The sequence below is a fragment of the Nonomuraea sp. KM90 genome (assembly GCF_052246675.1).
Classification (GTDB): Bacteria; Actinomycetota; Actinomycetes; order Streptosporangiales; family Streptosporangiaceae; genus Nonomuraea.
Genome location: NZ_JBQQCB010000082.1, coordinates 1 through 49,281, shown reverse-complemented (window position 1 = coordinate 49,281; position 49,281 = coordinate 1). Strand labels below are relative to the sequence as shown.

The 49,281-nt window shown below is 73.3% G+C and carries 39 protein-coding genes; 16 read left to right on the top strand and 23 right to left on the bottom strand.

The window, feature by feature from the left end; all coding sequences use genetic code 11:
* Together ACTWPW_RS44915 and ACTWPW_RS44910 are read right to left on the bottom strand one after the other, a co-directional pair.
* The coding region (locus ACTWPW_RS44915; RefSeq protein WP_443172310.1) for a class I tRNA ligase family protein at positions 1–573 on the bottom strand (573 nt) is incomplete at its 3' end.
* Positions 563–922: a cupin domain-containing protein gene (locus ACTWPW_RS44910; protein ID WP_364123187.1), complete on the bottom strand. Its 360-nt coding sequence runs from the start codon at positions 920–922 to the stop codon at positions 563–565. The genes ACTWPW_RS44910 and ACTWPW_RS44915, both read right to left, overlap by 11 nt.
* Positions 923–1,096: 174 nt before the next feature.
* Here ACTWPW_RS44910 and ACTWPW_RS44905 point away from each other — a divergent pair, with 174 nt between their 5' ends.
* From ACTWPW_RS44905 to ACTWPW_RS44890, 4 genes are read left to right on the top strand one after another with little or no spacing between them, the layout of a single operon-like run.
* The gene (locus tag ACTWPW_RS44905) at positions 1,097–1,564 is read left to right on the top strand and encodes a hypothetical protein (protein WP_375108813.1); all 468 of its coding nucleotides are present in this window, start codon (positions 1,097–1,099) and stop codon (positions 1,562–1,564) included.
* A 10-nt stretch (positions 1,565–1,574) separates the two neighbouring features.
* The gene (locus ACTWPW_RS44900) at positions 1,575–3,257 is read left to right on the top strand and encodes an MFS transporter (RefSeq protein ID WP_375108814.1); all 1,683 of its coding nucleotides are present in this window, start codon (positions 1,575–1,577) and stop codon (positions 3,255–3,257) included.
* Between the two features lie 51 nt (positions 3,258–3,308).
* The gene (locus tag ACTWPW_RS44895) at positions 3,309–3,623 is read left to right on the top strand and encodes an ArsR/SmtB family transcription factor (RefSeq protein ID WP_375108815.1); all 315 of its coding nucleotides are present in this window, start codon (positions 3,309–3,311) and stop codon (positions 3,621–3,623) included.
* Entirely contained in the window at positions 3,620–4,153 is a 534-nt protein-coding gene (locus ACTWPW_RS44890) for an SRPBCC family protein (protein ID WP_375108816.1), read from the top strand. The genes ACTWPW_RS44895 and ACTWPW_RS44890 overlap by 4 nt, the downstream gene beginning before the upstream one ends.
* Positions 4,154–4,375: 222 nt before the next feature.
* On the opposite strand, the gene ACTWPW_RS44885 is transcribed toward ACTWPW_RS44890, so the two are convergent.
* Complete coding sequence (locus ACTWPW_RS44885; RefSeq protein ID WP_443172309.1) at positions 4,376–5,368, bottom strand: LacI family DNA-binding transcriptional regulator; 993 nt, start codon at positions 5,366–5,368, stop codon at positions 4,376–4,378.
* Positions 5,369–5,440: 72 nt separating this feature from the next.
* On the opposite strand from ACTWPW_RS44885, the gene ACTWPW_RS44880 reads away from it, so the two are divergent.
* From ACTWPW_RS44880 to ACTWPW_RS44870, 3 genes are all read left to right on the top strand, one after another.
* Positions 5,441–6,460 carry a nucleoside hydrolase gene (locus tag ACTWPW_RS44880; protein ID WP_443172308.1) on the top strand — a complete coding sequence of 340 codons (1,020 nt, stop codon included), beginning with the start codon at positions 5,441–5,443 and terminating at the stop codon, positions 6,458–6,460.
* The gene (gene add, locus ACTWPW_RS44875) at positions 6,457–7,410 is read left to right on the top strand and encodes an adenosine deaminase (protein ID WP_443172307.1); all 954 of its coding nucleotides are present in this window, start codon (positions 6,457–6,459) and stop codon (positions 7,408–7,410) included. Before ACTWPW_RS44880 ends, add begins: the two co-directional genes overlap by 4 nt.
* A 159-nt stretch (positions 7,411–7,569) precedes the next feature.
* Positions 7,570–8,259 (top strand): hypothetical protein, encoded by a 690-nt coding sequence (locus tag ACTWPW_RS44870; protein ID WP_375108820.1) that lies wholly within the window; start codon positions 7,570–7,572, stop codon positions 8,257–8,259.
* On the opposite strand, the gene ACTWPW_RS44865 is transcribed toward ACTWPW_RS44870, so the two are convergent.
* The 6 genes from ACTWPW_RS44865 to ACTWPW_RS44840 form a co-directional block, all read right to left on the bottom strand.
* On the bottom strand, positions 8,171–9,079 hold the full coding sequence (locus ACTWPW_RS44865) for a sigma-70 family RNA polymerase sigma factor (RefSeq protein WP_443172306.1): 909 nt from the start codon (positions 9,077–9,079) through the stop codon (positions 8,171–8,173). The two genes, ACTWPW_RS44870 and ACTWPW_RS44865, sit on opposite strands and share 89 nt — an antisense overlap.
* A 205-nt stretch (positions 9,080–9,284) precedes the next feature.
* Complete coding sequence (locus ACTWPW_RS44860) at positions 9,285–10,214, bottom strand: carbamate kinase (protein WP_375108822.1); 930 nt, start codon at positions 10,212–10,214, stop codon at positions 9,285–9,287.
* A 1-nt stretch (position 10,215) separates the two neighbouring features.
* A complete protein-coding gene (gene argF / locus ACTWPW_RS44855) occupies positions 10,216–11,217 on the bottom strand; it encodes an ornithine carbamoyltransferase (RefSeq protein WP_443172305.1) in 1,002 nt (333 codons plus the stop codon).
* The gene (locus ACTWPW_RS44850; protein ID WP_375108824.1) at positions 11,214–12,470 is read right to left on the bottom strand and encodes an arginine deiminase; all 1,257 of its coding nucleotides are present in this window, start codon (positions 12,468–12,470) and stop codon (positions 11,214–11,216) included. The genes argF and ACTWPW_RS44850 overlap by 4 nt, the downstream gene beginning before the upstream one ends.
* Positions 12,467–13,894, bottom strand: a complete 1,428-nt coding sequence (locus ACTWPW_RS44845; RefSeq protein ID WP_375108825.1) for an amino acid permease — start codon at positions 13,892–13,894, stop codon at positions 12,467–12,469. The genes ACTWPW_RS44850 and ACTWPW_RS44845 overlap by 4 nt, the downstream gene beginning before the upstream one ends.
* Before the next feature lie 286 nt (positions 13,895–14,180).
* Positions 14,181–15,086, bottom strand: coding sequence for a LysR family transcriptional regulator (locus tag ACTWPW_RS44840; RefSeq protein WP_443172304.1), 906 nt, complete (start codon positions 15,084–15,086; stop codon positions 14,181–14,183).
* Positions 15,087–15,203: 117 nt separating this feature from the next.
* On the opposite strand from ACTWPW_RS44840, the gene ACTWPW_RS44835 reads away from it, so the two are divergent.
* Positions 15,204–16,529, top strand: a complete 1,326-nt coding sequence (locus ACTWPW_RS44835; RefSeq protein ID WP_443172303.1) for an aspartate aminotransferase family protein — start codon at positions 15,204–15,206, stop codon at positions 16,527–16,529.
* Here the strand turns inward: ACTWPW_RS44835 and ACTWPW_RS44830 are convergent.
* Together ACTWPW_RS44830 and ACTWPW_RS44825 are read right to left on the bottom strand one after the other, a co-directional pair.
* Positions 16,497–17,168 (bottom strand): 3'-5' exonuclease, encoded by a 672-nt coding sequence (locus ACTWPW_RS44830; RefSeq protein WP_443172302.1) that lies wholly within the window; start codon positions 17,166–17,168, stop codon positions 16,497–16,499. The genes ACTWPW_RS44835 and ACTWPW_RS44830 overlap by 33 nt on opposite strands.
* A gap of 286 nt (positions 17,169–17,454) precedes the next feature.
* Positions 17,455–18,474 (bottom strand): aldo/keto reductase, encoded by a 1,020-nt coding sequence (locus ACTWPW_RS44825; RefSeq protein ID WP_375108828.1) that lies wholly within the window; start codon positions 18,472–18,474, stop codon positions 17,455–17,457.
* Positions 18,475–18,620: 146 nt separating this feature from the next.
* On the opposite strand from ACTWPW_RS44825, the gene ACTWPW_RS44820 reads away from it, so the two are divergent.
* Both ACTWPW_RS44820 and ACTWPW_RS44815 read left to right on the top strand, forming a co-directional pair.
* A complete protein-coding gene (locus ACTWPW_RS44820; protein WP_375108829.1) occupies positions 18,621–19,211 on the top strand; it encodes a TetR/AcrR family transcriptional regulator in 591 nt (196 codons plus the stop codon).
* Between the two features lie 176 nt (positions 19,212–19,387).
* Positions 19,388–20,617 carry a flavin-dependent oxidoreductase gene (locus ACTWPW_RS44815; RefSeq protein WP_375108830.1) on the top strand — a complete coding sequence of 410 codons (1,230 nt, stop codon included), beginning with the start codon at positions 19,388–19,390 and terminating at the stop codon, positions 20,615–20,617.
* A gap of 112 nt (positions 20,618–20,729) precedes the next feature.
* On the opposite strand, the gene ACTWPW_RS44810 is transcribed toward ACTWPW_RS44815, so the two are convergent.
* Positions 20,730–21,392 carry a hypothetical protein gene (locus ACTWPW_RS44810; RefSeq protein ID WP_443172301.1) on the bottom strand — a complete coding sequence of 221 codons (663 nt, stop codon included), beginning with the start codon at positions 21,390–21,392 and terminating at the stop codon, positions 20,730–20,732.
* Positions 21,389–21,751: a PadR family transcriptional regulator gene (locus ACTWPW_RS44805; protein WP_443172300.1), complete on the bottom strand. Its 363-nt coding sequence runs from the start codon at positions 21,749–21,751 to the stop codon at positions 21,389–21,391. Before ACTWPW_RS44805 ends, ACTWPW_RS44810 begins: the two co-directional genes overlap by 4 nt.
* A gap of 283 nt (positions 21,752–22,034) precedes the next feature.
* Between ACTWPW_RS44805 and ACTWPW_RS44800 the strand changes: the two genes are divergently transcribed.
* Positions 22,035–24,515 carry an ATP-binding protein gene (locus ACTWPW_RS44800; protein WP_443172299.1) on the top strand — a complete coding sequence of 827 codons (2,481 nt, stop codon included), beginning with the start codon at positions 22,035–22,037 and terminating at the stop codon, positions 24,513–24,515.
* Here the strand turns inward: ACTWPW_RS44800 and ACTWPW_RS44795 are convergent.
* From ACTWPW_RS44795 to ACTWPW_RS44785, 3 genes are read right to left on the bottom strand one after another with little or no spacing between them, the layout of a single operon-like run.
* Positions 24,512–25,828, bottom strand: coding sequence for an acyltransferase family protein (locus ACTWPW_RS44795; protein WP_443172298.1), 1,317 nt, complete (start codon positions 25,826–25,828; stop codon positions 24,512–24,514). The genes ACTWPW_RS44800 and ACTWPW_RS44795 overlap by 4 nt on opposite strands.
* Positions 25,829–25,830: 2 nt before the next feature.
* Positions 25,831–26,250: a DUF1707 SHOCT-like domain-containing protein gene (locus ACTWPW_RS44790; RefSeq protein ID WP_443172297.1), complete on the bottom strand. Its 420-nt coding sequence runs from the start codon at positions 26,248–26,250 to the stop codon at positions 25,831–25,833.
* Positions 26,251–26,310: 60 nt separating this feature from the next.
* Positions 26,311–26,979, bottom strand: coding sequence for a phosphotransferase (locus ACTWPW_RS44785; protein WP_375108835.1), 669 nt, complete (start codon positions 26,977–26,979; stop codon positions 26,311–26,313).
* Positions 26,980–27,153: 174 nt separating this feature from the next.
* On the opposite strand from ACTWPW_RS44785, the gene ACTWPW_RS44780 reads away from it, so the two are divergent.
* From ACTWPW_RS44780 to ACTWPW_RS44760, 5 genes are read left to right on the top strand one after another with little or no spacing between them, the layout of a single operon-like run.
* Positions 27,154–27,984 carry an ABC transporter ATP-binding protein gene (locus ACTWPW_RS44780; protein WP_375108836.1) on the top strand — a complete coding sequence of 277 codons (831 nt, stop codon included), beginning with the start codon at positions 27,154–27,156 and terminating at the stop codon, positions 27,982–27,984.
* Positions 27,974–28,759, top strand: a complete 786-nt coding sequence (locus ACTWPW_RS44775; RefSeq protein ID WP_375108837.1) for an ABC transporter permease — start codon at positions 27,974–27,976, stop codon at positions 28,757–28,759. The genes ACTWPW_RS44780 and ACTWPW_RS44775 overlap by 11 nt, the downstream gene beginning before the upstream one ends.
* Before the next feature lie 23 nt (positions 28,760–28,782).
* Positions 28,783–33,486, top strand: a complete 4,704-nt coding sequence (locus tag ACTWPW_RS44770; RefSeq protein ID WP_375108838.1) for a type I polyketide synthase — start codon at positions 28,783–28,785, stop codon at positions 33,484–33,486.
* Positions 33,483–37,304, top strand: a complete 3,822-nt coding sequence (locus tag ACTWPW_RS44765) for an SDR family NAD(P)-dependent oxidoreductase (RefSeq protein WP_443172296.1) — start codon at positions 33,483–33,485, stop codon at positions 37,302–37,304. Before ACTWPW_RS44770 ends, ACTWPW_RS44765 begins: the two co-directional genes overlap by 4 nt.
* 6 nt (positions 37,305–37,310) lie before the next feature.
* The gene (locus tag ACTWPW_RS44760) at positions 37,311–38,471 is read left to right on the top strand and encodes an acyl-CoA dehydrogenase family protein (protein WP_375108840.1); all 1,161 of its coding nucleotides are present in this window, start codon (positions 37,311–37,313) and stop codon (positions 38,469–38,471) included.
* Here the strand turns inward: ACTWPW_RS44760 and ACTWPW_RS44755 are convergent.
* From ACTWPW_RS44755 to ACTWPW_RS44725, 7 genes are all read right to left on the bottom strand, one after another.
* Positions 38,434–39,198, bottom strand: a complete 765-nt coding sequence (locus ACTWPW_RS44755; protein WP_375108841.1) for a 4'-phosphopantetheinyl transferase family protein — start codon at positions 39,196–39,198, stop codon at positions 38,434–38,436. The genes ACTWPW_RS44760 and ACTWPW_RS44755 overlap by 38 nt on opposite strands.
* On the bottom strand, positions 39,189–39,977 hold the full coding sequence (locus ACTWPW_RS44750; RefSeq protein ID WP_375108842.1) for a thioesterase II family protein: 789 nt from the start codon (positions 39,975–39,977) through the stop codon (positions 39,189–39,191). Before ACTWPW_RS44750 ends, ACTWPW_RS44755 begins: the two co-directional genes overlap by 10 nt.
* Complete coding sequence (locus tag ACTWPW_RS44745) at positions 39,974–41,059, bottom strand: HAD-IIIC family phosphatase (RefSeq protein WP_375108843.1); 1,086 nt, start codon at positions 41,057–41,059, stop codon at positions 39,974–39,976. Before ACTWPW_RS44745 ends, ACTWPW_RS44750 begins: the two co-directional genes overlap by 4 nt.
* Positions 41,056–42,198, bottom strand: a complete 1,143-nt coding sequence (locus ACTWPW_RS44740; protein WP_443172295.1) for an acyl-CoA dehydrogenase family protein — start codon at positions 42,196–42,198, stop codon at positions 41,056–41,058. The genes ACTWPW_RS44745 and ACTWPW_RS44740 overlap by 4 nt, the downstream gene beginning before the upstream one ends.
* Complete coding sequence (locus tag ACTWPW_RS44735) at positions 42,195–42,341, bottom strand: hypothetical protein (RefSeq protein ID WP_443172311.1); 147 nt, start codon at positions 42,339–42,341, stop codon at positions 42,195–42,197. Before ACTWPW_RS44735 ends, ACTWPW_RS44740 begins: the two co-directional genes overlap by 4 nt.
* A gap of 123 nt (positions 42,342–42,464) precedes the next feature.
* Positions 42,465–43,313, bottom strand: a complete 849-nt coding sequence (locus ACTWPW_RS44730; RefSeq protein ID WP_443172294.1) for a 3-hydroxyacyl-CoA dehydrogenase family protein — start codon at positions 43,311–43,313, stop codon at positions 42,465–42,467.
* A gap of 32 nt (positions 43,314–43,345) precedes the next feature.
* Positions 43,346–49,267: a KR domain-containing protein gene (locus ACTWPW_RS44725; protein WP_443172293.1), complete on the bottom strand. Its 5,922-nt coding sequence runs from the start codon at positions 49,265–49,267 to the stop codon at positions 43,346–43,348.
* Positions 49,268–49,281: the final 14 nt, after the last annotated feature.

Genomic DNA, 49,281 nt, shown 5'->3' with positions numbered 1-49,281 from the left:
TCCCGTCACGGCCACCGGCGGGCCGCCGCACACCGTGCACACGGGGTCGACCAGGTCGGCCGCGGCCGCGTAGCCGCCGCAGCCCTCGCAGGTGCCACCGCCCATCGCGGCACCGCAGGCCGGGCAGGCGCCGCTGACGTAGGCGTGGTGCAGGGTCGTACGGCAGTCGCCGCACACCGTCAGCGTGTGCTCGCGGGACACGACGACGCCCGCCTCGACCAGCTCGTCCAGCAGGCCGGTCACCGCCCGCCGGTAGTCGTGGTCGCGCCGTGGCGAGGTGAACACGTGGTGGTCGACGCGGATGGCCTTGAGCACCTCGGCGATGCGCGTGCCGTAGTCGGTGATCACCTTGTCGGGGTCGAGGCCGAGCGCCCTGGCCTTGGCCGGCACGTAGTTCTGGTGGTCGTCGGTGCCGCAGATCGTCAGCACCCGCTCGCCGCGCGCCCTGGCCGCGCGGGCGGCGACGTCGGCGGCGACGTACGGGCCGGACAGGTGGCCGACGTGCAGCGGGCCGTTGGGGGTGGGGGGCGGCGACACGAGCACCGTCAGCCCGCCCGGCACGTCACCGCGCATGGCCGGCCGCCTCGGGCATCCAGTACATGCTGAGCAGGACGAGGCGGTCCTCGGCCGAGCGGTTGTGGATCACGTGGCGCTCCTGGGAGCCCAGCAGGATCGCGGAGCCGGCCGGCGCGTGTTCTCGCGCGCCGGCCACGTCAAAATCCGCATCACCCTCCACGACGACCGCCAGCTCGATTTCCGGGTGCTGGTCCGCCTGGCTGGAGGAATTGGGCGGAATAACGCACCACATCGCGCCGAAAGGCATGAAGTCAGTGCCGCCGTATTCCGTCCAGCGGCCGATTTCAATTCCGTACTCCTCGGTGAGGGCAGCCGTGGAACTGCTGAACTTCTGCATGCCGATCATCTCCCGTACCTGCGAGGACGGGTCCCCGGACACTGTCGCACGGAGGCAATGTGCGATGCCCGGGGACCGATGAGGGCAATACTCGCAACGCCTTCTGGACGCTCACTAGAGAGTCGCTTGTGGCCGGCAAAAGGCGGCCTTTCCAGTGGTTGCCGCATTAGTTAGTCTCCGGCCATGACAGTAGGCGAAAGGCCCCTTGTTTACGCGCCGCGCACCACGGTCGCGCTCCCCCGTCACCGGCTGCGCGGCTGGACGGTCAAGGGTTACGGCATCTCGGCCACCCGGGACCGCCCGCCCGCGGAGGTCATCGACGCCGCCCGCGTTGCCGCCGACCTCACCCTCCCGCAGGCGTACGACGGGGAGCCGTCACACGCGTTCACCGTGGTGCACGAGGACGCCGACGGCTGCTACGTCGTCGTCGCCTGGTGGAGCCGCAACAAGGTGATCCTGCACTCCAGGACCTGGCTGTCCGGCTGGGACGACCCGGCCGCCTGGCGGCCCGCCCCCGCGCACGCCACGGCCTGCGTCTGGGAGCTGGCCGCCATCGCCGCCGAGCGGGACGCCTGGGTACGGCACGTCGCCTCCCCGCCGGCGCCCGACTTCGCCGCCTACCTCGCCGCCACCCATTCCGGAGTCTTCTAGGAGCCATGCCGTGACAGCGACGATCCATCCCCCCGACTCCGGCACGTCCCCTCCGGCCGCGGCCGGGCGGCGCGCCCTGCTGGCCGTGGGCGTCACCCTGCTGGCGACGTTCATGGACCTGCTGGACGCGACCATCGTCGGCGTGGCCATCCCGCGGATGCAGCGCGACCTGTTCGCCGGCAACTCCGCGATGCAGTGGGTGGTGGCCGCGTACGTGCTGGCCTTCGCCGTCCTGCTGGTCATCGGCGGCCGGCTCGGCGACATCCTGGGCCGCAAGAAGATGTTCCTCGCGGGCGTGGCCGGGTTCACCCTGGCCTCGATCGCGTGCGCCCTGGCGTTCACCCCGGCCATGCTCATCGGCGCCCGGATCCTCCAGGGCGCCTCGGCGGCGATCATGATCCCGCAGGTGCTGTCGGTGATCAGGGTGGAGCTGCCGGAGTCCCAGCGCGGCCCCGCCTACGCCCTGTACGGCATCGTGACCAGCCTGGCCACGGTCCTGGGACCGATCACCGGCGGCCTCCTGGTCGAGGCCGACCTCTTCGGCCTGGGCTGGCGGATGATCTTCCTGATCAACGTACCGGCGGGCCTGCTCGCCTTCGCCGCCGCGGCCGTGCTGCTGCGCGACTCCCGGGAGCGGGAGTCGCAGCGCCTCGACCTGGTCGGCGCGGGGCTGCTGGCCGCCGCGCTGATGCTGCTGCTGTACCCGCTGGTGCAGGGGCACGAGACGGGCTGGCCGGTCGCCGGGTTCGTGGCCATGGCGTGCTCGCTGCCGCTGTTCGCCGCCTTCGCCCGCTACGAGCAGCTCAAGGCCGCCCGGGACGGCTCGCCGCTGGTGGCGCTGCCGCTCTTCCGGCGTCCCGCCTTCACCGGCGGGCTGCTGCTGGCCTTCCTGCTGTTCTCGCAGGTGTCGTCGTTCTTCTTCGTCTTCGTCATCCACCTGCAGACGGGGCTGGGGTTCTCGCCGCTGCGCACGGGCGTCACGCTGCTGTGGTGGTCGGCGGGGGTGATCGTGGCCGGGGGCCTCGCGGTCCGGCTGGCGCCGCGGCTGGGGCGGCGGCTGATCGGGGCGGGCTCGCTGCTGGTCGCGCTCGGCATGGCCGCGATGAGCCTCACCCTGCAGCTCACCGGGACCGGGATCGATCCCTGGGTGGTCGGACCGGCCATGATCCTGACCGCGCTCGGCGTGGGCGCCATCACCCCCGTGCTGCTCGACACCGTCATCGTCGGCGTGCCCGCGCGCGACGCGGGCGCCGCCTCCGGGGTGATCAACACGATGATGCAGGTGGGGGCGGCAGCCGGGATCGCCGTCGTGGGCGCGGTCTTCTTCACCGTCCTGTCCGCCCAGGCCGCCGGCCGCGCCGACGCGCTCGTCCCCCGGCTGCGCGCCGAGGTCGCCGCCGCCGAGGTCGTGCCCGCCCGTACCCAGGCCGCGGCGGTCACCTTGCTGCGCGACTGCGTGGACGAGCGGGTGGACACCCGCAACTCGTTCCTGCCGCCGCCCGCCTGCTTCGCCGCCATGGGGAAGCCGGAGGCGATCCCGCCCGGCACGGCCGTCCGGGTCCTGGAGACCCTGGACCGGGAGATCACGGTGGCGCGGGAGGAGGCGTTCACGCTCGCGCTGAAGGTGGCCGTCTGGTATCACGTGCTCGCCGCGCTGCTCGGGCTGGGACTGATCCGCCTGCTGCCCAGATGACCTTGTTATATGCCTTGACGGTAATATTCCCCATCGGGCATATTAGGGCGCATGGCAGTCGACGTGTTCGGAGTGCTCGCGGAGCCCACCCGGCGTCGCGTCCTGGACCGGCTGCGCCTGTCGGAGAGCAGCGTCGGCGAGCTGGCCAGGATTCTGGACGTCAGCCAGCCCACGATGTCCAAGCATCTGCGGGTCCTGCGCGAGGCTGGGTTCGTCTCCAGCCGGATCGTGGCCCAGCAGCGCATCTACCGGATCGAGGCCCGGCAGTTCCGGGCCCTGGACGACTGGCTGGCGCCGTATCGGCTGCTGTGGAACACGCATCTGGACGCCCTCGAGCGTCATCTGGACAACCAGGAGGACCGATGAACCGAAACACGTTCCGGCCGGGGCCGCTCGCCGAAGTGGATTGCCAGGCCGGCGACGGCCGCTGGACCCTGGTCTTCGTCCGCGACCTGCGCCACCCGCCGGAGAAGGTGTGGTCGGCGCTGACCGACCCGGACCAGCTCGGCGCCTGGGCACCCTACCTGGCCGCCCGCGATCTCGGCGAGCTCGGCGACGTGACCCTGACCATGATCGACGGTGACGTCACCGAGGAACTGGGCGCGTCCGTGACGCGCGCCGAGCGGCCCGCCCTGCTGGAGTACACCCTCGGCACGGACCTGCTGCGCTGGGAGCTGACCGCCACCGGACCCGGCACCCGGCTCGTGCTGCGGCACACCGTCACCGACCCCGACTGGCCGGCGAAGGTGGCGGCCGGCTGGCACCTGTGCCTCGACGTGGCCGAGCACCTTCTCGACGGGAATCCGATCGGCCCGATCCGGGGATCGGACGCGCTCGACTACGGCTGGGAGGACCTGCGCGCGGCCTATGCCGCCGAACTCGGCGCCCACCGGTAAAACGATCCCTTTCCAGCGGCACGCCGCCGCCCGCTTCCCCGAGACCTTGTCCGTTGCCGTCACCCAGCACCCCGCCCGGCCGGGCGGGTCGCCCAGCACCCCGCCCGGCCGGGCGACGTCCGCGCCAACGCGCCGCCGGGGCCTCGCCGGCGCCGCTCCACCACGGCGGGCTGTCCGTGACGGCATGTGACACCTGCCCGGACGCGAGCCGGGCGCGGCGGCTCAGCCCTCCTCGCAGCCGCAGCTGCGCCGCCTGACCAGCGCCGCGCGGGCGGGGAGAGACGGGGTCGCGGGGTCGAAGAGCAGGTCCACGGCCTGCTGGGCCATCGCCTGGAGAGGCTGCCCGGTGACGGTCAGCGAAGGGGCGGTGTGGGCGCCGTCGGGGGTGCCGTCCAGGGCGATGACGGCGAGCCGGCCGGGGACGGGCAGGCCGGCGGCGTAGGCGCCGGACAGGACGCCGATGGCCTGCTCGTCCGTGGCCGCGATCAGCGCGCGCGGCACGGCGTCCGCGGCGGCCAGGCGGCGGATCAGCACGTCGGCCGCGGCGCGAGAGTAGTCGGAGCGCAGGAGGACGGCCGAGCTCCCGGCGGCCGCCCGCCAGACCTCCCGCCGCCGGCCCACGGGTCCGGTGTCCTGCGGGCCGGCCAGGAAGGCGACGTCGCGGTGACCGTGGGCCCGCAAATGGGCGAGCGCTTCGCGTACCGCCTGCTCGTTGTCCGCGGTGACCAGGGGCGCGTCGCCGGTGGTGGAGCCGTTGTGCAGGTAGACGGCGGGCACGCGGGCCGCCCGGGCGGGCACGGTCACGTCGTCGCCCGCGTCGGCGGAGGCGATCACCAGCCCGTCGACCTGGGCGGCGAGGAAGCGCTCGACGAGCTGCCGCTCGCGCTCGGCGGAGTAGCCCGCGTTCCCGATGAGCATGAGCCGCTCGTGTCCGGCGAGCGCCTGCTCGACGTGCCTGGCCAGCGCCCCGAAGTACGGGTTGAGCGCGTCCGCCAGCACCAGCCCCACCACGCCGGTGGTGCGTGAGCGCAGCGCGCGGGCGATGCGGTTGGGGCGGTAGCCGAGCTCGGCCGCCGCGGCCAGCACGCGCTCGCGGGTCGCGGCGGCCACCGGGCGGGGGCCGTCGTTCATGACGTAGCTGACCACCGCCGTCGAGGTGCCGGCTCGGCGGGCGACGTCGGCCAGGGTGATCGGCCTGCCTGCGGGATCGCTCATGACGGTTTACATTCTCGCATCTAATCGATTAGATAAGACATCCATCCATCTAATCGATTAGACGAGGTGCGCGTGCCGGGACTCCCCCTGCTCATCGATACCGACACCGGCTCCGACGACGCGGTGGCGCTGCTGCTGGCGGTCGCCGCCGACGCGACCGGCGACCTGGCCCTGGCCACGGCGGCGGGCGACGTTCGTGCCGTGGCGGGCGACGTGCGTGCCGTGACCACCGTGGCGGGCAACGTGCCCCTGTCCACGGCCACCCGCAACGCGCTGATCACGCTGCAGCTGGCCGGGCACGCCGGCGTCCCCGTACACCCCGGGTGCGACCGGCCGCTGACCCGCCCGCCGGCCACCGCCCAGCACGTGCACGGGCTCGACGGGATGGGCGACGTGGGCCTGCCCGACCCGGCGCGGGCCCCCGCGGACGGCCACGCGGTGGACGTGCTGCTGTCCCTGGCCCGCCGCCACCCCGGCGAGCTGACGCTCGTCACCCTGGGCCCGCTCACCAACGTGGCCGCCGCGCTGCTCCGCGACCGCGAGCTGCTGACCCGATTCCGCCACGTCTACTGCATGGCGGGCGCGGCCGACCTGTGCGGCAACATCTCCCCCACGGCGGAGTTCAACGTGTGGGCCGACCCCGAGGCGGCCCGCGTGGTGCTGCGGGCGGCCACCGCCGACCGGGTGACCTGGATCGGCTGGGACGTCTCACGCCGCGACGCCGTCATGACCCCCGGCGACCAGCGCCGGCTGGAGGAGCTCGGCACGCCCCTGGCCGCCTTCGCCCACCGGATCAACCGGGCGGTCGCCGACTGGGCCCGTGACGTCACCGGCCTGGCCGGCTACGACCTCCCCGACCCCGTCGCCATGGCGGTGGCCCTGCGCCCTGAGCTGGTCACCGAACGCGAACGCGCCCACGTGGACGTGGCCCTCGGCGACGAGACCCGCGGCCAGCTCATCATCGACCGCCGGCGCGCCGCGCCCCCGCCCAACGTGACCCTGGTGCGCCGGGTCGACGAGCAGGGCTTCAAACGGCTGCTCCTCGACGCCTGCGCGCGCACCCCGTCCCCCATCACCGAAGGACTCTCATGACCGCCGACCCTTCCGGCCGCCACGACCTGCACTGCCACCTCGACGGCTCCGTCCGCCCGGCCACGATCGCCGAGCTGGCCCGCGAGCAGGGCATCGAGCTGGACCGCCCCGTCGCGGACCTGGTCACCGCGCCCCCCGACTGCGGCAGCCTGACCCGGTACCTCACCTACATCGACCTGCCGCTGCGGGTCCTGCAGACCCCCGGCGCGCTGCGCCGCGCGGCGCGCGAGCTGGTGGAGGACTGGAGCGCCGACGGCGTCGTCCACGGCGAGGCCCGGTTCGCGCCGCAACTGCACGGACAGTACGGCATGACGCCGGACGAGGCGGTCTCGGCGGTCGCCGCGGGGCTGGCCGAGGGCCGGGCGGCGACGGGCGTGCGTACCGCGCTGCTGCTGTGCTGCCTGCGCCACCAGACCCCGGAGGAGAGCCTCGCCGTCGCCGAGACCGCGGTACGCCACCGCGACGTGGTCAGCGGGCTCGACCTGGCCGGCGACGAGCGGCTGTACCCCGGCGCCCCGCACCGGCCCGCCTTCGAGCTCGCGCACCGGGCCGGGCTGCCGTGCACCGTGCACGCGGGCGAGGCCGCGGGAGCCGCCAGCGTGTGGGAGGCGATCGAGGTGCTCGGCGCCCGCCGGATCGGGCACGGTGTGCGGTGCGTCGAGGACGACGCGCTGCTCGAACGCCTGCGCCGCGACCGGATCACGCTGGAGATGTGCCCGATCAGCAACGCGCAGACGGGCGCGGTGGCCGGCCTGGCGGCCCACCCCGCCGACCGGCTGCTGGCGGCCGGGCTCGCCGTCACCATCGGCACGGACGCGCGCACCACGTCCGCGACCTCGCTGGAGCGGGAGTTCGCCGCCCTGCGGAGGATGGCGGGCTGGACCGCCGAGCAGGAACGCCTGGTCCAGGAGCACGCCGCCGCCGGCGCCTTCGGCCCCGCCACCACCTGAACCCCGGGCGCCCCGGACCGCAGGGCGCCGGCCCGCGGAGATCGCGACCATGCCGGCGGTTCCCACCAGGCGGGCTACCCCACCGGGTGGTTCCCCCCAGGCGGCTGCCCCACCGCGGAAGGTCCGTCACGAACCGGCCCGCCGTCCGGTCTTAGATTCATGGACGAAACCCAGCTCCCCTCCGCGACGACCCCCGTCTCCCCGTCCGGCGCCCGGTGGTCACCCCCTCGCGCGACCCCGGCCGGCCTGGTCCGCCAGGTCCGGGACGTCATCGACGACCTGCCCCGCTTCCTCATCGCCCCGTTCCTGCGCCGCCGGCACCTGACCTGGGGAGCCACCCCGGCGGAGGCGGCCGCGTCGATGCCCGGCGACGGCCTGCTGCCCCGGGCTCAATACCGCTGCACCCGCGCGATCACCATCCACGCGACGCCGGAGCAGGTGTGGCCATGGCTGGTCCAGGTCGGGTACGGGCGCGCCGGCTGGTACGCCGACGACCTGCTGGACAACCTCGCCCGTCCCAGCGCCCGGGAGATAGTCCCGGAGCTGCAGGACCTCCGGGCCGGCCAGTGGCTGCCGATGGTCCCCAACCCCTCCGAGCGCACGGCCTTCGTCGTGGACGGCTTCACCGAGCCGTCGTGGCTGCTGTGGCGCTCGCCGAACCGCACCTGGGCCTGGCGCCTGACCCCGCTGAGCGGCGACCGGACCCGGTTGATCGCCCGGATGCACACCTGGTACGAGTGGCGGCGGCCGTTGACGCCGTTCACGGTTGTGCTGATGGAGCTCGCCGACTACCCGATGATGCGGCGCATGCTGCGGGGGATCCGGGAGCGGGCCGAGGCCCGGCGCTGACGGCCGGCGCCGGGGCGCCGGCTCGCTCGACCCCCACCGGCTGCATGGCGGTCCGCCGGTGCCGCGGCCGGTCGGCGGGCCGGCGATGGCGGCTCGGGGCGGCGGCCCCCGCCCTCGGGTCGGCGTCGTCGGACCTGCGGGCGACGTCGGCGGCGAGCAGCTCCTCCAGCTCGGCGAGGTCGCCGGTCCGCGCCGCGGCCAGGAACGTCTGGACGAGGCGCCGGTGCGCGGCGCTGTTCACCGGCCGGCACCGCTCGGTGGCGATGTGCTCGTGGGCGCGCCGCACGAGGTACCGCGCGTGGTCCGCGCCCAGGTGCAGGATCTCGGAGATCCGCTGGTACGGGTAGTCGAACGCCTTGCGGAGGAGGTACGCGGCCCGTTCGGCGGGCGTCAGCCGCTCCAGCATCAGCCGGACCGCCCCGTCGACGGCCTCGTGCCGTTCGACCGCCGTCTCGGGGCCGACACCGGGGTCCACCGTCTCGGGCAGCCAGGAGCCAACGGACATCTCACGACGTTTCCGGGCGGACCTGGCGACATTGATGGCAAGCCGGGTGGTGGTCAACGCCAGGAACGCGGACGGGCTGATCACGTCCGAGCGGTCGGCGCGCTCCCACCGCAGCCACGCCTCCTGCACCAGGTCCTCGGCCTCACCCGTGTCCTCCAGGACGCGGAGCGCGATCGCGTAGAGCCGGGGCTGTGCGGTGACGAACGCCGTGGCGGCCGCGTCCAAGTCGGTCATCAACCGGTCGTCGGCCGCGGGCACTGCCGGGCCGGTCTGCCCCGCGTCGTCTCTGCGCGACTCCAGCAGGTTCGTGGTCACGATCTCGGCTCCCTTCGCACACAGCATCCGGTGATGCCATTGAGATCACAGTCGCGCTTGCGACCCCGTCATCGCGCCCTTGGGAGCCCGTGGTCGCTACCCTGGTGCCCGGGCGCGGTCACCCCGGGCACCCAGGGGCATACCGCCCTGAACAGCACCGATGAGCCGGTCGGGGACCCCGGGGCACCCCAGGGGGTCCCCCTGGTCACCCCGTTCTGATCAGCTCGGCCGACGCCGTGACGGTGGTTCCGGCCGTGCCGGCGAGCACCGCGGAGGCGTCCCGCAGCGCCCCGATCGCCGCCGGCCGCCCGGTCGCGGTGACGAACCGGATGCAGGCGTCCACCTTCGGCGCCATCGACCCGGCCGGGAACCGCATGGCACGCAGCTCCTCCACGCCCGCCCTGGCCAGCGGCCGTTCCCGGGAGGTGCCGAAGTCCCGCCGTACGGCGTCGACGTCGGTGAGCACCACGAGACGGTCGGCTCCGAGCTCGACCGCCAGCAGCGCCGCCGTGAGGTCCTTGTCGACGACCGCCTGCGCGCCCTCGAAGCCCCCGCCGTCCCGGGCGAGGACCGGCACCCCGCCCCCTCCCCCGCAGATCACGGTCGTGCCGCCGGCCACCAGTTGCCGGATGCTGGGCAGCTCGACGATCCGAAGGGGTGCCGGGGACGCGACGACCCGGCGCCAGGCCCGGCCGTCGCGGGCGACGGCCCACCCGTGCTCCCGCGCCAGCCTCCGGGCCTCGGGCTCCGGGTAGCCCTGGCCGACGAACTTCGCCGGGCTGCCGAACGCCGGGTCGCCGGCGTCGACCTCGGTCTGCGTGACGATCGTGACGACCGGCCCGGCCAGGCCAGCGTTGGCCATCTCCTGCGCGAGCCAGTATCCGATCATGCCCTGGGTCTGGGCGCCGAGCGTGTCGAGCGGGAACGGGTGGGCCAGGGCCGGGTCGTTCTCGCTCTCGACGGCCAGCATCCCGATCTGCGGCCCGTTGCCGTGGCAGAGCACCAGCGTGTGCTCCGCCGCGAGCGGGGCCAGCGCGCGCGCGGCGGACCGCACGTGCTGCCGCTGGACCCCCGCGTCCGGGCGTTCACCGCGTTCGAGCAGGGCGTTCCCACCCAGTGCGACGACGAGCAGCATGTCACTCCCCCAGCGCCGCGACGAGCACGGCCTTGATGGTGTGCAGCCGGTTCTCCGCCTGCTGGAAGACCACGGAGGCGGGGGAGGTGAACACCTCGTCGGTGACCTCGGCCCCGGCGAGCCCGTAGCGCTGGTGGATGCGCCGGCCGAGCTCGGTGGTGGTGTCGTGCACGGCCGGGAGGCAATGGAGGAACCGCGTGCCGGGACGCCCCGTGGCGGCCATCGCCTCCGCCGTGACGCGGTACGGGGTGAGCAGCGGAACGCGCCGGTCCCACTCCTCGTCGGCCTCGCCCATGCTGACCCACACGTCGGTGTAGACGAAGGCGGCGCCGGCCAGCGCCGTCGGCAGGTCGTCGGTGACCGTCACCCGGGCGCCGCTGGTCAGCGCCATGCGCCGGGCCTCCCTCACCAGCGAGTCCGGCGGGCTCAGCTCGCGGGGCGCGGCGATCCGCACGTCCATGCCGAGCATGGCCCCCGTGACGAGCAGCGACCTGGCGATGTTGCCGCGCCCGTCGCCGGCGAAGCAGAAGCTGATCGCCTCGATCTCGCCGGGCTGGTGCTCGCGCATGGTCAGGACGTCGGCGAGCATCTGGGTCGGGTGCCACTCGTCGGTGAGCCCGTTCCAGACCGGCACACCGGCGTGCCGGGCCAGCTCCTCGACGGTCTCCTGGGCGAACCCGCGGAACTCGATCCCGTCGTACATCGCGCCCAGCACCCGCGCGGTGTCCGCGACGCTCTCCTCCCGGCCCAGGTGCGACCCCGACGGTCCGAGGTAGGTGACGTGGGCACCCTGGTCGTAGGCGGCCACCTCGAACGCGCACCGGGTGCGGGTGGAGTTCTTCTCGAAGACCAGGGCGATGTTGCGGCCGGTCAGCGCGGGTCGTTCACGTCCGGCCCGCTTGTCCTCCTTGAGTGCCGCCGCGCGGTCGAGCAGATCGAGGAAGCCCGCGCGGCCGAGGTCGGTCACGGTGAGCAGCGAGCGGGACGCGGTTGAGAGGGTCATGAGGACTCCTTCGGGGAGAGAGGCACGGGGTCACGCAGGACGGGGCAGGTCATGCACCGAGCGCCGCCGCGGCCGCGGCCGAGCTCGCTGCCGGCCAGCGGGATGACCTCGAGACCGTGGTCGCGCAGCATGGCGTTGGTCGCGGTGTTGCGCTCGTAACCGAGCACCACCCCGGGGGAGATCGCCAGGAAGTTGTCGGCGTCGTTCCACTGCTCCCGCTCGGCCTCGCGCCGGTCACCCGCCGCGGTGAGGACGCGTACGCCGTCGTCCTCGATCGCCTCGCGCAGGCCGGCGGTCAGCCCCGTCCGGTGCTGTACGCGCCCGTCGGGGGTGAGCAGCCAGACCCGGGCCGCGGCCTGGTCGAAGTAGGGGTAGGCGACGAAGGTGGCGACGTCGACCATCGTCAGCACGGTGTCCAGGTGCATCGTCGAGCGGGCCTTGGGCAGCTCGACGGCCAGGACGCGGCGGGCGTGGCCGCCCGCGAAGAGCCGCCGGGCCAGCAGCTCCATGCCCATCGGCGTGGTGCGCTCGCCCATCCCGACCATGACGACGCCGTCGGCGATGACGTGGATGTCGCCGCCCTCCAGCGTGGCCGGGGCGTGGTCGAGGTCGTCGTCGCCGTAGACGGCCTCGAAGTCGGCTCCGGCGAACAGCGGATGGTGCCGGTAGACGGTGCGGGTGTTGATCGACTCGCGGCTCCTGGCCGGCTTGGCCATCGGGTTGACCGCGACGGCCCGGCCGATCCACGCCGCGTTGTCGCGCTGGAACAGCGTGTTGGGCAGCGGGGTGAGCACGAAGTCGTCGGCTTCGAGGCTCTGCCACGCCACGCTGCCCCCGCCGAGCGGGCCGAGGTCCGACTTCAGCACCCCGCCGATCAGGTGGTCGGCCAGCAGGGCGGGGTCGATGTCCATGAACCGCGCCCGCAGCTCCCGGGCCAGAGTCCGTCCGAACCGCTGGTCGGTGCACACGCGATTCACGGCGAAGCGGCGGCCGGCGTCCGTCGCGAGCGCCTGGGCCAGCAGCTCGGCGAAGAGGTGCACGCGTACGCCGTGGCCGGTCAGCACCTCGACGAACGCGTCGTGCTCGCGGCGGGCGCGATCTGCCCAGAGCACGTCGTCGAACAGCAGCTCGGTGGCGTTGCCGGGGGTGAGGCGGTCCAGTTCGAGCCCGGGCCGGTGCACGATGACCTCGCGCAGCCGGCCGATCTCGGAATGGATGCCGACCTGCAGCGCGAGGTCCTGGTTCGTGGTCATCGCGCCACCGCCGGGGTCTCGCCGTACACGCCGCGGCGGGCCTTGACCCACACGTACACCGGCACGCCGAGCAGCAGGCAGAACGTCCCGTAGTAGACGGCCGCGTAGCCGCTCCCGGCGAGCGCCCAGAACCCGAACACCAGCGCGAGCGCCGAGACCCCGACGTCCCGGGCCAGGTGCCGCACCCGCAGCCGCCTGCCGTCGGTGCCCAGCCAGTACAGCTGCGCCGCGGCGGACAGCAGGTACGGCACCACCGAGGTGAGCACCGACAGCAGCACGACGGTGATGAACACCTGCTCGAAGCTGGTGTAGCTGACCACGGTGAGTCCCGCGGCCAGCAGGGTGGACACGACGATCCCGAACGCGGGCACCCCGGCCCGGTTCTGCCGGGCGAAGGGGGCCGGGAACAACCCGTCCCGCGCCGCCGCCCGCGGCATCTCGGCCACGATCAGCGTCCAGCCGACCAGCGCCCCGAATCCGGACACGACGGCCGCGGCGGCGACCGTGGCCCCCGCCCACTCACCGCCGAAGATGGCGTTGGCCGCGTCGGTGAAGGGCGCGGTGGAGCTGACGAGGTCGTCGCGCGCCACGGTGCCGAAGACGGCGACGGTGCCGAGGAGGTAGACGGCGGCGCAGGCCAGGGTGCCCAGGACGGTGGCCCGGCCGACGTTCCGCTCCGGGTCCCGTACCCGGGCCGCGGCGACCGACGCGGTCTCGATGCCCAGGTAGCTGAACAGGGCGATGGCGCCCGCGGCGCCGATCGCGCCGACCCAGGAGGTCTCGCCGGCGTTGAACGCGCCGAAGTTCGCCGTGTCGATGAACAGCAGGCCGACGGTGGCCATGAACAGCAGGGGGATGAACTTCAGCACGGTCGTGACGACCTGGAACGCGGCGAAGCTGCGCAGCCCCACCAGGTTGACCAGCGCCGGCAGGAACAGCCCGGTCAGCGCGATGGCGATCGACCACCCGACGTCGTGCCCGGTGTTCCAGAACACCTCGACGTAGCCGACCCACGCCACGACGATCGCCGCGTTGCCGGCCCACGCCGTGATCCAGTAGCTCCAGGCGATGAGGAATCCGGCGAACTCGCCGAACGCGTCGCGGGCGTAGACGTAGGGGCCGCCCGCGCCCGGCAGGCGTACCGCGAGATCTCTGAACGTCAGCGCGAGCGCGATCGCGCCGATCGTCACGAGCACGAACGCCACCAGCGAGATCGGACCGAACACCGCCAAGGCGGACGGCAGGGCGAACACCCCGGTCCCGATGACCGAGCCGACCACCAGCGCCGACGCCGTCCCCAGGCCGAAGCGACGCCCGCCCGGCTCCGTTCCGGTTTCCGGGGGCCCGGCCGGGACCGAACGGGTCGTGTCCGGAGCCGGGGCGCCGCCGGCCGTCTGCCGCGGCGCTCCGACGTCCTGGCTCACGACGAACTCCGCATGGCGAGCGCAGCGGGCGCGCCGTGAACGGGGCCGCTCGACCGGTCCACGCCACGGCCGGGACGGACGCGTCCCGCTCTCCGGCGACAAGAAGCTCTCATGATCTACCTCTCACATCACGGATCGGATGAGTTCCGTCCCTTGGACAGAGCGGCCAGGCGATTCGTGACAGCGCTCGTCCGGAGCCGCCGGGGGCGCGGGTCGCGTTCGGCGACCAGGGGGATACGCTGCTCAGCGACAAGCGCCGGCCGTCCCCCACCTCCTCGTAGGCGCGCTACGCGGTCTCGGCCCGGCGTGCGCTGTCGTGGAGCTGCGCCACCGCGCGGGCGATGAGGTCGGCGCGGCGTCGATCCCGGCGGGCGTGCACGGCGATGCGCCGCAGCACGGTGGGACGGACCAGCGGCCTGGCGACGAGCCCGCCGGGAAGCTCGGCGACGGCCAGCCGCGGCAGGACGGCGACCCCGATGCCCGCCGCCACCAGCCGCAGCGCCGCCCGATGGTCGTCCAGGCGGGCGGCGTAGCGCGGCGTGAACCCGGCGGCCCCGCACGCGCTCTGGATGATCTGCCCGATCGGGCTGTCGTAGATGTCGTGGTCCACCCACGGTTCGCCTTCGAGGTCCCGGAGGGCGAGGCCGGGGGCGCCGGCGAGCGGGTGCGCGGCGGGGAGCACGGCGACGAGTTCCTCGACGGTCAGCTCGTGACGCCGGTAGCCGTCGAGGTGCACCCCGGCCCCGTCGGCGGGCTCGGTCCGGATGTCGAGGTCCGGTCGCCGGCGGCCGCGCCCGTCGACGGGTTCGTTGAGGCTGATCTCGACGGTCAGGTTCGGCTGGTGCCGGTGAACGGTCCGTACGACCTCCGGCATCCACCGCTCGGCCGCGGAGGCGAAGCAGGCGATCGCCAGGTGCTCGGCCTGACCGCCGCGCAGGTCCGCGACGACCCGATCGAGGCGGCCGAAGTCGGCGAGGAGCGACTGAGCCTGATCCGCCAGCTGCCGCGCGGCCTCGGTGGGGACGATGCCGCGCCCCTGTTTCTCGAACAGGGTCAGCCCGGTCTCCTTCGCCAGGGCGGTCATGTGCTGGCTGATCGTCGCGGGCGAGTAGCTGAGGTTTCGTGCCGCCCGGTTGATCGACCCGGCCGCCAGGACCGCGCGCAGGATCGCGAGACGTCGCGGGTTGAGCATGCGCCAACAGTAAGGCAATGCCGAATGGTCAGCCGGTTTTGTGTGCTTGTTACGACTCGTACCGTCGATCGAAGATGGCACCGGACACGGCATTCGCGCGGTCGGAGAGGGTTGGCCATGGACACGACGTTCTTGGACGAGGCGGGCCGGCGCCTGATCCGCTACGGAGTCGGCTTCACCCCGCGGCTCATCGAACGTGCCTCCGGCGCGTACGTCTTCGACCACCAGGGCACGGCGATCCTCGACTTCACCTCGGGGCAGATGAGCGCCATCCTCGGCCACGCCCACCCGGACATCGTGGCGACGGTCTCGTCCGCGGTCGCGTCGCTGGACCACCTCTACAGCGGCATGCTGAGCGCCCCGGTGCTGGAGCTCGCCGACCGGCTCACCGCGACCCTGCCGCCCGCGCTGGCCAGGATGATGCTGCTCACCACGGGGGCCGAGGCGAACGAGGCCGCGATCAAGATGGCCAAGCTCTCCACCGGCCGCTACGAGATCGTCTCCTTCGACCGCTCGTGGCACGGCATGACCCAGGGGGCGGCCTCCGCGACCTTCTCGGCCGGGCGGCGCGGCTACGGCCCGCCGACGCCGGGGAACCTCGCCCTGCCCGCGCCGAACGCGTACCGGTCGCCGTTCCGGGCCTCCGACGGGTCACACGACTGGGCGGCCGAGCTCGCGTACGGCTTCACCCTGGTCGACCAGCAGTCCGCCGGGAGCCTCGCGGCCTGCCTCGTCGAGCCCGTCCTGTCCTCGGGCGGGATCATCGAGCTGCCGCCGGGGTATCTCCGCCGCCTCAAGGAGATGTGCGAGGAGCGCGGGATGCTGCTCATCCTCGACGAGGCGCAGACGGGTCTCGGCCGCACCGGGACGATGTACGCGTTCGACCGCGACGGGGTCACCCCCGACATCCTGACGCTGTCGAAGACCCTCGGGGCCGGGCTGCCGGTGGCGGCCGTCGTCACGACCGCCGAGATCGAGCAGACCTGCCACGACCGCGGGTTCCTCTTCTACACCACGCACGTCTCCGACCCGCTGGCGGCCGCCGTCGCGCTGACCGTCCTGGACGTCATCGAGCGCGAGCACCTCGTCGAGCGCGCCGCCCGGCTGGGCGCCCAGCTCACCGAGCGGCTGCTGGCGCTGCGCGACGGCTACGAGGTCGTCGGTGACGTTCGCGGCCGTGGCCTGCTCCAGGGCATCGAGCTCGTACGGGACAAGCGCACCAAGGCACCCGCCGACGCGCTGGGCCACGCGGTCACCTCGGCCTGCCTCGAACGGGGGCTGCACATGAACATCGTCCAGCTGCCCGGGATGGGGGGCATCTTCCGCATCGCCCCGCCGCTCACGATCGGCGAGGACGACCTGCACGCGGGCATGGACATCCTCGAGGCGTCCCTCAAGGCCGTGCTCGGCTCAGAACAGCCCGGCCTGAACTCCCACACGTGACGCCGGACGTCTGGGCGCCAGCCCCCCGACGCGGTCGAGATCGCCAAGTGCCCGCCAGCGACCCGTCCGGCCGCCGTCGGCCACCAGGCGCTGAAACAGGCACGCCGTGGCCAGCACGTCCGGCATCGCCCGGTGGCGGCGCGCGGGCGGCTCGATGCGCAGATACCTCACCAGGTCGTCCAGCCGGTGCGACGACAGCTCCGGATACAGCGCCCGGGCCAGCCGTACGGTGTCCAGCAGCGGGATCCCGGCCAGCTCGGGGCAGTGCCGCCGCTGGTGGGCGATGATTCCCGCCTCGGTGGGCGCGTGGTGGGCGACCAGCCGGTACGGCGGCGCCGTCAACCGGCGGTCGAGCTCGCCCATGACCCGCTCGGGCCGGGCGGCCGTGGCCAGCATCGCCGCGGTGATGCCCGTCAGGCGCATGTCGTAGGAGGTGACGGCCATCCCCGGGGGCGGCGCGATCAGCGACTCGTACCGCCACGACTCCGCCAGGCCGTCGGCGGCGACCGTGAGAGCGAGCACCGCCACCTCCACCGGAACGGCGGGCCGCCCCGCGGGAGTCAACCCCTCGAAGTCGATGACGAGGTAGGTGTGCCGGGAGAAGGCCACCTCGCCGCAGAGCGCCGCGGTCTCGGCCATCAACCGCTCCAGGGCCGGTTTCGTCCGTTCCGGCACCGGCCGGCGCGCGTGTCCACGCGCTGACGGTACCCCGGCCGCCACCGCACGCGCAGCACTCCGCGCCGAGCGGCGCTGCGTACCGGTCGCCGTACCCCAGCCGGCCGACCAGGGCACTGCCCCGCTCCAGGCGGCGGCGAAGGCGGACGCGCAGGCCGGGAGCAACCGCCGAGGCCGGAGCCGGGGGTCGGTGGTGGCCGGGCCGGGAGCGGCGGTGCGGCGGCGGTCGCACCGCGCTCGGGGTGCCCGGTCAGCGGCGCCGGAGCGACGGGTCGAGCAGGGCGGGCGGGGTGTCGAACTTCTCGTGGGCGGCGAGGTCGGTGCCGGGCGCGACGATCGCGTCGATGGCGTCGAGCACGTCGGCGGAGAGCACGGTGTCCGCGGCGGCCAGCTGCGCGTGCAGGTGCTCCAACGTACGGGGGCCGATGATCGCGCTGGTCACGGCGGGGTGTGCGGTGACGAATCCGAGCGCCAGCTGGATCAGGGTCAGACCGGCCTGGTCGGCGACCTTGGCCAGCCGCTCGACCGCGTCCAGCCTGGCCCGGTTGGCGGGGATGGAGAGGTCGAAGCGCTCCGGCAGGATCGCCGAGCGGTGGGTGGCGACCTCGCGCCCTTCGCGGACCGCGCCCGACAGCCAGCCGGAGGCGAGCGGGCTCCAGGCCAGCACGCCGAGCCCGTACTCCTCGGTCACGGGCAGGACGTGGGCCTCGATCCCGCGCTGCAGGATCGAGTAGCTGGGCTGCTCGGTGACGTACCGGCTCAGGTGATGCCGGCGCGCGGCCCACTCCGCCTGCACGATGCGGTAGGCCGGGAAGGTCGAGGAGCCGAAGTAGCGGATCTTCCCCGCGCGCTGCAGGTCGGTCAGCGCCGACAGCGTCTCCTCGTCGCTGGTGCTCGGGTCCCACCGGTGGATCTGGTAGAGGTCGACGTGGTCGACGCCGAGGCGGCGCAGGCTGTTGTCCAGCTCGGTGACCAGCCAGCGGCGCGAGCTGCCCCGGTGGTTGGGCTCGTCGCCCATGGGCATGCAGGCCTTCGTGGCCAGCACGATGTCGTCGCGGCGGCCGGCGATGGCCTTGCCGACCATCTCCTCCGACTCGCCGGCGCTGTACCAGTCGGCCGTGTCGATGAGGTTGATCCCGGCCTCGAGGGCGGCGTCGACGATGGCGGTGGCCTCGTCCTGGGTGGTACGGCCGATCGCGCCGAAGTTCATCGCGCCGAGCGCGAGGGAGCTGACCTGCACACCGGTGCGGCCCAAGGTGCGGTACTGCATGACTGTGTCTCCTCCGTGGGGAGTGAAGGCGTGGGTGGTTGGCCGTCGGCACGCTGCTCTGACATCATGAGCCAAGCGGAACCTCGTCCCGGTTTCGACAATACGGGACACTGTCCCGTTTAGCAATTCCGCTACCGGAGGGAACGATGAACGACAGCGACCAGAGCGCGGCGCGCACGGCCCGGCCCAAGCGGGCGGACGCCCAGCGCAACAAGAAGGCCCTGCTCGACGCGGCCGCCGCGATCTTCGTCACCTCGGGCGTGGAGGCCCCGGTCCGCGACATCGCCGCCAAGGCCGGCGTCGGGACGGCCACGATCTACCGCCACTTCCCGACGCGAGCGGATCTCATCATCGCCGTCTTCCGGCACCAGATCGAGGCCTGCGCCGAGGCCGGTCCCGTCCTGCTGGCCACCAGCGCCACCCCGCACGCCGCGCTGGCGCAATGGATCGACCTCTTCGTCGACTTCCTGGTCACCAAGCACGGGCTGGCCACCGTCCTGCAGTCCGACAACGCCGGCTTCGACGCGCTGCACGCCTATTTCATCGACCGCCTCCTCCCCGTGTGCACCCAGCTGCTCGAGGCCGCGGCCGCCGCCGGCGAGATCCGCCCCGACATAGAGGCCTACGAGCTCATGCGCGGCGTCGGGAACCTGTGCATCGGCGCCGACAGCGACGCCCGCTACGACGCCCGCCGCCTGGTCGGGCTCCTCATCGACGGGCTCCGCCAGCCGCACTGACGGCAGGGAAGAGCGGAAGCGGCGGCCATCTCATAGACTTCCAGCACCTGAAAGTCGAACGTGTCCCGCAATACGTCTTCCACATCTGGAGCGTTCATGCCCGGACTCAGGCTCAGCCCGCTCGATTTCCCGTCCTTACCGGATGCCTCCTCACCGATTTCCCGGGGAGGCCTCTCATGACGACCCGCCGCGTGGTCATCGCCGGCGCCGGCATCGCGGGGCTGACGGCGGCCCTGAGCCTGCACGCCGCCGGGATCACCGAGGTGACCGTCCACGAAGCGGTGGAGGAGATCCACCCGCTCGGCGTCGGCATCAACATCCTCCCGCACGCCGTCCGCGAGCTCATCGAGCTCGGTCTCGGCGACCGCCTGGCCTCGATCGGCGTGGCGACCGCCGACCTGACCTTCCTCACCCCCCGCGGGCAGCGGATCTGGTCCGAGCCGCGCGGGCTGGACGCGGGCTACCGGTGGCCCCAGTACTCGATCCATCGGGGCCGGTTGCAGCTGATGCTGCTGGAGGCGGTACGCGAGCGCCTCGGCCCCGAGGCGGTGGTGCTCGGCTCCCCCGTCACCGGCCTCCGCCACGACGCGGACCTGCTCATCGGCGCCGACGGCATCCGCTCCAGCGTCAGGCGGGCCCTGTTCCCCGGCGAGGGCGAGCCGCTGCCGGGCGGCGACGTGCTGTGGCGCGGCACCACGTACGCCAGACCGTTCATGACCGGCAGGTCCATGATCATGGTCGGTGACGGCACGCAGAAGCTCGTCATCTACCCCATCGCCCCACCCGCCGGGGACGGCACCCAGCTGATCAACTGGGCCATCCAGCGCACGGCGGACGTCGAGGGCGTGCCGCGGGGCGACTGGAACCGGCCCATCGGCGTGGAGAAGGTCCTCCCCCACGTGGCGGACTGGCGTTGCGGCGAGCTGGACATCTCCGCACTCATCGCGGGCGCGGAGCAGGTGTTCGAGTACCCGCTCGTCGACCGTGACCCGCTGCCGCGCTGGTCGACGGAGACGGTGACGCTGATGGGCGACGCGGCGCACCCGATGTACCCGACCGGCTCCAACGGCGGCACCCAGGCCGTCATCGACGCCCGCGTCCTGGCGTACGCGCTGGCCAACGACCTGGGGCTGGAGTTCTACGAGGACCAGCGCCGGCCGGTCACGAACAACGTCGTGCTGGCCAACCGCAAGGACGGCCCCGAGATCATCCTGCGGCTGGCCCACGAGCGCGCCCCGCAGGGTTTCACCGACATCGAGCACGTCATGCCGCTGGCCGAGCGGGAGGAGATCGCCCTGCGCTACAAGAAGCTGGCCGGTTTCGAGCCCGCCACGCTCAACGCCCGCCGGAGCTGGTCCGTAGACCCCAAGCCGACCACCGACGTCTCCCCCGCTCCCGCGCCGTGAACGACAGGCCGGGGCGAGGTGACGCCCCGGCCCCGGTTCGCCCATGACCGCTCGCCCGGCGAACCGGAGCGAAAGGCGGGGTGGGCGTGGCAGGCGGGCGGCGCGTCGCCGGCTAGGCCCGCGGCCCCGCGTTCGCGGGAGGCTGCGCGGCGCGCCGGAAGAGCCAGGCCGATCCGACGAAGAGCGCGACGAAGATCCCGTTCAGCACGACGATCTCGGCGACGGAGGCGTTCGGGGCCTGGTGTTTTCCGGCGATGAGCGCGATCACGGCGACCAGCGCCTGGGCGGACGCCGTGGCGAGCAACGCGCGTGCCATCCCGGACGGGCGGAAGCGGGCGATGACGGCGCCGACGACCCCGACGGCGAGCACCCCGAAGTACATCAGGTCTGCGCGGTCGCCTTCGGTTCCGATCACGCCGACGGCGCCCATCAGCCAGAGCAGGAACAGGGCCGTCGCGATCGCGACGCCGACGCCGGATCGGTACGCGGTCTTGTGGTTCTTCATCGCCTTCTCCGGTGGCAGGGGGTGGTCGGTGGCCGCCCTGGCCTGCCGGCCGCGCCACGAGGCGTCGGCGGCCAGTCCGCGGAGCATCCGGGACCCGATGCCGGCGGCGATGCGCCAGTCGCTGGTCCCGTGGGCCCGCTCATGGGCGACGTGGTCGTACAGGTCGGCGTCGATCTCGTCGATCCGGCGCTGGGCGACGGCGGTGGGCAGGCCCCGCGTGTAGAGGCGCACCCATCGGGCCACCAGCCCGGCCATGCGCTCCGGTGTCATGCCGGCCCCGGGGCGATGCGCGGGAGGCGGCCGGGGGCCTGACCGGGGGCGGCGGCCCGGGCCTGCTCGGCCACCTGCGCCCCCTTCCCGGTGAGTTCGTAAAGTCGGCGGCGCGGTCGTCCTTCGACCGCGTCGGTGTCCTCCCACCGGGAGGTGAGCAGACCGAACTCCTCGAGCCGGCTCAGGGCTTTGTACAAGGTTCCGTGTCCTGTCAGTGAACGTGACCCGCTCTGTTCGCGCATGGTCTGGGCGAGACCGAATCCGTGGAAGGCGGCCTGCCCCGAGCTCAGCATCGACAGCGCCGCGTCGAGAATCTCGGTCTCGAGCGGAAGCAGGGTCCCGGGCTTGCGGCGTGGCATGGCGAAAACTATAGGAAGATATCTTCCTATTAGCAAGCGGCCCGGATCGCGCCGTGCGGGCCGGAGGCCGCCGCCGGCCGGTGCGCCCCGGCCTCGCCCGCCGTGCTGACTCTTCCGTGAGGGTGCCGGTGTCCCGCGGCTGGAGTGTCGGCGATGACAGTGACTCTCGAAGATGTGTGGCATATTCTCCTGTCTCATCCGGACTGCGGACGCGGGGGTTGTGTTCATGCCGTCAGGCGCACACGACGGTGGCGATGGGGGTCCTTCCGCGGAGCAACCCACGTTGGGTGCTCTGTTACGGGGCTGGCGGGAGCGGGCGCTGCTGACCCAGGAGCAGCTCGCGGAGCGGTCGGGGCTCACCGCCCGTACCGTCCGCCGGTTGGAGTCGGGTGAGCTGCGGCGGCCGCGCAGCACCTCGTTGCGGCTGCTGGGTACGGCGCTGGCCCTGGACGCCGCCGAGATGTCACTTTTGAGCGAGGCCACGACCGGCGTCCCGCAGATCCCGGGACCGAGCCCGGCGCGCACGACGCCACGGCAGTTGCCGGCCGATGTGGCGTTCGTCGGCCGGGCCCGGGAGATGGCCCTGCTGGACGCGGCCGGCGACGCGACCACGGTGGTGATCACCGCCATCGACGGCATGGCGGGGGTCGGCAAGACCGCGCTGGCCGTGCACGCCGCGCACCAGCTGGCCGCCCGCTTCCCCGACGGTGACCTGTTCGTCGACCTGCACGGCTACACCCAGGGCCTGGCCCCGGCCGACCCGGCCGACACGCTCGCCCGGGTGCTGGGGCTGCTGGGCGTCCCGGGGGAGTCCATCCCGCAGCACGTGGACGACCGGGCGGCTCTGTACCGCACGCTGCTGGCCGGCCGCCGGATGCTGATCGTGCTGGACAACGCCGCCGACGAGGCGCAGGTGGAGCCGCTGCTGCCGGGCGCGGGAGGCTGCCTGGTGCTCATCACGAGCCGGCGCCGGCTGGTCGGCCTGGACGGTGTCCGTACGGTGTCGGTGGACGTCCTGCCGGTCACGGACGCGATCGCGCTGTTCGCCGGCACCGCCGGGCCGGAGCGGGTGGCGGGCGTGCCACGGGAGTCGCTGGCCGAGGTGGTACGGCGGTGCGGGCTGCTGCCGCTGGCGATCCGGCTGGCCGCGGCCCGGTTGAAGGCCCATCCGGCCTGGAGCGTGAGCCACCTGCTGGAGCGGCTGGAGCAGCACCGGAGCCTGCTGAGCGAGCTGCACGCGGGCCAGCGCAGCGTCACGGCCGCGCTCGACCTGTCCTACCGGGAGCTGGCGGCCGACGAGCGGCGCGCGTACCGGCTGCTGGGGCTGCACGCCGGCCCGGACATCGGGGCCGAGGCGGTCGCCGTGCTGCTGGACACCGGCAGGGGGCGGGCCGTGCGGCTGCTGGATCGGTTGCTCGAGGCTCATCTGCTGCAGGAGCCGGTCATCGGCCGCTACCGCCTGCACGACCTGATCCGCGCCCATGCCGCCGCGATGGCCGCCGACGAGGAGCCCGAGACCGAGCGGCGCGCCGCGCTGGCCCGGCTGCTGGACCACTGCAGCCGGGCCGCCTCGGCGGCGATGGACCGCCTCTACCCCTACGACGCGGAGATGCGGCCCCGCCCTCCGGCAGGCACCGCGTCCATGCCCGACGTGCCGAGCGCCGAGACGTGGCTGGACGCGGAGCTGGCCAACCTGCTCGCCCTCGCCCGGCACGCTGCGGCCGACGGCTTCCCCGCGCACATCCGCCACCTGTCGGCCACCTTGCACCGCTGCCTGCGCGTCCGCGGCCGGTACGCCGAAGGCGCGGCCCTGCAGACGCAGGCGCTGTCCGCGGCCCGCGCCACCGGGGATCGTCCGGGCGAGATGGAGGCCCTCCTGGGGCTGGGCGAGATCCGTTGCGCGCAGAACCAGTACGAGACGGCGACGGAGAACATCGTGCGGGCCCTGGACATCGCCCGCTCCACCGGCCACCGGGCCGGCGAGCTGGGAGCGCTGCACTGCCTGGGCACGATCCGGGCGTACCAGGGCCAGTTCGCACCGGCCGCCGAGGCGTTCACGGAGGCGCTCGGCATCGCCCAGGCGATCGGTCACCGCATCGGCGAGCTGGACTCCTTGATCGATTCCGGCCAGGTGCACCGGCTGATGGAACAGTACGAGCCCGCCACCGAGCACCTCACGCGAGCCCTCGAACTCGCCAGGACGGTCGGTCACCGCACCTGTGAGTCGCGGGCGCTGATGGGCCTGGGCCACATCCACCTGAAGCGCGGTCGGTACGGGCCGGCCGAAGAGTGCTTCTCGCAGGCCCTGAGCCTGGCCCGCGGCATCGGGCACATGCTGGGCGAGCTGATCAACCTCAACGGGCTCGGCCAGCTGTACCGGATGCAGGGGCGGCACGAGCAGGCCCTCGACCACTACCGGCAGGCGCTCGACCTGGCGCGCGAGGTCGGCAACGACAACTGGCAGTTCGAAGCCCTCCACGGCTCCGGCCGGCTGCAGCACGACCGCGGGCACGCCGCCGAGGCGCTCGAAAGCCATCACCAGGCCCTCGACCTGGCCTCGGCCCTGGGCCAGTCGAGCGATCAGGCCCGCGCACACGACGGCCTCGCCCACGCCCATGCCGCGCTCGGCCGGCCCGCCCAGGCCCGGCACCACTGGACCCAGGCCCTGAACATCATGACCGCCCTCGGCATCGACCGGACCGAGGAGAAGGGGGTCGACGTCGAGAGCATCCGGGCCCACCTCGCCCGGCCGGCCCCCGGCTAGCCCTGATCCACCTGGTCACGCGCGGCCCGGGGGGCGGGGCGCAGGCCGAACAGGAAGCGGGTGACGCCGGTGCGCCGGACCAGGAGGTCGTAGGCGAGGGCCAGCAGGGCGAACGACGCCATGACGATGACCGTGAACTTGACGGCGATCGGGGCGTCCCACCGGACGACGCCGTAGGCGACCGCGACCACGATCGGCTGGTGCAGGATGTAGAGCGGCAGCACGGCCTCGGACAGGTAGGCGTACCAGCGCCGCGGCTCGCGCCCGCCGGTCCGGGGGCGGGCGGGGCGGACCCGGTCGAGGAGGCCGATGATCGCCATCAGCCAGCACCATCCGGCCGCGCCGAACAACGACCTGCCGGCCATCGCGAGAGGCGCCGGCCCGGTGAAGGCGGCGTCTCCGGCCAGGAGCATCGCGGGCACGCCGACCAGGCAGAACAGCAGCCCGGCGAGCACGATCAGGCGGGCGTCGCGGCGGGCGGCGGCCCTGAAGCGGTCGTCGGTGGCGAAGACGAAACCGAAGAGATAGAAGAGCAGGTACGCCCAGCGGTGCCAGCCCCCGTACTCCTCCTCCAGCCCCGCCAGCGCGCACCACACCGCCAGCGGCACGGCGGGCAGGAGGGTGGCGCCGCGTCGCCGCTCCGCGAACGCGGCCATGCGGTCGCGCAGCCGCGCCACCCGGTCGCGGTTCGCGGGCGAGCGGAACCCGTGCGTGGCGGGGGCCAGCAGCAGGGAGAAGGTGAGCAGCAGCACCAGGAACCACAGGTGGCCGGTCTCGAAGAACTCGCCCTGGAGGACGAAGGGGAACTTGCCCGGCTCCAGGTCGATCCGGAAGAAGCGGGGCAGGAACTCGAGGTACGACTCCTGGTGGGCGGGGTCGGCGCGCAGGCGTAACCACTGCGGAACCGGTACGAGGACGAGCGTCCCGAACAGCAGCGGCACCCCGAGGCGGCGCAGGCGTTCGACGACGAACGCGCCGGTGCTGCGGCGGCGCAGGGAGTGCCAGGCGCCCAGGCCCGCCAGGAAGAAGAGCAGCGGCATCGCCCACAGCACGCCGACGGCGGCGACGACCAGGGTGACGTCGGTGGTCTCGGCGTTCTTCACGTAGAAGTCGTCGTGGGCGCCGAACACCAGCGCCGAGTGGAAGAACACCAGCCCGACCACCACCAGCACCCGGACGGCGTCGAGCTCCGCCCGCCGCCCGGAATCGCTGGAGGAGGCGCTGGAGGAGGCGCTGGAGGAGGCGCTGGAGGAGGCGCTGGAGGAGGCGCTGGAGGAGGCGCTGGAGGAGGTGCTGGCAGGGGTTGACGGCATGGTCACGACCCTTCGGCTGTCGCGTCTCGTCTTCTGCGAACGGTGCCCGCCGTCACGATAGCCAGGATGAGCCCCGGTGGGAGCAGCCCCTTGGGCCAGAAGTCCATCGGGCAGCCCTCGGCCACGCTCACCGCCGCCCAGACCACGACGTTGACCGCGAGGAGCACGGCCCACCCGGCCCACACCGCCTTCAGCCAGCGGGGGGTGCCGGACGGCGCGGGTGACGGGCTCGGGCGGCGCCGCGCGGGGAGGTCGGCGACCAGGTCGGCGAGTTCGCCACGGGTCACCGACCCGTAGGCCCTGCCCACGCGGTCGTCGAACTCCCTGAAGTCGAGGCAGCCCTCCTCCACGGCCAGGCGCAGCCGCTCGGCGGCCGCGTCGCGATCCTTGTCGGATGCCCGTACGTCGCGGTGCTCGTCCATGTCAACCTCCGGGTGGAAGAACACCCGACTTGTTGGGGAAGTGCAGGGGTTTATCAGGGGTCAGGAAGGAGGGGTTTCCCGGGCGAGGAAATGGGTTATCTCCGCCTTTTCCTCGGCGGTGATGTTGCGGTCCGCGCGGCGGCGCGCGGCAATGGCCGGAAGGTACGGCCGGGCCGCCCCGGTGTCGATGTCGCCCAGGAACGCCGCGAGCATCGCCGCCCGGCCCTCCTCGATCTCCGGGCCGACGGGAACGGTGGCCAGGACCAGCCAGGTGCAGGCGACGTCCGCGCCCGCCGCGCCCCGCGCCGCGTTCGCCCAGTCGATCACCCGGGGGCCGTCCCCGGTCAGGAGCACGTTGGCGGGGTGGAGGTCCAGGTGCAGCAGGCGGTTGCCGGGGCAGCCGTCCGCGGCCTGCAGCCAGCCGGGGGCCCGTACGGCGCCGAGCCTGCTCAGGAGGGACGCCAGGAGGCGGCCGTGCTCCGGAGCCCGCCCGGGGTCGCGGACCATCTCCTCCATCAGGCTCGGGCCGTCGACGCGCTCCATGAGGATGTCGGGGCCGTCGGCGTCGAAGACCTTGGGGGCGGGGAAGCCCTGGCGCCGGGCGTGGCGCATGACGGCGGCCTCACGTTCGAGGCTGCGGCCGTCGCGGGCGCGCCGGACGACCCGGCCGGCGCCGGCCTCGAGAATCTCGCAGTCGCAACCGGCTGCGATCAACGAACCAACCTGCATATCGGTCAGGCTAGGTTGTCAACTCGGTGTACGGATATATCAGGCCGCTGGCCGGTTTTTCCGGCAACTACCTGCCACCAGCTTCCCCGTTATTTCCGGCCTTCATCCCGCCAATATGGCTACAACCGCACTCACCCACAATTCCATTAAATATGGGGAGGTGACACGTTGCTGGTGGCAACCGATCTCGTCAAGCGGTACGGCACGGTCCAGGCCCTCGACGGATTCACTCTGAGCGTGGCGTCCGGTGAGATCGTCGGGCTCCTAGGCCACAACGGCGCGGGGAAGACGACCTTCGTGGAGATCGTGTCCCATCTGATCCGCCCGGACAGCGGAAAGGTGAGCATCGACGGCAGACCCCCTTCCGCCACACGCGGTGAGGTGGGCGTCGCGCCCCAGCACATCGCGCTGTACCCCTCCATCACCGTACGCGAGCACCTTGTGCTCTACGGCAAGCTGGCCGGGCTGAGACGGACCGCGCTCAGCGCGGCCATCGAGGACCTGGCGGCCGTGCTGCGGCTCAACGAGATCATGGACAGGAGGACGGGCAAGCTCTCGGGCGGCCAGCAGCGCCGTACCCAGGCGGCCAGCGCGCTGGTGCACCGGCCCGCGCTCCTGCTGCTCGACGAGCCCACGGCGGGCGCCGACCTGGAGACCAGGCAGGCGATGCTGGACGTGGTCAAGCAGCGCGCCGGAGAGGGCGCGGCCGTCGTCTACACCACCCACTACCTGCCCGAGCTCACCGAGCTCCAGGCCACGATCGCGGTCGCCCGCGACGGCCGGATCATCGCCAGGGGGCCCAGCGACGAACTGCTGAGGGACCTGCCGGGCGAGGTGCGGGTCACGCTGGACAACGAGGAGCAGATCTCGGTCTCCGCCTCCGACCCGGCGGCGGCCCTGATCGACCTGCTCCACCGGGTGAACCGTCCGGTCACCTCGGTGGACGTGCGCAACCCGTCCCTGGACGACCTCTATCGATCCCTGGCGGTCACCGATGCTTCTTGACTCCGCGCCACGCGGGCTCGGCGTGCTCGACGCCGTCTACCGGATCTCCGCCCTGGCCAGGCACAACCTGATCATCCGCTTGCGCGACCCGGGGCAGATGATCAGCTATGTCGCCATGCCGATGGTCCTCATGCTGGTGCTGAAGCCCCTGTACGTCAGGGCCCTGGACGGAGGCGCCACCCAGGTCGCCACCGGCCTGATGGTCATGTTCTCCGTGTTCGCGATCTCCCTGGCGGGCAACTCGATCCTGTCCGAGCGCACCTGGCGCACCTGGGACCGGCTGCGGGTGAGCAAGGCGCCGGCGTTCGAGCTGCTGGTCGGCAAGACCCTGCCGCTGTTCGTGGTGATGATCGCCCAGCAGGCGATCCTCGTGGTGTACGGCTGCCTGGCCATCGGGCTGCCCGTGCCCCCCGCCCCGAGCCTGGTCCTCCTGTCCATCGCGATCTGGGCGTTCGCCCTGCTGGCGATCGGCGCGGCGCTGGCCACGCTGGTCCGCAGCCACGGCGAGCTCAGCGTGATCTCCGACGTGGGCGCGCTCACCCTCAGCTCCCTGGGCGGGGCGCTGGTGCCGCTGAGCCTGATGCCCGACTGGGCTCAGACGGCCGCGCACGTCTCCCCCGGCTACTGGGCGCTGACCATGATGCAGGCCGCGGTACGCGGGGACGCGGCGGCGATCCTGCTGCCCGCCGCCATCCTGCTGGCGATCGGCCTGCTGGCGGGCCTGTTCGCGGCCCGCCGGCTGACGCGCGGCTGGGGACGGGACGGACTGCTGTGAGAGCGACTTCCGCGAAGAAGGGCATGGAGATGGATCAGCACCATTCACCGGGCGACGCCGATGTCGCGATCATCGGCATGGCCGGTCGGTTCCCGGGCGCGGCCGACGTCCAGAGGTTCTGGCACAACATCAGCAACGGGGTGGAGTCCTTCACCCGGTTCACCGACGACGAGCTGCTCGCCGCGGGCGTCTCCCCCGCGACGTTCCAGCAGCCCAACTACGTGCGCTCGAGGCCGATCCTCGACGACATCCGCGGCTTCGACGCCGGGTTCTTCGGCTACAACCCGCGCGAGGCCACCCTGGCCGACCCGCAGCAGCGGATCTTCCTGGAGTGCGTGTGGGAGGTCCTGGAGTCCGCCGGGTACGCGGCGCCGGAGGGCCGGGGCAGCGTCGGCGTGTTCGCCGGGATGAACATCAGCGGTTACCTGCTGACCCGGCTCATGGCGTTCCAGATGGGCATCGACACCTCCGCCCTGATGATCGGCAACGACAAGGACGCGCTGGCCACGAACGTCTCCTTCCGCTTCGACCTGAACGGCCCCAGCGTGTCGGTGCAGACCTTCTGCTCGACCTCGCTGGTCGCGGTCCACCTGGCCAGCGAGAGCCTGCGGCGCGGCGAGTGCGACATGGCGCTGGCCGGCGGCGTGTCGGTACGCATCCCCGACCGCGTGGGCTACCTGTGGGAGGAGGGCGGCCAGGAGTCGCCCGACGGGCACGTGCGGACCTTCGACGCCGAGGGCCGGGGCAGCATGTTCGGCGACGGCGCGGCCGTGGTCGCGCTGAAGCGGCTGAAGGACGCGGTGGCGGACCGGGACACCGTGCTGGCCGTCATCCGGGCCTCGGCCATCAACAACGACGGCGCGATGAAGTTCAGCTACCTGGCGCCCAGCATCGACGGCCAGCGCCGCTGCGTCTCCTCGGCCCTCGCCCGCGCGGGCGTGGACCCGGCCGACATCTCGTACGTCGAGGCGCACGGCACCGCCACCGAGGTCGGCGACCCGATGGAGGTGGCCGCGCTGACCCGCGCCTTCGGGGCGACCGAGCGCAAGCAGTACTGCGTGCTCGGCTCGATCAAGCCCAACGTGGGCCATCTCGACCGCGCCTCCGGCGTCACCGGCCTGATCAAGGTCATCCAGTCGCTGCGCCACGACCTGATCCCGGGCACGCTGCACTACCGCTCCCCCAACCCGGAGATCGACTTCGACAACAGCCCCTTCCGCGTCAGCGCCGAGCCCGTCCCGTGGCCGCGCGCGTTGGACCGGCCGCGCATCGCGGGGATCAGCTCGCTGGGCATGGGCGGCACCAACGCGCACGTCATCGTCACCGAGGCGCCGGCGCCCGCGCCGCGCGCGACCCGGTCGCGCCGCTGGCAGATCCTGCCGGTCTCGGCCCGCTCCCAGCAGGCGGCCGAGCAGGCGTGCGCCCGGCTGGCCGGGCACCTGGCGGACTCGTCCGACGACCTGGGCGACGTCGCCTACACGCTGCAGGCCGGGCGCAAGGTGTTCGGGCATCGCAAGATCGTGGTCGCCGACTCGGTGGAGGGCGCCGCGGCCAAGCTGGCCGACCCCGCCGGATCGCTCGGACGCGCGGACGCGACCGTGGGCAGGAAGGTCGGCTTCCTCATCGCGGGGGTCGGCGAGCAGTACCCGGGGATGGTGGCCGCCCTCTACGCCGACGAGCCGGGGTTCCGCGCGGACGTGGACGAGTGCCTGGCCGTGCTGGGGCTGACCGAGCCGGGGCAGCTCTCCGACGTCTTCGTGCCCGCCGAGCGGGACGAGGACGCCGGCGGCGACCTGGCCAGGCTGCTGGGCCGGGCCGGGGCCGGCGCGCCGCGGTCCACGACCGACGCGCACCTGGTGCAGCCGGCCGTCTTCGTGGCCGAGTACGCGCTGGCGCGCCAGCTCATCCGGTGGGGCCTGAAGCCCGAGATCATGATCGGCTACAGCCTCGGCGAGTACGTCGCCGCCTGCCTGTCGGGCGTGCTGTCACTGCCCGACGCGCTGCGCCTGGTGGCCTACCGGGCCAAGCTCATCACCTCCCAGCCCGAGGGCGCGATGCTGGCGGTCTCCTCCGACGAGAAGCGGCTGCGCGCGGTGCTGGGCGAGGTGTTCACCCGCGACCTGGACGTGGCCGTCCGCACCGGCTCCCAGGTGGTGCTGGCCGGGCCGGCGGACGCGGTCGAGCGGGCCTCCGCGCTGCTGCTGGAGTCCAGGATCGGGCACCGGCGGCTGGAGACCACGCACGCCTTCCACTCCCGGATGCTGGCGCCGGTGGCCGGGGAGCTGACCTCCTGGATCGCCGACAACATCACGCTGAACCCGCCGCGGCTGCCGTACCTGAGCAACGTGACCGGCCGGCCCGCCACCGCCGAGGAGGTGACCGACCCGGGCTACTGGGCCCGCCACATGTGCGAGACGGTCGAGTTCGGCGCGGGGCTCGGGCACCTGCTCGGGCAGGCCGACCTGGCGCTGGCCGAGATCGGGCCCGGACAGTCGCTGGGCGCGCTGACCCGCGGGCACCCGGCCTGCGACCGCGCCCAGTGGCCGCTCATCGTGACCACGCTGCCCGCCGCGAACGACACGCAGGACGCGGGGGCGACCCTGGCGACCGCCGTCGGGAAGCTGTGGCTGACCGGGGTGCCGGTGGACTGGGACGCGCTGCACGAGGACGCCGGCTGGCGGCCGGGGCGCGTGCCGCTGCCGACGTATCCGTTCGAGCGCCAGGAGTACTGGCTGGAGATCGACGAGAGCGCGTTCGGCAGCGGCGGCGGCGCGGCCGCGTACGACGAGAGCGACCCGACGAGCATCGCCAAGGCCTACCCGCGGCTGCCCGACACCCGCTGGATCCACACGCAGGTCTGGCGCCAGACCACGATCAGGCCGGCCCGCGCGGAGGAGGGCGAGCGCTGGCTGGTCTACACCGACGCGGGGCTCGCCGACGAGCTGGCCGCGCCCCTGCTGGCGCACCTGGCGGCCACGGGCAAGGACGTGGTCGTGGTCCGGCCGGGCGACCGGTTCTCCGCCGGCCCCGACATCCTGCGCGTGCGGCCCGGCTCGCCCGAGGACTCCCTCGCGGCCATGCGGGAGCTGAACCAGCGCCGCTGGGAGCCCGACCGGGTCGTGCACCTGTGGTCGGCCGAGGGCGGCCCCATCGAGGAGAGCCTGCAGCGCGGCCTGCACACGCTGGTCGGCCTCGCCCGCGCCGCCGGTGACCTGGGGCTGCCGAGCTGGGCACTGGACATCGTCACCTCGGGCGGCCACCGGGTGCACCCGGGCGACCGCGTCCAGGCCGCGCTCGGCACCCTGCTCGGCCCGACCCGGCTGATCCCCGTGGAGTACCCGAGGGTCAAGACCCGGCTGATCGACGTGGACGGGGTGGGCTCGGCGCAGGCCCTGCTGGCCGAGCTGCGCGCCGAACCGGCCGACCAGGTGGTCGGCCTGCGCGGCGGGCAGCGCTGGATCCCCGACTACGAGGTGCTCGACGCCTCCGTCATCGAGGCCCGCACGCCCGCCGCCGAGGTGCGCAAGGGCGGCGTCTACCTGGTGACCGGCGGGCTGGGCGGCATCGGGCTGGCCATGGCCGAGCGGCTGGCCGAGCACTACCGGGCCCGGCTGGTGCTGCTCGGCCGCACGCCCGTGCCGCCGCGCGAGCAGTGGGCCTCGATCCTGGCCTCCGAGACCGCGGCCCCCGAGGTGCGCCGGCGGCTGGAAGGGCTGCGCCGCCTGGAGGCCGCGGGCATCGAGGTCGTCACCGTGGCCGGGGACGTCTCCAAGCCCGAGGACACCCGCCGTGCCGTGGCCGCCGCGATCGAGCGCTTCGGCGAGCTGAACGGCGTGCTGCACTGCGCCGGCGTGCCCGCGGTCGGGCTCATGCAGTTCAAGACCATCGCCGACATGGACCGGGTGCTGGCGCCGAAGGTGCGGGGCACGCTCGCCCTGGCCGAGGCGCTGCGCGAGACGCCGGTGGACTTCCTGGCGCTGTACTCCTCCACCACCTCCGCGACCGGCGGCGGCGCCGGCCAGGTCGACTACTGCGCGGCCAACGCCTTCCTGGACTCCTTCGCGCTGGCCGACGAGCTGCCCGGCGTCACGGTCACCTCGGTCGACTGGTGCGAGTGGACCTGGAACGGCTGGACGGAGGGCCTGGAGAACTACGACGAGGGCTCCAAGCAGTACTTCGCCTGGTACCGGGAGAACTTCGGGCTCACCTTCGACCAGGGCTGGCAGACGCTGCTGCGGGCGCTGGCCAGCGGCGAGCGGCACGTCGTGGCCTCCACGCAGGACTTCGCGCCGCTGGTGGCGATGAGCCGCAAGTCGTCGATCGAGAGCCACCAGGCCACGGTGAAGAAGATCCGCGACGCGTTCGGGCGGCACCCCCGGCCGGACCTGTCCACCGCCTACGTCGAGCCGCAGTCGCCGGCGGAGGAGACCATCGCCGGGGTGTGGGCCGAGGCGCTGGGCCTGGAACAGGTCGGCGTGCACGACAACTTCTTCGAGCTGGGCGGCAACTCGCTGCTCGGCATGGAGATCATCGCAGAGGTCAGGAGGGCGCTGGAGCTGTCCTACCTGCCACCGCACATCCTCTACCAGGCGCCCACGATCGCCTCGCTCGCCGAGGCGGCCAAGGCCGACCAGGACGCGGGCGAGCCGTCGAGCGAGGCCCGGGAGCAACAGCGGTCCCGCATCGCCCAGCGACGCAACATGCTCAGGAGCGGAAGGACGTCATGACCGGAACCGACTACGACTCCGCGGTCGCGCTGATCGGCATGTCCGGGCGCTTCCCCGGCGCGGGGAGCCCCGCCGAGCTGTGGAGCAACCTGCTGGCCGGGATCAAGGGCCTGCGGACCATCACCGACGAGGAACTGCGGGAGTCCGGGGTCGACCCCGGCACGCTGGCCGACCCGCGCTACGTGCGCGTCGGCGGCCCGCTCGACGGGCTCGACCGTTTCGACGCGACCGTGTTCGGGATCAACCCGCGCGAGGCCGAGACGATGGACCCGCAGCACCGGCTGTTCCTGGAGTGCTCGTGGGAGGCGCTGGAGGGCGCCGGATACTGCCCGACCGACGTGCCCGGCCAGGTGGCGGTCTTCGGCGGCTGCGGGTTCCCGGACTACATCGTGCAGAACCTGCAGCACCTCGGCAACCAGCCGGGCGGCGCGCTGCTGATGGCCGTGGGCAACGAGCGCGACTCGCTGGCCTCGCTGGTGTCGTACAAGCTGGGGCTGCGCGGGCCCGCGGTGTCGGTGCAGACGTTCTGCTCGACCTCGCTGGTCTCCGTGCACCTGGCCTGCCAGAGCCTGCTGACGTACGAGTGCGACATCGCGCTGGCCGGCGGCGCGTTCACCCCGCTTCCCCAGCCCTCCGGCTACCTGTACGAGCAGGGCGGCATCATGTCGCCCGACGGCCGGGTGCGCAGCTTCGACGCCGAGGCCGGCGGCACGGTGATGGGCAGCGGGGCCGGCGTCGTGGCCCTCAAGCGCATGTCGGACGCGATCGAGGACGGCGACATCATCCACGCGGTCATCCTGGGCTCGGCGGCCAACAACGACGGCCGCCTGCGCGCCGGGTACACCGCGCCGGGGGTGGACGGCCAGGCCGACGTTATCGAGTCGGCGCTGGGGGTGGCCGGGGTCAAGCCCGACACCGTCGGCTACGTCGAGTGCCACGCGACCGGCACCATGCTGGGCGACTCGATCGAGCTGGCGGCCATGAACCGGGTGTTCGCCCAGCCCCGGGAGACGCCGTGCGTGCTGGGCTCGCTGAAGCCGAGCCTGGGCCACCTCGACCGCGCCTCCGGCGTCACCGGGCTGATGCGGGCCGCGATGGTGCTCAAGCACGAGCTGCTGCCCGGCACGCCCGACTACGAGACGCCCAACCCCGCGCTGGCCACCGCGCACGACCGGTTCACGGTCCTGGCCGAGCACCAGCCCTGGGCGGCGGGCCCGAACCCGCGGCGGGCCGGCGTCAGCTCCTTCGGGCTCGGCGGCACGAACGCGCACGTCGTGCTGGAACAGGCGCCGCCGCGGCCGCAGCGGTCCGGGCGGCCCGGCCCGCACCTGCTGGTCCTCTCCGCCGGGGACGACCAGGCGCTGAGCGAGGTGACCGAGCGGCTGCGCGATCACCTGTCCGAGGGGCGGGACGACGACCTCGCCGACGTGGCCTACACCCTCCAGATCTCGCGTGGCGGCTTCGCCCTGCGGCGGGCCGTGGTCTGCCGCGACCGCGACGACGCCGTGGCGGCCCTGGGCGACCCGTCCCGCTGGATCGACGGCAAGACCCAGCGGCGCAACCCCAAGGTACGGCTGGCCGTACCGGACGCCGAACCGCCCGCGACCTGGTGGGCGGAGCTGCACGCGGCGGTCGCGGGCGTCCTGGGCCACGGCACCGCGCCCGCGTCGGGATCGTCCCGTGCGGCGGCGCTGGCGGCGCTGGCCGACGGCCTGGGCGAGATCGGCGTCCGCGTGCTGCGCGAGGAGACCACCGACCCCGCCGAGGAGGTCGTGGTCGCGCCGGAGGAGGACGCCACGGCGGCCGAATGGCTGCTGGCGACGCTGGCCCGGCTGTGGCTGGCCGGCAGCGCGCCCGACTGGGCGGCGCTGCACGGCGGCCGGGGACGCCGGGTCGAGCTGCCCACCTACCCGTTCCAGCGGCGCAGGTTCTGGGTCAAGGCCGCCCCGCCGCAGGCGCAGGGGCAGGTGAGCGAGGGCAAGACCTTCGACCGCTCGCGGTGGACCCACCTGCCGGCCTGGCGGCAGCACCCGCTGCCCGTCGCCGGCCTGGACGAGCGGCTGCGCGAGGCCGGCCCGTGGCTGGTGTTCGCCGCCGACGAGCGCGGCGAGGCGCTGGTGGACCGGCTCACCCGGGCCGGCGCCGAGGTGACCGCCGTGCGCTGCGGCGACGAGTACGCCGAGGAGGACACCGGCGACTTCGTGATCCGGGCGCACAAGCCCGACGACATCGCCGAGCTGATGTTCTCGCTGGTGACCATGCCGCGCTCGATCGTGCACGGGCTCAGCCTGGCCTCTCCCGAGCCCGGCCCCGGCGCCGGCGCCGACCCCGTGGCGCACTTCACCGCCGAGCAGTCCCGCGGCTTCTACTCCGCGCTGGCGCTGTCCAGGGAGCTGGTGGACAACACCGGCTCGGCGCCCAGGGCCGAGCTGGTCCTGCTCACGTCGCAGGCGGTGAGCGTGGCGGGGGCCGACCTGCGGCATCCCGAGCACGCCACGCTGGCGGCCCTGGCGCCCTCCCTCCAGCAGGAGAACCCGCGGCTGCGCTGCCGCACCATCGACGTGGACACCGCCGGAGAGGCGGCCGCCCTGGCCGAGCAGGTGCTGGCGGCGTCGGTCTGCAAGCACGAGGGCCCGATGGCGATCCGCGCGGGCGAGGCCTGGCTGCGCCGGTACGAGCCGTACCCGGTGGCGGAGCTGGAGCCGGAGCAGCGGCCGATCCGCGACGGCGACACGGTGCTCATCACCGGCGGCCTCGGCGACGTCGGCCTCGTCCTGTCCCGGCACCTGGCCGACGCCTACGGCTGCCGCCTGGTCCTCACCGCGCGTTCCCCGCTGCCGCCCCGGGAGGAGTGGGACGCCTACCTCGCCGCCCCGCCGGCCGGCGGCGAGCGCACGGCCCGGCACATCGCCAACATCAGGGACCTGGAGAACCGGGGCGCCACGGTGCTGGCCCTGTCGGCGGACGTGGCCGACGAGGAGCAGATGCGGGCCGTGGTGACCGCCGCGGTCGACCGCTTCGGCAGCATCGACGTGGTGGTGCACGGCGCGGGCGTGCAGGACGGCGCGTACTTCAACTTCGCGCACCTGATGGACCGCCCCCAGTGCGAGGCGCACTTCGCGGCCAAGGTGACCGGCTTCCACGTGCTGCAGAAGGTGCTCGGCGAGTGGTGCCCGGACCGGCGGGTCACGCTGTCGTCGATCGCCGCGGTGCTCGGCGGCATGACGCTGGGGCCGTACGCGGCGGCCAACGCCGCCCTGGACGCCTACATCCGCGTGGCCCGCACGGCGGGCGCCGGCCGCTGGGTCACCGTGGACTGGGACACCTGGAACATCGACCCCGACCGGGTGGCCGGGCACAGCGGCGCGGTGGTGGACTTCGCGATGGCCCCGGCCGAGGGCGTGGACGTCTTCGAGCGGGCGCTGTCGGCGGCCGACCGCGTCGGGCACCTGGTGATCTCGACCGGCTCGCTGGACTCCCGGATCGCGCAGTGGGTCACCGGCGACATCCACGAGAGCGACGACGACTACGACGACCGCGAGCGCCATCCGCGGCCGGAGCTGAACAACCCGTACGTGGAGCCGAGCGAGGGCACCGAGGCCACGCTCGCCGAGATCTGGTCCAGGGTGCTCGGCATCGACCCCATCGGGGCGCTGGACAACTTCTTCGAGCTCGGCGGCCACTCGCTGCTGGCGATCGAGCTCACCACCAGGATCCGCAAGACGCTGGCCGCGTCGGTGCCGGTGACCGGCCTGCTGGAGTGCCCCACGGTCCGCCAGCTCGCCGAGTTGCTCGACGCCCGCGACGAGGAGGAGTAACCGCACATGAAGCAGCCCGAGTACCTGCGGACCGTGCAGGGCTTCGCCCGGCGCGAGCTGCTGGGCAAGGAGCCGTACCTGGACTCGCTGGCCGAGGCGCCGCTCCCGCTCTACCGGCGCTTCGCCGACACCGGCCTGGCGAACTGGTGGATGCCCAAGGAGTTCGGCGGCCTCGGCATGGGGCTGGAGGAGAGCGTGCGCATCACGGCCGAGCTGGCCTACGCCGACGCCGGCGCGGCGTTCACGCTGTTCATCCCCGTGCTGGCGACGAGCATGGTCTCCTGGTACGGGAGCGAGGAGCTGAAGGAGCGCCACCTCGGCCCGCTCGTGGCCGAGAACGCCTTCTGCTCCACGCTGGGCAGCGAGCACGCGGCCGGCAGCGAGCTGGCCAGGATCACCACCACGGCGCGGCGCGAGGGCGACACGGTGGTGCTCGACGGTCAGAAGGCGTTCTCCACCAACACCGGCTTCGCCCGCTTCATCGTCGTGATCGCGCGCGCCCAGGAGGACTCGTCGGGGTACCTGGCCGTCCTGGTGCCGCGCGACACGCCGGGCGTCACGGTGGAGAAGCGGTGGGACGTCATCGGGCTGCGCTCGTCGGCGACCTACCAGGTCTCCCTGTCCGGCGTGCGCGTCCCGGCCGGGAACGTGCTGCGCGGCAACGGCCTGCGCCTGCTGGAGGTGGGGCTGAACGCCAGCCGCGTCCTCATCGCCACGACCGCGCTGGGCATCGCCCGGCGCGTGCGTGACGTGTGCATGGAGTACGCCAAGTCCAAGTCGGTCAAGGGGGCGCCGCTGACGGCCAACTCGGTCTTCGCCGGCCGGCTGGGCCAGTTCGAGATGCAGATCGAGGTGATGGCCAACCAGTGCCTGGCGGCGGCGCGGGCGTACGACGAGATCGCGGCGCGGCCGGACGCCGGCGAGGAGTTCCTGCGCGTGGGCACGCTGAAGCAGGCGCTGACCACGAAGATGTTCTGCGGGCAGACGGGCTGGCAGATCGCCTCGACGGCGTCGGAGATGTTCGGCGGGATCGGCTACACGCACGAGATGGTCATCGGCAAGCTGCTGCGCGACATGCGGTACGTGTCGATCGTGGAGGGCGGCGACGACGTCCTGCGGGACCTGGTGTTCAGCCGGTACGTGGTGCCGGTGTCGAAGCGATCGTGACCACCGCGGCGGCGTAGCCGGGGGCGACGTCGAGCCAGCGGACGGGACCACGGAGGGAGCGCGACCGGACGGAGGTCGCGCTCCCTCCGCGTGCGCGGACCTCTTCGCCTGCGCGGACGCCTTCCCGTGCGTCGGCGTCTTCGCGTGCGCCGGCGTCTTCGCGTACGCCGGCGTCTTCGCGTACGCGGACCAGGACGTCGCGGAGGCCGCCCAGGCCCGCGCCGGTGGCCTTCACGAACGCCTCCTTGGCGGTCCACAGGCGGAAGTACTCCGCCAGGTCCGCGCCGGGGCCGGCGGCGAGCAGCCGGGCCACCTCCTCCGGCTGGTACAGGTGCCGGGCCAGCGCCAGGTGGTCGAGGTCGGCGCGGACGCGCTCGACGTCCACGCCCACCCGCGTCCCCTCGGGAGCGACCGCGACCAGGGCCCAGGCGTCGGAGTGCGACAGGTTGAAGTCGGGCGCGGGCCGCCCCTCGCCCAGGTCCAGGCAGGGGCGGCCCGACGGGTCGGTGGTGAGGCGGAGCTGCCCGGCGGGCATGCCGCAGGCCCGCCCGAGCACGGAGCGCAGGGCGGCGTGCGCCACCACGTAACGGCTCCGGTCGAGCGGGCCTGCCAGGGCCCGCGCCCGCTCCCGCTCGGCGTCGGACAGGCAGCTCCACCAGCCCGGCCGCTCGGGCCGGTCCAGGTGCACCCGCCAGACCCGCACGGTCCCGGGCGGCTTCACACCCACGGCCGCAGCGCCTCCGCCACGATCCGGTGGGTGCGCGGCGCCTGCTCGAAGACGGCGAAGTGGCCCCCGTCGAACAGGTGCCGCGCGAAGTTCCCGCTGGTCTGCTCCCGCCACCCGTCCGCCTTCGCGAGCGTGACGCGCGGGTCGGACCTGCTGGGCAGCGCCGAGATCGGCAGGTCGAGCGGGGGCTCGTCCTGGTAGAGGTAGGTTTCCTTGACGGTGAAGTCGGCCCGTACGGCGGGCAGGATCATCTCCAGCGCCTCCGGGTCGGCCAGCAGCCACTCGGGCGTGCCGCCCAGCCTGCGCAGCAGCTCCACCACCTCGTCCCGGTTCATCTTCCGGACCATGGGCCCGTCCTCGTAGGTGACGTGCGGGGCGTCGGAGCCGGAGACGAACAGGTGCACGGGCTGGGGGCCGCCGCGCCGCCTGACCTCGCGGACCACCTCGAACGCGACGAGCGCGCCGAGGCTGTGGCCGTACATGGCGTACCTGCGGCCGGCCGCGGACGTCTCCACGTCCGCGAGCACGGCGTCGGCCAGGTCGGAGGCCAGCCGCGGCATGCGTTCGTACGGCGGCTCCCGGTGCCTGGACTCCCGGCCCGGCGGCTGCACCGGCTGCACGGCCACGCCGGGCAGCTTGCCCTGCCACATGCGGAACGCCGAGGCGGCGCCGCCCGCGTGCGGCAGGCAGTACAGCGGCAGCGCGCCGGGCTCCGCGCCGGTGAGGGCGCGGAACGGCAGCCACCGCGACAGCACGTCGTCACTGACGGCGACGGTCATCGCTCGATCTCCAACCGGACGTACGGGGGCGGCGGCTGCACCTGGCTCAGGTCGGCCTCCAGCACCACCTGGGCACCCTCCCTGCTCACCTCGCGGAAACCGGCGAAGGCGTAGGTCACCTGCATCATCCGGTTGCGGCCGGTCTCCACGAAGTCGGCCCGCACCGCCGCACCGGCCTGCGCGGCCTCGCGCAGGATGTGGTTGAGCATCACCATGCCGACGCCGCGCGACATCACCCGGCACGACATGAGCATCATGCGCAGCCACCAGACGTCCTGCCGCTTCTCGACCAGGGCCAGCCCGATCTTGCCGTAACTGCCGAACCTGTCGGTGAGCGAGGCGACCAGCAGCAGGTGGTCGGGGGACTCGCGCAGGGCGTCCAGCTCCTCGTAGGAGTAGGTGCGCCCGGTGGAGTTGAGCTGGTTGGTGCGGACGGTCAGCTCCTCGGCCCGCTGCAGGTCCTCGCGGCGGGCCGGGGCGATGGTGAAGGCCATCTCCAGGCCGGCGAGGAACTCCTCGTTGGTGCCGACGAAGGTGCCCTCCAGCTCGTCCCTGGCGAGCTGGCCCTGGTACATCTCGCGCCGCCGCGCCGACTCGTCGGTGACGAACCGGGGCCGGAACTCGGGCCTGGCCAGCGCCTCGTCCAGCTCCAGGACGTCGACGCAGATCACCTCGGGCAGCTCGTGCGTCACCTCGGCGCGCTCGAACTCCTGGTCGTCGACGAACGCGAAGGCGTCCATGCCGAGGTTGAGCGCCTTGGCGATGTTCTTGATGGAGTCGGACTTGGCGTTCCAGTTGATCTGCGGATACAGGAACAGGTCCGCGAGCCCGAGCTCGGTCAGCTTGGCCATCGCCGTCTCGTGGTCGTTCTTGCTCGCGATCGAGTGCAGGACGCCCTTGCGGTCGAGGTCGCGGATGCTCTCGACGACGGCCGGCCGTACGGTGACCTCGCCGTCCTCCAGCAGCACCCCGTTCCACAGGGTGTTGTCCAGGTCCCACACGATGCACTTGACGCGGCCCCGCCGCGGTTTCTCCGGCGCCGGGGCGAGGCCGGAGTCCTGGCGCTCGGTGGTCACGCTCATCTCGTCATCTCCCGCTCTGCCTGGCCTGCGATGGTGATGCGCTGGATCTCGTTGCTGCCCTCGATGATCTCCATGACCTTGGCGTCCCGGTAGAACCGCCCCACGGGGTAGTCGGGGCTGCACCCGTTGGCGCCGTGGATCTGCACGGCCTCGGCGGCGTGCCGGACCGCGGCGGTGGAGGCGAAGTACTTCGCGATCCAGGTCGCCATGATCGTGCCCGACTCCCCCGCGTCCTTCAGCCGTCCGGCCTCGGCCAGCAGCAGCCGGGCCGCCCGGGTGTCGGTGACCATGTCGGAGAGCTTGGCCTGGATCAGCGGCAGCTCCGAAAGCGGCCGGCCGCCGACCCGCCGCTGGGCGGCGTAGGAGACCGACGCCTCCAGGCACGCCTGGAGGATGCCGATCGAGCCGGCGGCCACGCTGTACCGGCCGAGGTCCAGGGTGCCGGTCAGCACCATGCCCGCCGTGAAGCCGCTCGGCCCGAGCAGCGCGTCCGGGCCGAGCTCGACGTCGCTGAAGGTGATCTCGGCCAGCATGGAGGCGCGGGTGCCCAGCATGTCGTCGATCGGCGTGACGTGCACGCCGGGCGCGTCCCTCGGCACGAGGAACGCGCCGATGCTGCCGCCGGTACGGGCGAACACCAGGAACAGGTCCGCCCGCTGACCGCCCGTGGTCCACTTCTTGACCCCGTTGAGCATCCAGCCGTCGCCGACCTCGACTGCGGCCGTGGTGATCCCCGAGGTGTCGCTGCCGGCACCCGGCTCGGACAGGCAGAACGCGCCGAGCACGTCCCCGGCGACCAGCCCTGGGGCCCACCTCGCACGCTGCTCGGGGGTGCCCCACCGCTGCAGCGTCCAGGAGACCATGGTGTGCACGGTGAGCAGGCTGCGCAGCGAGGAGCAGCCGCGGCCCACCTCCTCGTGCACCTCGCCGAGCGTGACCAGGTCCATCCCGGCCCCGCCCGACTCCGGGGGCAGGAACGGCGCCCACAGACCCGCCGCGGCCACCTGCCGCAGCAGGTCCTCGGGGACACGGCCGCTCCTGTCGTAGTCGTCCGCGTACGGCACCACGTGGGTGTCGACGAACGCCCGCGCCGAGCGCCTGTCGACGACCTGGGCCGGAGCCGGTGCGGTGAGCGTCACGCGACGGCCAGGGTCGGCGAGAGCCGGACCACGAGCTCGGCCATGGAACTGGCGGTGCGGAAGTTGTCGATGCGCAGCTCCTCGTTCGGGATGGTGACGCCGAACGTCTTCTCCACGAACATCACCAGCTCCATGGCGAACAGCGAGTTGACGAAGCCCAGCGCGAAGATGTCCTGCGTCTCGTCGATCTCCGCCTGGGGGTACCTGCCGCGGACGAAGTCGAGGATCTGCTCAGTGGTGGTGTGCGACATGTTCTATGACTCCATTCAGTTCGTTGCGTAGGTGTAGAAGCCACGGCCGGACTTGCGGCCGTGCAGCCCGGCGTCGGTCATCTGCTTCAGCAGCGGGCACGGGCGGTACTTGCTGTCGGCGTAGTGCTCGTAGAGCACCTCCACGCTGTAGAGGATCGTGTCCACGCCGATCAGGTCGGCGGTCTCCAGCGGCCCCATCGGGTGGCCGAAGCAGCTCCTGAAGACCTCGTCGACCGACTCGGCGTCGGCCACGCCCTCGTGGACGAGGTACGCGGCCTCGTTGACGGTGAGCATCAGGACCCGGTTGGAGACGAAGCCGCAGGAGTCCTTGACGTCGATGGCCTTCTTCCCCATGGCGGTCAGCAGGTCCTTGGTGCGCTGGACCGTCTCGGCCGAGGTGTGGAAGCCGGGGATCAGCTCCACGGCCGGCTTGGCGGGCACCGGGTTCATGAAGTGCACGCCGATCACCTTGTCGGGCCGCCCGGTGACGGCCGCGACCTTGGTGATGGGGATGGCGGAGGTGTTGACCACGAACACGGTGTCGGGGCCGCATGAGAGGTCGAGCGTCTCGTACACCTCCCGCTTGACGCCCCAGTCCTCGGTCACGTTCTCGATGACGACGTCGCACTTGGCCGCGCCCGCCGCGCCCACCGCGGTGGTGATCCTGGCCAGCACCTCGTCCGGGTCCAGGGCGGGGCCGCCCATGAGGCGGCTCATCCTGGTGTTGCGGGCGATGATCCCCAGCGCCTCGCCCAGGGTCTTCTCGTCCTTGTCGATCAGCACCACGTCGTGCCCGGTCTGGGCGAGGTTCTGCGCGACGCCGACGCCCATGACACCGGCGCCGATCACTCCGATCACGGTCATGTCCGCTCCGTTCCGCTCATGGTGGTTCTCCTTCATCGGTTTCTCGTTGGTGCGGTTGCAGCGGCTGCCGCGCGCCTGCGGGAGGCCGAGGCCTCCAGGCCCGAACGGCGCAGCTGGGCGCGTACCTGGCTGCCGCCGTCGGGCTCCGTGACCGGCGCCGTCCCCGAGGTGAGGGCTTCGACGGTCTGGCTCAGCGCGGCCACGGTGGGCGCCTCGTAGAGGATGTGCGGCGGCAGCTCGTCGAGGTCGAAGGCGCGGCGCACCGAGGCGACGATGGCCACGCCGAGCAGCGAGTTCCCGCCCAGCTCGAAGAAGTTGTCCAGGGCGCCGATCCGGTCGAGCCGCAGCGACTCGCGCCAGATCGCGGCGATGGCCTCCTCGGTGGGGCCGGTGGGCTCCTGGTAGGAGGTGACCAGCTCCGGCCTGGGGTGCAGCTCGGTGGCCGCGCCGCCCACGGCCGGGGAGGTGACGGCCTCCAGGGTGAACCGGGCGCTGCCGCGTACCAGCGTGGGGTAGTCCTGGGTGGAGATCACGACGCGCGGCTCGCCGGTGGCCAGGGCCCGCAGCAGCGAGCGCCAGCCGCCGGCGAAGTCGATGCCGACCCGGGCCCGGTTCTGCTTGAAGAAGTCGCGCAGCGCCTCCTCGTACCCGGCCAGCCCGGCCTCCCAGGCGTTCCAGGTCCACTCGCCCCAGTCGACGGCCAGCACGCGGCGGCCGGTGGCGGCCAGCTTGCAGGCGTAGCCGTCCAGGAAGGCGTTGGCGGCGCAGTAGTCCACCTGGCCGGGGCCGCCGCCGGTGGCCGAGGTGATGGAGGAGAACAGGACGAGGAAGTCCAGCTCGATCTCGCCGGGACCGCCGATCCCGAGCGCCTCGGCGATCGCCAGCGTGCCGGCGACCTTGGGGGCCAGCACCTCGTCCAGCTCCTCGGGCCGCTTGAACTGCATCAGGCCCATGCCGGGCACGCCCGCCGCGTGCAGCACGCCGTGCAGCGCGCCGAAGCGGGTCAGGGCGACGTCCACGGCGCGGCGGACGTCCTCGGCGCGCGCCACGTCACCGGTGACGATCTCGACCTCGGCGCCGAGGTCGATCAGGCCCGAGACCTGGGCGACGCGCCTCCTGGTGGTCTCGTCGGCCGCGTCCCCCGCCAGGATGCCCGCCCAGCGTTCCCGGGGCGGCAGGCCGTTCCTGGCCAGCAGCACCAGCTTGGCGCGGAAGTCGCGGGCCAGGTGCTCGGCCAGGCCGAGGGCGATGCCGCCGAGGCCGCCGGTGATCAGGTAGACGCCGCCGTCGCGGAGGGGCGCGGCCTGCGGGCCGGCCGGCATCTGCTCGTAGCCGGGCAGCCAGCGGCGGCCGCGGCGCAGGGCCACCGTGCGGTCGGTCTGCGGGCGGGCCAGCTCGGCGACGAGCGCGGCCAGGTCGGACGTGGACGGGTCGCCCGGCAGGTCGACCAGGCGGGTGGTCACGCCGGGGTACTCCAGCGGGATCACCAGGCAGGGGCCGGTCAGGGTGGCGCCCTCGGGGTGGGTGAGCTCGGCCCCGATGACCTCCTGGGTGCCGGAGACGGCCACGTCGAGGGACCACTCGCCGATCCCCGACTCGCCCGCCGCCCTGGCGAGTGCGACGAGGGTGTGCAGGCCGTGGGCGGTGGTGTCGGTCCCCGGCTCCAGGGTCCACAGGTGGACGACGCGGTCCAGGGGGCGGCCGGCGGTGCGCAGGTCGCGGAGCAGGGCTCGCAGGTCGGCCGGGTTGCCGGGTCTGACCGTGTGGCCGTCGGGGGTGGCGGTGTAGGCGTCGCCGGGGCGTACCAGGGTGACGGGGGCGCCGGTGGCGCGCAGCAGGTCCGCGGCGGCGTCGGCGAGGCCGTCCCGGGTGAAGACCAGCCACGAGCCCGGCTGCGGGTCGGCGGGCGCGGGGGGCGCGCTCTGCCGCCACACGGGCAGGTGGAGCCAGCGGTCCTCGGGGAGTTTGGGCAGGCTCGTGATGGCGTCGAAGAGGTTGTCCGGCTCGGCCGCCAGGAGCTCGCCGGGGCGGCGGGCCGGGGGGTCGATCCAGTGGTGCTGCCGCTGGAAGGGATAGGTGGGCAGCGGGATCCGGCCGGGGAACGCGGCGGGATCGGCCCGCCACACCCCGCCGTCGCGCGGCTCGTCGTGGTGGGGCCTGCCGTGGTAGGCGTCCCAGTCGAGGGTGACGCCGCACAGCCAGAGCCGGGCCACGCAGTCGGCGAGCGTCAGGTCGCCGGGCCTGGGGTCGCTCGCGGCGGGCAGCGTGTGGGTGATCAGCGGCCAGCGCTCGGGCGGGCAGCCCGCGCCGCGTACCAGGGCGCCGAGTGACTGTCCCGGCCCGATCTCCGCCACGGCCAGCTGGGGGTCGGCCAGCAGCGTGTCGATCCCGTCCGCGAATCGGACGGTCCCGCACATGTGCCTGGCCCAGTAGCCGGGGTCGCACACCAGCTCCGCGCCGGCGATCTCGCCGGTCAGGTTCGAGATGTACGGCAGGGCGGGCGGGTTCAGCTCCACGTTGGCCTCGACCCACCGGGTCAGCTCGTCGCTCAGCGGCTCCAGCATCCGGGAGTGGAAGGCGTGGGTGGTCTCCAGCGGGCGGCACGGGATCTCGGCCGCCCGCAGCTCGCCGGCCAGCCGCGTGACGGCCTCGCTCGGCCCGGCGACCACGGTGACCTGCGGGCCGTTGACGGCGGCGAGGTCGAGGCCGCGCTCGTCCAGGCGGAAGCGGCGGCGCAGCCGGTCGGCGGGCAGCGACACCGCGAGCATCGACCCGGCGGGCAGCCCGGCGATGAGCCTGGCCCGGTGGGTGACCAGGGCGAGGGCGTCCTTGAGGGACAGCACGCCCGCCAGGGTGGCGGCGACGTACTCGCCGAGGCTGTAGCCGAGCATGATCCGCGGCTGGATGCCCCAGGAGATCAGGGTGCGGGCGAGGGCGTACTCCACGGCGAACAGCGCGGGCTGCACCACTTCGGTGCGTTCGAGCGCGGCGGCCCGCCCGTCACCGTTACCGGCGTCGCCGTTTCCGTTACCGGCGTCGCCGTTGCCGTTTCCGTTGCCGTTGCCGTTGCCGTTGCCGTTGCCGGCGCGGGCGCGGCCGAGCAGGGCGGCCAGGTCAGCGCCGCCGCCGCGCTCGCCGGTGAGCAGGTCGCCCAGGTCCACGCCACCGGCGCCGTCCACGCCGAGATCCGCGAGCAGGGTCAGGCATTCGTCCAGCGCGGCGCGGAAGGCCGGTTCGTGCCGGTGCAGCTCGCCGGCCAGGCCGGGGTACTGCTCGCCGACGCCGTGGAAGAGGAAGGCGACCTGGCGGCCCTGGACGGTATCGACCCGTCCCAGCAGCCCCCCGCCGCCGCTCAGCGCCCGCGCGGCGGCCCCGTGCTCGGCGGCGACCAGGGCCCGCCGGTGCTCGAACGTCTTGCGCCCGACCTGCAGCGTGTACGCCACGTCGGCCAGCCGGGTGCCCGGCTCGGCGGCCAGGTGCCGGCCGAGCCGGTCGCACGCCTCGTCGGCGGGGGCGGAGTTGCGGGCGGAGACGGGCAGGACGTGGTGGCGGTGCGCGGCAGGCTCGGCCGGCTGCTTGGCGGGCGGCTGCTCGACCACCATGTGGACGTTGGTGCCGCCCATGCCGAGGGAGTTGATCCCCGCGATGCGGGGACGGTCGTCCCGGGTGCGCCAGGGTGACAGCTCGGTGTTCACGTAGAACGGGCCGTTCTCGAAGTCGATCTCCGGGTTGGGGCTGGTGTAGTGGAGGCTGGGCGGGATCACGGCCTCGCGCAGCGCGATCGAGGTCTTGATCAGCCCGCTGGCCCCCGCCGCCCGGTCCAGGTGCCCGACGTTGGTCTTGACCGAGCCGATGGGGCAGTACCCCGTGTCGTCGGTGGGGCCGAAGGCGCGGGTCAGGGCGGCCACCTCGATGGGGTCGCCCAGCTCGGTGGCGGTGCCGTGCGCCTCGATGTAGCTGATGTCGTCGCCGGTGACGCCGGCGTCGGACATCGCGTCGGCGATCACCCTGGCCTGCCCGACGATGCTGGGGGCGGTGTAGCCGACCTTGAGCGCGCCGTCGTTGTTCATGGCCGATCCGCGGATCACGGACCAGATGTGGTCGCCGTCGCGGACCGCGTCGGACAGCCGCTTGAGCAGGACGACGGCCGCGCCGTCGCCGAACATGCTGCCCCTGGCCTGGGCGTCGAAGGTGCGTACGTGCCCGTCGGGCGACTCCTGGCCGCCGGGGCCGAACAGGTGGCCCACCCGGTCGGGCACGCGGATGGAGACGCCGCCCGCCAGGGCCAGCTCGCACTCACCGGCGCGCAGGCTCTGCACCGCCAGGTGGGCGGCGACCAGGGACGTGGAGCAGAACGTCTGGACGGCGACGCTGGGGCCGTACAGGTCGAAGAGGTAGGAGACGGTCGTGGTCAGGGCATCCTTGTCGTTGCCCATGATGACCTCGAAGTCGCTGAACTCCTGCTGCCCGCCGCCGAGCAGCTCACCGGTCAGCCGGAGCAGGTAGGTGCTGATGTTGGCGCCGCCGAACACGCCGACCCGGCCGCGGTGCTCCGGAGCGGCGTACCCGGCCTGCTCCAGCGCCTCCCAGCAGACCTCGAGGAAGGCCCGCTGCTGCGGGTCGGTGATCGCGGCCATGCGCGGGCTCATGCCGAAGAAGGCCGCGTCGAAGCCGCCGATGTCGTCCAGCACCGGGCGGGCGGGCACGTACGCCGGGTCCTTGACCTGCTCGGGGTCCACGCCGGCGGCGATCAGCTCCTCCTCGGAGAAGAAGCTGATGGACTCGACGCCGTCGCGCAGGTTCCGCCAGAACGTCTCCACGTCGGGGGCGCCGGGGAAGCGCCCCGCCATGCCGACGATCGCGATGCGCCGGTCGTCCTCGCGCACCTCAGCGAGGCCGGAGGCCGGCTGACCCGTGACGGGGTCCGGTGGCGCGGACCGCCCGGTGACGCGGGCGGGTGCGGACCGCTCGGCGGCGCGGGCGGGTGCGGGCCGGGGCGTGGAGCGTTCGTCGAGGACGGCGGCCAGCGTGTGCACGGTCGGCGCCTCGAACAGCACCACGGTCGGAACCGCGACGCCGAACCGCTGCTTCACCAGCGCCAGCATCTGGAGCGCCACCAGCGAGTTGCCGCCGAGATCGAAGAAGTTGTCGCGAGTGCCGACCGGCTCCACGCCGAGCACCTCCGACCACAGCGCGGCCAGGTCGCGCTCGGCCTGGTTGAGCGGCGGGGTGTAGGGCTGGGGAAGCTCGGGACGCGGAAACCGGTCGCCGGACGCGGGCGCCGTGACGGGCACCTTCCTGGGCAGCCGGTCGTCCAGGCCGCCCGCCGCCACCACCAGGGAGGGACGGGGGTCGGCCAGCAGCCGGTCGAAGGCCGCCAGCGCCTCGTCGGCCGACATGGCGTGCGCGGCCATCGCGGCGCCCAGGCCGCCCTCGATCCGGTCGAGGGTGACCGACCAGGTGTCCCAGTTCGCGGCCACCCAGCCCGGGTGGCGGTGGGCGAGCGCGGTGAGCGCGGCGTTGGCCGCGGCGTAGGAGGCGAACGTGATGCCGCCGAGGAGGGCCGAGGTGGAGGAGAACAGGACGCAGAAGTCCGGCACGGCCTCGAGGTCGGCGAGCACCTGCTCCAGCACCAGGGCGCCGGTCACCTTGGCGGCGAAGTGCCTGGCGACGGCGGCCTCGTCGAGGTCGCGCAGCGGGAGGAAGGTGCCGGGGGAGGTCTCGGCGGCCGCATGGACCACGCCGCCGAGCGGGTGACCGGCGAGCGCGCCGGCCAGCACCGTACGCATGGCGGCGGCGTCGGTGACGTCCACCCGCGGGGTCAGCACCTCGGCACCCAGCTCGCGCAACCGGCGCACGGCCCGGTGCCGGGGGTCGCCCTCGTCGTCGGGCACGCCGCCCCGGCTGGTCAGCACGAGCCGGTCGGCCCCGGCCCTGATCAGGTGCTCGGCCACGAGCAGCCCGACGT

What these genes read in the sequence shown, in the direction of transcription:
- ACTWPW_RS44805 (WP_443172300.1), bottom strand. Translation starts at nt 21,751, where the DNA reads ATGCCACGCCGCAAGCCCGGGACCCTGCTTCCGCTCGAGACCGAGATT.
- ACTWPW_RS44835 (WP_443172303.1), top strand. Translation starts at nt 15,204, where the DNA reads ATGGACACGACGTTCTTGGACGAGGCGGGCCGGCGCCTGATCCGCTAC.
- ACTWPW_RS44745 (WP_375108843.1), bottom strand. Translation starts at nt 41,059, where the DNA reads ATGAGCGTGACCACCGAGCGCCAGGACTCCGGCCTCGCCCCGGCGCCG.
- ACTWPW_RS44850 (WP_375108824.1), bottom strand. Translation starts at nt 12,470, where the DNA reads ATGACCACGAACCAGGACCTCGCGCTGCAGGTCGGCATCCATTCCGAG.
- ACTWPW_RS44910 (WP_364123187.1), bottom strand. Translation starts at nt 922, where the DNA reads ATGATCGGCATGCAGAAGTTCAGCAGTTCCACGGCTGCCCTCACCGAG.
- ACTWPW_RS44750 (WP_375108842.1), bottom strand. Translation starts at nt 39,977, where the DNA reads ATGACCGTCGCCGTCAGTGACGACGTGCTGTCGCGGTGGCTGCCGTTC.
- ACTWPW_RS44895 (WP_375108815.1), top strand. Translation starts at nt 3,309, where the DNA reads ATGGCAGTCGACGTGTTCGGAGTGCTCGCGGAGCCCACCCGGCGTCGC.
- ACTWPW_RS44815 (WP_375108830.1), top strand. Translation starts at nt 19,388, where the DNA reads ATGACGACCCGCCGCGTGGTCATCGCCGGCGCCGGCATCGCGGGGCTG.
- ACTWPW_RS44730 (WP_443172294.1), bottom strand. Translation starts at nt 43,313, where the DNA reads ATGACCGTGATCGGAGTGATCGGCGCCGGTGTCATGGGCGTCGGCGTC.
- ACTWPW_RS44820 (WP_375108829.1), top strand. Translation starts at nt 18,621, where the DNA reads ATGAACGACAGCGACCAGAGCGCGGCGCGCACGGCCCGGCCCAAGCGG.
- ACTWPW_RS44870 (WP_375108820.1), top strand. Translation starts at nt 7,570, where the DNA reads ATGGACGAAACCCAGCTCCCCTCCGCGACGACCCCCGTCTCCCCGTCC.
- ACTWPW_RS44785 (WP_375108835.1), bottom strand. Translation starts at nt 26,979, where the DNA reads ATGCAGGTTGGTTCGTTGATCGCAGCCGGTTGCGACTGCGAGATTCTC.
- ACTWPW_RS44905 (WP_375108813.1), top strand. Translation starts at nt 1,097, where the DNA reads ATGACAGTAGGCGAAAGGCCCCTTGTTTACGCGCCGCGCACCACGGTC.
- ACTWPW_RS44765 (WP_443172296.1), top strand. Translation starts at nt 33,483, where the DNA reads ATGACCGGAACCGACTACGACTCCGCGGTCGCGCTGATCGGCATGTCC.
- ACTWPW_RS44770 (WP_375108838.1), top strand. Translation starts at nt 28,783, where the DNA reads ATGGAGATGGATCAGCACCATTCACCGGGCGACGCCGATGTCGCGATC.
- argF (WP_443172305.1), bottom strand. Translation starts at nt 11,217, where the DNA reads ATGACCCTCTCAACCGCGTCCCGCTCGCTGCTCACCGTGACCGACCTC.
- ACTWPW_RS44825 (WP_375108828.1), bottom strand. Translation starts at nt 18,474, where the DNA reads ATGCAGTACCGCACCTTGGGCCGCACCGGTGTGCAGGTCAGCTCCCTC.
- ACTWPW_RS44810 (WP_443172301.1), bottom strand. Translation starts at nt 21,392, where the DNA reads ATGACACCGGAGCGCATGGCCGGGCTGGTGGCCCGATGGGTGCGCCTC.
- ACTWPW_RS44790 (WP_443172297.1), bottom strand. Translation starts at nt 26,250, where the DNA reads ATGGACGAGCACCGCGACGTACGGGCATCCGACAAGGATCGCGACGCG.
- ACTWPW_RS44890 (WP_375108816.1), top strand. Translation starts at nt 3,620, where the DNA reads ATGAACCGAAACACGTTCCGGCCGGGGCCGCTCGCCGAAGTGGATTGC.
- ACTWPW_RS44860 (WP_375108822.1), bottom strand. Translation starts at nt 10,214, where the DNA reads ATGCTGCTCGTCGTCGCACTGGGTGGGAACGCCCTGCTCGAACGCGGT.
- ACTWPW_RS44830 (WP_443172302.1), bottom strand. Translation starts at nt 17,168, where the DNA reads ATGGCCGAGACCGCGGCGCTCTGCGGCGAGGTGGCCTTCTCCCGGCAC.
- ACTWPW_RS44885 (WP_443172309.1), bottom strand. Translation starts at nt 5,368, where the DNA reads ATGAGCGATCCCGCAGGCAGGCCGATCACCCTGGCCGACGTCGCCCGC.
- ACTWPW_RS44840 (WP_443172304.1), bottom strand. Translation starts at nt 15,086, where the DNA reads ATGCTCAACCCGCGACGTCTCGCGATCCTGCGCGCGGTCCTGGCGGCC.
- ACTWPW_RS44795 (WP_443172298.1), bottom strand. Translation starts at nt 25,828, where the DNA reads ATGCCGTCAACCCCTGCCAGCACCTCCTCCAGCGCCTCCTCCAGCGCC.
- ACTWPW_RS44775 (WP_375108837.1), top strand. Translation starts at nt 27,974, where the DNA reads ATGCTTCTTGACTCCGCGCCACGCGGGCTCGGCGTGCTCGACGCCGTC.
- ACTWPW_RS44760 (WP_375108840.1), top strand. Translation starts at nt 37,311, where the DNA reads ATGAAGCAGCCCGAGTACCTGCGGACCGTGCAGGGCTTCGCCCGGCGC.
- add (WP_443172307.1), top strand. Translation starts at nt 6,457, where the DNA reads ATGACCGCCGACCCTTCCGGCCGCCACGACCTGCACTGCCACCTCGAC.